The organism is Dinoroseobacter sp. S375 (assembly GCF_049800775.1).
Lineage (GTDB): Bacteria > Pseudomonadota > Alphaproteobacteria > Rhodobacterales > Rhodobacteraceae > Dinoroseobacter.
This window is the reverse complement of sequence record NZ_JBNAFR010000009.1, coordinates 139,661-180,496: the sequence shown is the minus strand read 5'-3', so window position 1 is coordinate 180,496 and position 40,836 is coordinate 139,661. Positions and strand designations below refer to the sequence as shown.

Below are 40,836 nucleotides of genomic sequence, written 5' to 3'. Positions count from 1 at the left end.
CATCATGGCTAAGGAAAAGTTTGAGCGTTCTAAACCGCATGTTAACATCGGCACGATCGGGCATGTTGACCACGGCAAGACGACGCTGACGGCTGCGATCACCAAGCAGTTTGGCGACTTCAAAGCCTATGACGAGATTGACGGCGCGCCGGAAGAGAAGGCCCGCGGGATCACGATCTCGACCGCGCATGTGGAATACGAGACGGACGCCCGTCACTACGCCCATGTGGACTGCCCGGGTCACGCCGACTACGTCAAGAACATGATCACCGGTGCGGCCCAGATGGACGGCGCGATCCTCGTGGTGAACGCGGCCGACGGCCCGATGCCCCAGACCCGCGAGCACATCCTGCTCGGCCGTCAGGTGGGCATCCCCTACATGGTCGTCTTCATGAACAAGGTGGACCAGGTCGACGACGAAGAGCTCCTGGAGCTGGTCGAGATGGAAATCCGCGAGCTTCTGGACAGCTACGAGTACCCGGGCGACGACATTCCGATCGTTGCGGGCTCCGCTCTGGCGGCCCTCGAGGGCCGTGACGACGCGATCGGCACCGAGAAGATCGCCGAGCTGATGGCGGCTGTGGATGACTACATCCCGACCCCGGCGCGCGCCGTGGACCAGCCCTTCCTGATGCCGATCGAGGACGTGTTCTCGATCTCCGGCCGCGGCACGGTTGTGACCGGTCGTGTGGAGCGTGGCGTGATCAATGTGGGCGACGAGATCGAAATCGTCGGCATCCGCGACACCACCAAGACCACCTGCACCGGTGTGGAAATGTTCCGCAAGCTGCTGGATCGCGGTGAAGCGGGCGACAATATCGGCGCCCTGTTGCGCGGTGTGGACCGTGAAGGTGTCGAGCGTGGTCAGGTTCTCTGCAAGCCGGGCTCCGTGACGCCGCACACCAAGTTCGAAGCCGAAGCCTACATCCTGACCAAGGATGAGGGTGGCCGTCACACGCCGTTCTTCGCGAACTACCGTCCGCAGTTCTACTTCCGGACGACGGATGTGACCGGGACCGTGACGCTGCCGGAAGGCACCGAGATGGTGATGCCGGGCGACAACCTGAAATTCGGTGTCGAGCTGATCGCCCCGATCGCCATGGAAGACGGCCTCCGCTTCGCCATCCGCGAAGGCGGCCGCACCGTCGGCGCTGGCGTCGTCTCCAAAATCATCGAGTAACAGACCAAACGGGCAGGGCCCAAACCCTGCCCAAAAGGTTCGACGAGGGGCGGCGGCAATCGCCGCTCCTCCTCTCAATCTCAAGCCGCGAAAGGCACTGACCAATGGCCATCCAAAGCCAGAACATTCGCATCCGCCTGAAGGCGTTTGACTACCGTGTGCTGGACGCCAGCACGCAGGAAATCGTCAACACCGCCAAGCGCACGGGTGCACAGGTGCGCGGGCCGATCCCGCTGCCGAACAAGATCGAGAAGTTCACGGTTCTTCGTGGTCCCCACGTGGACAAGAAGTCCCGCGACCAGTTCGAGATCCGTACCCATAAGCGTCTGCTCGATATCGTTGACCCGACCCCCCAGACCGTGGACGCGCTGATGAAGCTCGACCTCGCGGCTGGCGTGGACGTGCAGATCTCGGTTTAAGGAGGGCAGAACAGATGCGCTCTGGAGTAATTGCAAAGAAGGTGGGGATGACCCGCCTGTTCATGGAAGACGGCAAGCAGATCCCTGTGACCGTTCTTCAACTGGAAAACCTGCAGGTGGTGGCACAGCGCACCGCCGAGAAGGACGGCTACTCGGCCGTGCAGCTCGGTGCTGGCGCAGCCAAAGCCAAGCGGACCAGCCAGGCGATGCGCGGCCACTACGCCGCCGCGAAAGTGGAGCCCAAGCGCAAGCTTGCGGAGTTCCGCGTGAGCCCGGACAACCTGATCGAAGTCGGTGCGGAAATCTCCGCCGAGCACTTCCTTGAGGGTCAGAAGGTCGACGTTTCCGGCACCTCCATCGGTAAAGGCTTTGCCGGTGCGATGAAGCGGCACAACTTCGGGGGCCTGCGCGCCACCCACGGTGTGTCCATCTCACACCGTTCGCACGGCTCCACCGGTCAGTGTCAGGATCCGGGCCGGGTCTTCAAAGGCAAGAAAATGGCTGGCCACATGGGCGCTGCGCGGGTGACCACGCAGAACCTCGAAGTGGTTCGGACCGATGCCGACCGTGGTCTGATCATGATCAAGGGCGCCGTTCCCGGCTCCAAAGGTGGTTGGGTGACGATCAAGGATGCCGTCAAGAAGAAGGCACCCGAAGGTCTGCCGACCCCTGCTGCGATCAAAGCTGCCGCTGTGACCGAGGCTGCTGCCGAGGCACCTGCAGAAGCCCCCGCTGAGGGAGGGTCTGAAGAATGAAAACCGATGTGATCACTCTGGATGGCGGCACTGCCGGCTCCGTCGAGCTGTCCGAGGACCTGTTTGGCCTCGAACCGCGCGCGGACATCCTGCACCGCGTGGTCCGCTGGCAGCGCAACAAGGCGCAGGCTGGCACCCACAAGGTGAAGACGCGGTCCGAGACCAGCTATTCCACCAAGAAGATCTACCGCCAGAAGGGCACCGGTGGCGCACGCCACGGCGACCGGAACGCGCCGATCTTCCGCAAGGGTGGTATCTACAAGGGTCCGACCCCGCGCAGCCACGCCCATGATCTGCCCAAGAAGTTCCGCAAGCTTGGTCTCAAGCATGCTCTGTCTGCCAAAGCAAAGGCGGGCGAGCTGGTTGTGATCGACACGGCGGCCAATGACGGCAAGACCGCAACCCTGGCCAAGCAGATCAAGGATCTGGGCTGGAAGCGCGCGCTTGTCATCGACGGTGCTGCTGTGGATGCAGGCTTCGCCAAGGCGGCGGCGAATATCGACACGCTCGATATCCTGCCGTCCATGGGCGCAAACGTCTATGACATCCTCAAGCGCGACACGCTCGTGCTGACCAAAGCGGGTGTCGAAGCACTGGAGGCTCGCCTGAAATGAGCACGAAGGCACAGCACTACGACGTGATCCGCAAGCCGATCATCACCGAGAAGGCCACCATGGCGTCCGAGAACGGCGCAGTGGTTTTCGAGGTCGCGATCGACAGCAACAAGCCCCAGATCAAGGAGGCCGTTGAGGCGCTCTTTGGTGTGAAGGTCAAAGCGGTCAACACGACGATCACCAAAGGCAAGACCAAGCGTTTCCGCGGCCAACTCGGCAAGCGGAAGGACGTCAAGAAAGCCTATGTCACCCTCGAAGAGGGCAACACGATCGACGTTTCCACCGGTCTCTGATCGGTCTTCACAGACTTGAGAAAGGCCTCGGCATGCGCCGGGGCCTTTTTGCTTTGCGGTGGCGCGCTGCGGCGGAGTGAACGGGTCTCGCGCATCCATGACCCCGGGAATGGGCTGTTGGGCCCCGGCTCTTTGCGCCCGACGGGGGGGGCCATCCGCAGGCGAGCCATTGGCTATGCCGCTCCAAACATTGAATTTTCGATGAATTGGTTCCGTATGTTCCGCAGCCGTTTCGAATTTTAAGTCAATTAACTGATGCGAAACATGTTTGTTGTTTCGTGCGATGCCTGATCGTAACGTTCAGGTATTCCCGGCGAGACCATCACCAAACCCGGGGCACAGTTTTTTTGAAACCGTAGCGTTCCTTGCGTATCCCGGAGTATCCGACCCATGCTGAAGTCCATTCTGTCCGCCGCCATCCTGTCCCTGTCTTTCGGCGCCAGCGCGGCCACTGCTGCCTCGCTCGACTTCACGACGCTGGGCTCCGGCACTGTGCCGGGCGCAACCGCGATGCTGCCCGAGGCGACACTGACCTCTGGCGCGGATGCCCTCTATGTGGGCGCCAACAGCTCGAATTCGATCTGCGCGCTGAACTCTGTGGCCTATAACTGCTCGAATGACCTCACCGTGGATTTCAGCACGGCTGTCACCAATATCTCGTTCAATGTGGAGGGCTGGGGCGTTGGCGACAGCATTGCCGTGACGCTGTTCGACTCCATGTCCAACGTGCTAGAGACGACCACGATCCTGGCCAACGGCATCTACAGCTTCTCCAGCAACGGTGTGACCAGCATGTTCCTCGATGACAGCTCCACCGCCTATGGTGTGTCCTATGCGGACTGGACCTTTGATGCCGCCACCAGCCCGATCCCGCTGCCGGCTGGACTGCCCCTGCTGCTGACAACGCTGGCGGGCCTGGGCCTCGTGGCACGGCGTCGCCGCAAGGCTTGAGGCGTCTGCCCGCGCACGTTCCGTTTTCCCTGACGCAAGGGTCCGAACGACACTCAGGGCTGGGCCAGGCACCGCGATGCCAAGGCGGCAAACACCGGCCTCTGCCTGATGGCTGCGCCTAGGATCCCCGCGCCGCGGCGGGCACCGGATAGATGGAAAAGGGCGCGGATGATCCGCGCCCTTTCTGCTTGAGCCGTCTGGCCGTTCAGGTCAGAGATCCGACGCCGGGGTGCTCATGATCTCGGTCCAGTTGGTGTCGGCCGTATCGATGGTCTGGCTGGTCTGCTTCAGATAAAGCTTATGCGCGCCCGCAGAGGAGTTCAGGTAGAGCTGACCGTCCACGATGTCGAAGAACTCGGGCTGGGTGGCAATCTTCTTGCCCTTGGAGGCGCCAACGGTGCACCAGCCGCCATAGGCCGGGGCGTACTTCGCCGGATCTGCCTCGAAGGCAGCTTTGTTATCCGCGGAAGAGAACTTGTAGACAGCCCCGTCATACTCCGCCTTGAACTCCGCGACACCTTTGGTGGGGGCACCCTCGGTGTGATAGGCAACCGGATCGTAGCCGTTGATCGCGATGTTCATGTCGGCATCGGTGATGAACACCTCGTCTGCTGCAAACGCGGCGCCGAGCGACATGGCCGTTGCCAGAGACGCGATTGCAATGCCGTTACGGAGAGATTTCAAAGACATGGGATTCTTCCTCGCAGGGTTATCTTTTCAAACGTCAACCGCCTTCGGTCGGATCGACGTCGCACGCTCGCCGTGCAGGCCAAGACATGCCGCGCAGGGCGGAGGAAAGCGAATAAACTTGGATCACCAATCCATCACTGCTGCGGCATGAGCGCGTGATCGGGGGGGCGGGTTAGAAGCACACGCTGACTTTCGTACGAGAGTTCTCAGGGCTGCAGGTCATACTGAAGCGATTACTTGTTACCGTCGCGGACCTTCTTCAGGCCAAGCGCAATGCTTAATTGCGGACGGAGCGGCATTTCTCGCGACGCAAGTGAAGGTCAGCTTTTGCTTTTCCCCCACGGTTCGATACTTCATAGGTCACGGGTGACGTTTTCGGGGCGGCAATGCATGAAAATCGGGTTCTTTTTAGCCTTTTTGGCGTTCCTTTTCGCGGTGTCAGCCAATGCCGCCTGGTATCTCGACAGAGACAATTCCATGAGACCTGTTTCTGCTACGGAGGGGCCTGGGGCTGCGATGGCAACAGTGATGTCGCATCGTGGTTGGTCACAAGCGGTTCAGGTGTGCGACGGCGTCTACCTCGCGAATGTCCACAACCTCGTCGACCGTCCCGGCGGTCCGGAAGGCAACGGACCCTCGTGGCACATTTCAGCGTATCCGATGAGCCAAGAAATGGTCAGGGAGCTTCCCGATCCGTCTACGTTTTTTTCCCCTAGAATGGAAACGTTTGATGCCTGGGGGCAGGCTGAAACAGATTACCTCTTCTTCCGACTAAGCGACCCACCCAACGCTGGGGTTCTGCGTCCCATTGTAATGGCGGATGAGCAACTGGCCGCTCGCTCGGACGTGTACCTCTATCGGCCAATTACGCGTTATCAACAGAATTCCGACGGATCGCCGGACTTTAGCACCACGGCACTTATTGGCGGTAACGAAGGGATGAACCGGCTCCAAGTCCCTTACCGTGTAAACAATGCCTGCGAGATAATTGATCGGCGCGGATCCTCAGTGCGAGATACAACTTGTCCAGTAGAAAACGGCGTCTCGGGCTCACCGTATGTTCTCGAGACGGAGCGGGGGTATTTCTTGGTCGGAATACACACGTATGGCGGTGAGGGTTACGAGACGAGCTATTCTGAACGTGCAACGACCCCTAACGCCTTCATCCAATCCCGTCATTTCTGCGCAGGCTACGAGCGAATGTGCGGCGAGCCCTGCGCTGAGTTGAGCGATGTCGAGGGGCAATAGGTTAGCTCTTTGGCCCACGTGGCCATTCGCGCGAAGTGCGGCATTCCATAAAGTGGGTCCTGAACAGGCATTTCCGGCGCAGCGCAACTAGGATCGCTCTACGGTCGAGACCACCGCTTAAAGTTTAGTACGAGTGTGCCAGCCTGCCTCCCTGATTTCGAAGTTTGTATTGCCATTTCTACGAGTATCGCATCCCTCTCACTTGACCCTCACCCCCCAACCCCCTAAACGACCTCATCCGCAAGGCCCCGGATTCGTCCGGGGCTTCGCTTTTGCTCGTTGGATCTTTGATCCCGGGCGTGACGACGGGGACCTTCGGGGCCCTTCAAACCGAAAAGCCGGGGATACCCGGTACACAGTAACGGAAGACAGAAAGCATGGCACTCAAGTCGTATAAGCCGACGACGCCGGGCCAGCGTGGGCTGGTTCTGATCGACCGTTCTGAGTTGTGGAAAGGCCGTCCGGTCAAATCTCTCACCGAGGGTTTGACCAAGAACGGTGGCCGGAACAACACGGGACGGATCACAATGCGCCGCCGGGGTGGCGGGGCAAAGCGTCTCTACCGCATCGTGGATTTCAAGCGTCGCAAGTTCGACGTGGCCGCCACGGTCGAGCGGATCGAATATGACCCCAACCGCACCGCGTTCATCGCGCTGGTCAAGTATGACGATGGCGAGCAGGCCTATATCCTGGCCCCGCAGCGTCTCGCGGTTGGTGACAAGGTCGTCGCCTCGCAAAAGGCAGACATCAAGCCGGGCAACGCGATGCCGTTCTCGGGGATGCCGATCGGGACGATCATCCACAATATCGAGCTCAAGCCCGGCAAGGGTGGCCAGATCGCACGCGCCGCGGGCACATATGCCCAGTTCGTCGGTCGTGACGGTGGCTATGCCCAGATCCGTCTGAGCTCGGGCGAGCTGCGCCTCGTGCGTCAGGAATGCATGGCCACTGTCGGTGCCGTGTCGAACCCCGACAACTCCAACCAGAACTTTGGTAAAGCGGGCCGCAACCGTCACAAGGGCATCCGCCCGTCTGTGCGTGGTGTTGTGATGAACCCCGTCGATCACCCCCATGGTGGTGGTGAAGGCCGGACCTCTGGTGGTCGTCACCCGGTGACCCCCTGGGGCAAGCCGACCAAGGGCGCACGTACCCGCAACAAGAACAAGGCGTCGAGCAAGCTGATCATCCGCTCGCGGCACGCCAAGAAGAAGGGCCGCTGATAGATGTCGCGTTCTGTTTGGAAGGGCCCCTTTGTCGACGCTTACGTCCTCAAAAAGGCCGAAAAGACCCGCGAGTCGGGCCGCAACGAAGTGATCAAGATCTGGTCGCGTCGCTCCACTATTCTGCCGCAGTTCGTTGGCCTGACCTTCGGGGTCTACAACGGCAAAAAGCACATCCCGGTGAATGTCACCGAGGACATGATCGGCCAGAAATTTGGCGAGTACTCTCCGACCCGGACCTATTACGGTCACGCGGCGGACAAGAAAGCGAAGAGGAAATAAGTCATGGGTAAGGACAAGAATCCCCGCCGCGTGGCTGAGAACGAGGCCATGGCGAAGACGCGCATGCTGCGCACCTCGCCGCAAAAGCTGAACCTCGTCGCCCAGATGATCCGCGGCAAGAAGGTCGACAAGGCGCTCGCCGATCTGACCTTCTCGCACAAGCGCATCGCCGTGGACGTGAAGAAATGCCTTCAGTCCGCGATCGCCAATGCCGAGAACAACCACGGTCTGGACGTGGACGAGCTGATCGTCGCGGAAGCCTGGGTTGGCAAGAACCTGACCATGAAGCGCGGGCGTCCCCGGGCCCGTGGCCGGTTCGGCAAGATCATCAAGCCCTTTGCGGAAATCACCATCAAGGTCCGTCAAGTTGAGGAGCAGGCATAATGGGTAACAAGGTTAATCCCATCGGCATGCGGCTTCAGGTCAACCGGACCTGGGACAGCCGCTGGTATGCAGATACCAAAGACTATGGCGACCTTCTGCTCGAGGATCTGAAGATCCGCGAGTTCATCAAGGAAGAGTGCAAGCAGGCCGGCATCAGCCGTGTGATCATCGAGCGTCCGCACAAGAAGTGCCGCGTCACGATCCACACCGCGCGTCCCGGCGTCATCATCGGCAAGAAAGGTGCAGACATCGAAGGTCTGCGCAAGAAGCTGGCCTCGATGACCGATAGCGAGCTGCACCTGAACATCGTCGAGGTCCGCAAGCCGGAACTGGACGCGGCTCTGGTCGGCGAGTCCATCGCGCAGCAGCTCGAGCGTCGGGTGTCCTTCCGCCGCGCCATGAAGCGCTCGGTTCAGAACGCCATGCGCATGGGTGCGCAAGGTATCCGTGTGAACCTCGCAGGCCGCCTCGGCGGTGCCGAGATCGCCCGGACCGAGTGGTATCGCGAAGGCCGTGTGCCCCTGCACACCCTGCGCGCGGACATTGATTACGCACATTCCGAGGCGATGACCGCCTACGGGATCATCGGGATCAAGGTCTGGATCTTCAAAGGCGAGATCATGGAACACGACCCGCAGGCCCGTGACCGTCGTCACGCGGAACTGCAAGAAGGTGGTGGCCCGCGTCCGCAAGGTGGCGGCCGTCCGCGCCGCGACCGCTGAGGAGTAGAGAAAGATGCTACAGCCAAAGCGTACCAAATTCCGCAAGCAGCATAAGGGCCGCATCCGGGGCGAAGCCAAGGGCGGGTCTGACCTGACCTTCGGCACCTACGGTCTGAAGGCGACCCAGCCCGAGCGCATCACTGCGCGCCAGATCGAAGCCGCCCGTCGGGCCATGACGCGTCACATGAAGCGTCAGGGCCGCGTCTGGATCCGGATTTTCCCGGACTTGCCGGTGACCTCCAAGCCCGTCGAAGTGCGTATGGGTAAAGGTAAGGGCTCCGTCGACTTCTGGGCCTGCAAGGTCAAGCCGGGTCGGATCATGTTCGAGATTGACGGCGTCTCCGAGAGCGTCGCCCGCGAAGCCCTGCGCCTCGCCGCGATGAAGCTGCCGATCAAGACCCGTACGGTCGTTCGCGAAGACTGGTAACCGGGGAACCCCATCTCGGGTTTCCGGGCTGGTCGGGCGAGAGATATCGTCTTTCGCCGGACCGACACCGTTAAAGATCACAAAGCCCCCGCCGATCCGGCGGGGGCTTTTGCGTTGTGCAGAGGGGGCGGTGTCAGGTCCGGTCGGGCTGGCGGTTAGTCCTCGATCCAGTACCACTCGGCGATCCAACGTGTCGCCAGATAGATCAGGCCGAACAGAGCCGGGTCCGAGGCTACGTTGTAGATCGCCCAATGATCCGTCGACAGAACCCGTCTGGCGACTTCATTCGCCCCGGCCGAGAGCAGCGAGAGCGTGATCCAGGCCATGTGCAGCACGGCCCATCCCTGCCGCTCCAGCTGCAGGCGATAGCCCAAGGTCCGCTCCAGCAGGCTGGGCCGGGCCAGCGCGCCGACCGCCAGGATCGCGGCAAAGGCCAGCGCACCCACGGTGGGGCGGATCAGGACAAAGGTCTCGTCCTTCAGGGCCAGGCCGAACGCGGTGAGGATCACGGCTAGCGCCAGTGTTGCGACCGCGAGCCATGGGATTGCGCCGTCCTATCGCCAGCGCAGCGCAACAGCCACGCCCGTCGCCAGAACGGTCACCGCTGCCGCCCAGAGCAACCCGCCATAGGCATACCCCAGCAGGAAGGCCGCGCCGGGCAGAAATTCGAGAAGAAGCCGTCGATCCATGATGCCCGACCCTAGCGAGCGTCAGGGGCGGGGCAAGCGCGGTTTCGGGCTCGATCTTGGGCAACCCGCGCGGGCCGTCAGGCCACCAGCACGACCGCCCAGCCAGCCAGGCCGATCTGGATCAGTTGGATCACGACAGAGGCGCCGTGCAACCGGCCAAAGGCCTTCTTGTCGCCGCGATCCGTGGCGGCGTTGATCTGCGCCATCAGGATCTGACGGGCGTAAACCGTGCTGAGGGCGATGGCCGCGAAAAGGCCCGCCGCCAGAGGGGAAACGAACCAGGCCGCGAGCGCAGTGAGGGCCGAGAGCCCGATCACCGCGAGGTAATAATAGGGAAAGGTCCCGCGCAGCAGGGGGCGGACCCGCTCCATCGGGAGCTGCGCAAAGAGCACCGGCGCGAAGCCGAAGCTGTAGAACACCATGCCGCCCAGCAGGGTGGCCGAAAGCAGGAGCGCGATTTCCGTCATGTCATCCTCCGGTCAGGGGTGCCGGACAGATAGGCGGCGTGCCCCATGCGTCGATCCCCCTGCGCGATTTTGCGCGGTGGCTAGCGCCTTGCGGTGATGGGTGCCTGTTCAGGAGCGGAGCGCGGTTTTCAGGGCCGCGATGTCGCGCCGGGACCGCAGGGTCACCACAGGCAGGTCGGGCCCGTATTGCTCCAACGCGGCGCAGATCCTCGGGGCTTGCTTGGCCTCGAAGGTCCAAATCCAGTCGAGAAAGGCGCGGTCCGGCAGTTGCTCGGGGCAGCCTTGCGCCATGTCGAACCGCACCCGGCCATAGCTCTTGAGGACGCGTCCCATCATCTGCCACAGGGCTTGTGCCCGGGGCACGCGGATCCAGATCCCGAGATCCGCGCGCGGCACACGAATGTCAAAGCTCGAGACGGTCGTGCCATCCATGACCCAGCGCTCCTGCGCCACATAGGTCTCGGTTCGCCGGCGTTGTTCGACCCGGTCGCGCACCTGCCAGCCCGGCAGCCAGCGGATGTCGCGATCCATGGAAATATGGGGCAGCCCGTATGTCTGCTCGATCCAGCGGGAGAGGGCGGATTTGCCCCCGCCCGAGACGCCAAAGACCAGCACCCGGCGCGCGGAGGCGAGCAGTTCGGCCGCCTCGGCGGGAGAAACCTCCCGCCGCATGGTCAGGCCCAGGCGTAGTTGAAGCTGACGGAGATCCGCTCGTCTTCGGCCATGTTCATGGGCACCTCGTGGCGCAGCCAGCTCTCCCATAACAGGACATCGCCGACCTTGGGGGCGACATAGACGAACTGGCGGAGCTCCTCGGGCGCGTCCTTGCGCCGGGCCGGGGCGGCCATCATGCGGGCGGAGCGCGGGTCTTCGAGTTTCAGGGCCGATGTGCCCTCGGGCATGGCCACATAGGTGGTGCCGGAGATCACCGAATGGGGGTGGATGTGGCTCGCATGCATGCCACCCTCGGGCAGGATGTTGATCCAGAGATCGTCGAGTTTCAGCGCGCGACCATCCAGATCAAAGGCCAGATCCTCGGCAAAGGCGGCCACATGGGCGTCGAGCGCCTTGACCAGATCGGCAAAGATCGGGAACCGCCAGGGCAGGTCAGTCAGCGAGGCGTAGGAGGTATAGCCAGGATAGCCGTTTTCTTCGCACCAGTCCTGTCCAGCCTCGTCATCCTCGGCAATCACGAGGCAGGATTGCTCCAGTTCAGTGGCGTCAACAGTTGGTTTGAACTCCCCGAGCGGGGCGCGATAAAGGCGGGTCACAAAGAGCGATGAGAGAGTAGCCATGGCGTTGTCTTAGCGTGGAATGGCGCAGGGGACGAGGGGCCATGTCCGTGAAGCCAGGTGGTCTTTACGTTTGCCGGACGTGGACATCGGCAGAGGTGCGGTCGTGATGTTTGAGGTCAGTTCGGGTGTCGCCCGCCGTTCAATCTGCCCCCGCTTGCTGCGGCGCGATCCTTCTGTTCCCGTAGCATACCAGACGATCGGACCCGCGGCGCCAAAGATAGCGGGCGACCGTCTTTGACGCGACTGGACGTGCATGTTAACCAATTCGAGCAATTCAAGGAGTTTTTACCATGAAGGTTTTGAGAACATTTTTGGCCGTGCTGGCCACCACGGGTGCTGCTCAGGCAGCTCCGATATCCATTAACTTCGACGTGGACCAGGCTGACTACACTGTCCTGGCTCAAGGTGCCGCGCAGGTTGTCGATGACCAGTTCGCATCCCTCGGTCTGTTGATCCGTGATGCGAGCGGATTGGGTGCGGTGGTCGGTGACGTCTCAAATGGAGTCGGCAGCGACCCGGCGCATCTGTATGGCAATTTTGGAGGCGGCATCGTAGACACCACGCCCGATATAAATTTCTTTTTTGTGGACACTGCGGACAAATCCGTCACAGCTGCGACGGATTTTTTCTCGATCCTGGTGACGGATGGCGGGGATGGTCTTGGTACAACGTTGAGCGCCTTTGACGCCGATGACAATCTGGTAGGGTCGGTGTCAACGACCTCCAGCGCTTTTGATCAGACGCTGACACTGACGGGACTTGGGTTCTTCTCCCGGGTCAATATCGTGACCCCGGGTGATGCAACAGGGTACGACGACATCGTCTTTGAGAGTGTGTCGAGCATTGCACCGACCCCAATTCCCTTGCCCGCAAGTGGTCTGTTGCTGCTCGGTGTTCTTGGGGCAACCGCCTGTGTCGGTCGGCGCAAGCGCACAGCCTGAGATCCTGACCTGACCCAGATTGAAGCCCGCTGAATGGCGGGCTTTTTTCTTTGGAGGGCCTTGTTTTGTTTGGGATCGCACGATTCAGACCGATGGTGCGCATAACGGGCTTGCCACAGCACGGCATCAGGCCTATACGGCCCCTTCATCTGACCTCCACTGGAATCAGGGTGACCCAAAAGGGGCCTGCCAGTGACGTTGAAAAAAGGAAAATGGCGATGAACGCCCATGAACTGCGTGACAAGACGCCGGACGAGCTGCGTGACCAGCTTGCCTCTCTGAAAAAAGAAGCCTTCAACCTGCGTTTCCAGCAGGCGACAGGCCAGCTTGAGAACACCGCCCGCATGCGCTCCGTGCGCCGGGATGTGGCCCGCGTGGCCACCGTGCTCAACGAAAAAGCCGCTGCTGCGGCCTCTGCCGAATAAGGACCTCATCACATGCCCAAGCGTATCCTGAATGGCGTTGTGACGAGCGCCGCCAATGCTCAGACCGTGACCGTTTCCGTGGAGCGTCGCTTCACGCATCCGGTTCTGAAGAAGACCATCCGTAAGTCCAAGAAGTACCGGGCTCACGATGCCGAGAACGCTTTCAAAGTCGGTGACAAAGTCCGCATCCAGGAATGCGCACCGATGTCGAAAACGAAACGTTGGGAAGTGGTCGTCGGATAATCGACCCCTTCTCCCAGATTCGAAACCCTGGGGCACCATGCATCGGTGTCCCCAAAGGTCGGGAGACACCACATGATCCAGATGCAAACCAATCTGGATGTCGCTGACAACTCCGGCGCGCGCCGAGTTCAGTGCATCAAGGTTCTGGGTGGGTCCAAGCGTAAATACGCCTCCGTGGGCGACATCATTGTCGTCTCGGTGAAGGAAGCCATCCCACGCGGCCGCGTGAAGAAAGGCGACGTCCGCAAGGCTGTCGTCGTGCGCACCGCCAAAGAGGTCCGTCGTGAAGACGGCACCGCCATTCGTTTCGACCGCAATGCGGCCGTGATCCTCAACAACAACAACGAGCCGGTCGGCACCCGTATCTTCGGGCCGGTTGTGCGCGAGTTGCGCGGCAAGAGCTTCATGAAGATCATCTCGCTGGCGCCGGAGGTGCTCTGAGATGGCTGCGAAACTGAAAAAAGGCGACAAGGTCGTCGTGCTCGCCGGCAAGGACAAGGGCAAAGAGGGTGAGATTTCCTCCGTGTCCCCGAAGACCGGCAAGGCTGTTGTGGACGGGCTGAACATCGCCATCCGCCACGCCAAGCAGTCCCAGAACTCTCAGGGTGGCCGCATCCCGCAAGCGATGCCGATCGACCTGAGCAACCTGGCGCTTCTGGACAGCAACGGCAAACCGACCCGCGTTGGCTTCCGTGAGGAAGACGGCAAGAAGGTTCGCTTCGCCAAGACCACCGGGGAGGCTGTCTGATGCTGGACGCTGCAACCTACACACCGCGCCTGAAGACGGCCTATGCGGACACCATCCGCGCCGCCATGAAGGAAGAGTTCGGTTACAAGAACGACATGATGATCCCGCGCCTTGAGAAGATTGTTCTCAACATTGGCTGCGGTGCCGAAGCTGTCAAAGACAGCAAGAAGGCGAAATCGGCTCAGGAAGACCTGACCGCGATCGCTGGTCAAAAGGCCATGGTCACGAAAGCCAAGAAGTCCATCGCGGGCTTCCGGGTGCGTGAAGACATGCCGCTCGGCGCCAAGGTGACCCTGCGCGGGGACCGGATGTACGAATTCCTCGATCGTCTGATCACGATCGCCATGCCCCGGATCCGCGACTTCCGCGGCGTCAAAGGCACAGCGTTCGATGGCCGTGGCAACTACGCCATGGGCATGAAGGAGCACATCGTTTTCCCCGAGATCAACTTCGACAAGGTTGATGAGGTCTGGGGTCTGGACATCATTATCTGCACCACCGCGGCAAACGACGCGGAAGCGAAAGCGCTGTTGAAGCATTTCAACATGCCCTTCAACTCGTGACGCGCGGGAGAGACTGATATGGCTAAAAAAGCAATGATCGAACGCGAAAAGAAGCGCGAGAAGCTGGTGGCAAAATACGCCGCCAAGCGGGCCGCGCTCAAAGAGATCGCGAATGACGAGAGCAAGCCGATGGAAGAGCGCTTCAAGGCGCGCCTGAAGCTCGCTGAACTGCCGCGCAACAGCTCGGCGACCCGGCTGCACAACCGCTGCCAGCTCACCGGTCGTCCGCACGCTTACTACCGCAAGCTGAAAATCAGCCGGATCGCCCTGCGCGACCTCGGCTCCGCAGGTCAGATCCCTGGCCTCGTGAAGTCCAGCTGGTAAGGAGGGTTAGACCATGATGAACGATCCTCTCGGCGATATGCTGACCCGTATCCGGAATGCGCAGATGCGTGGCAAGTCCACCGTCCGCACGCCGGCCTCCAAGCTGCGCGCCTGGGTGCTCGATGTTCTGACCGACGAAGGCTACATCCGTGGCTATGACAAGGTCGAAGACAGCAAGCACCCGGAGCTGGAAATCAGCCTGAAATACTACGAAGGCGTTCCGGTGATCCGCGAGCTCAAGCGCGTCTCCAAGCCTGGCCGTCGTGTGTATATGGGCTCGAAAGAGATCCCCTCGGTCCGTCAGGGCCTGGGTGTTTCCATCGTTTCCACACCGCGCGGTGTCATGTCGGATGCAAATGCACGCTCTGCCAATGTTGGCGGCGAAGTGCTTTGCACGGTCTTCTAAGGAGGTCCTGCGATGTCCCGTATTGGTAAGAAACCGGTCGAGCTGCCCGCAGGTGTTACCGCCTCCGTGTCCGGCCAGACCATCGAAGTGAAGGGGCCCAAGGCCACCCGCAGCTTCACCGCCACTGACGACGTGACCCTCAAGGTCGAGGACAACGTTGTCACCATCGAGCCGCGCGGCAAGTCCAAGCGCGCCCGCCAGCAGTGGGGCATGTCCCGCACCATGGTCGGCAACCTTGTGACCGGCGTCACGAGCGGCTTCAAGAAAGAGCTGGAAATCCAGGGCGTGGGTTACCGGGCTCAGATGCAGGGCAACACCCTGAAGCTGAACCTCGGCCTCTCCCACGAGGTGAACTACGACGTCCCCGCGGGCGTCACCGTCACCTGCCCGAAGGTCACCGAGATCGTGATCGAGGGCACGGATGAGCAACTCGTCGGTCAGGTCGCGGCCAATATCCGCGACTGGCGCAAGCCCGAGCCCTACAAGGGCAAAGGGATCCGCTATAAGGGCGAGTTCATCTTCCGCAAGGAAGGCAAGAAGAAGTAAGGACGCAGACAATGGCAAACAGCAAACGAGACCTGTTCTTGAAGCGCCGCCTGCGCGTTCGGAACAAACTGAAGAAGATGGCAGATGGGCGTCCGCGCCTGTCCGTGCACCGCTCCGGCAAGAACATCAGCGTTCAGCTGATCGACGATCTGGAAGGGCGCACTCTGGCCTCCGCCTCGACCCTCGAGAAGGATCTGGGCGTCGTCGGCAAGAACAATGTCGAAGCCTCCGCCAAGGTGGGTGCGGCGATTGCCGAGCGGGCCAAGAAGGCCGGTGTCGAAGAGTGCTATTTCGACCGCGGCGGCTTCCTCTTTCACGGCAAGGTGAAGGCTCTGGCCGACGCCGCCCGCGAAGGTGGTCTGAAGTTCTAAGGCCTTCGCGTGGCACCTGCCGCGCGAGGACAAACAACACCGTAGGGCGCTCCGCCGGGGCGCCCTCGATGATCCGGGGCCGGGTCCGGTCACCAGGATTGACCCAAATTAAAACGCAAGGAGCCCGCAATGGCAGAGCGTGATAACCGTCGGGGACGTCGTGACGATCGCGATGAGACCCCTGAATTTGCAGACCGTCTGGTCGCAATCAACCGTGTGTCCAAGACCGTCAAGGGCGGTAAGCGTTTCGGCTTTGCCGCGCTTGTTGTCGTCGGCGATCAGCGGGGCCGTGTGGGCTTCGGCAAGGGCAAGGCCAAAGAGGTGCCCGAGGCGATCCGCAAGGCCACCGAGCAGGCCAAGCGTCAGATGATCCGCGTGCCCCTGCGGGAAGGCCGGACGCTGCACCATGACATGGAAGGCCGCCACGGCGCCGGCAAGGTCATGATGCGCACCGCTCCGCAAGGTACCGGGATCATCGCCGGTGGTCCGATGCGTGCTGTGTTCGAAATGCTGGGCGTTCAGGACGTGGTGGCCAAGTCCATCGGCTCCCAGAACCCCTACAACATGATCCGCGCCACGCTGAACGGCCTGACGAAGGAAACCAGCCCCCGGATGGTCGCGCAGCGTCGCGGCAAGAAGGTGTCTGACATCCTCAAGAAGCCCGAAACCGAGACGGCTGCTGAGCCGGCCGAAGCGTAAGGAGAGCGGACCATGGCAAAAACCATCGTCATCAAGCAGATCGGCTCCCCGATCCGCCGCCCGGAAAAGCAGCGTCAGACGCTGATCGGCCTGGGCCTGAACAAGATGCACCGTGTGCGTGAACTCGAAGACACCCCGGCAGTGCGCGGCATGATCAACAAGATCCCGCACATGGTCGAGATCATCGAGGAAAAAGGGTAAGGCACCCGCCTTCCGATTTCATTTCACGATATTCAAAAGGCCCCGCAAGTTCTGCGGGGCCTTTTTGCGTGTGGGGTTGGGCGAGGGGGATCTCGCCCGGCCCGGCTTGACGGTGCCACCAGCAGTATCGGGGGCGCTCGCGACACGTGGCAAAACACTCAGTGCGCCGGTCCGGACGGAAACCATGTGGGGATCAACCTGAAAGGCAGCGTCGCCTCGATTGCCACCGACCCGCCGGGTTGCAGGACCGAGACCCCGGACGCCCTTTCTGTCTGTGTCGCGTAGGACGCTCGCCCCTCGATATGTTTGCTGCTATCACGGATGTAAGGCTCGCCACGCCTCTCGTCTCCGCCGATCTCACCCTCTTCGACATCGTAGGCTCACAGTCCTACGTCGGCTTCACCGGCTCCACGGGTGGGGCGAGTATCATGCATCAGGTCCGCAGCTTTGACCTCCATGTGCCTCCCATTCCGATCCCTGCGTTCTTCCCCTTGGCGGTGCTCGGTAATGGAGCGCTGGGGCTTCTGAGGCGCCACCAGCGCCGCGCTTAGGTCAGCGCCGGAAGCGACACCCCAAAACGACAACGCCCCGGAGATCCGGGGCGTTTTCCTGTGGGCGGCACGACGCCACCATGATGGGGCAGTTCACCCCTGAATATTATAGACCGCCGACTGGCTGCCATCGCGGCGGTTGAAGACGACGCTCTCGCCATCGATACTCGGGACCGAGCAGAACTCGCGGCCGGTCAGGCGCTCCGGCGCGCTGTAGGTGCTGCAGATCTCTGCGCCGTCCACCGTGTAGGCTCCGACAATCTCTTCGCCGCCCAACATGCCACCGACCGAGCCATCGGACATGAACTTGAAGGTGGTGCCATCGGCGGCAACGAGGCTCTTGCCGATGAACGGGTCGACCGCTGTGGCCATGGACATGTCTTCCGTGGGCGCGCATGCGCTGAGGACACAGGCAGTTGCAATGGTGGCTATGAAATACTTCATTGGCTAATCTCCGTCTTCGATAGGGGGCCAGCGTGGCACGCTATACCCCCTCGCCACAAGGATTTTTCCCGCTGCACTGCCGCATTGCAGATGTGCCGGGAAGCACTCTTGGAGCGAATGCAAGGCGCGGTGGCCCTTGCATTGCGGGCCCGTGGACTGCGCAGGACAGACCCAAAACGTGCCGAGCTTGGTCCGCGCACCGACCCAAGTGGGGGCATCTGCGCGCGCCAGAGCGGGAAGGGCTTGAACCATGGCCCGCGCCCGCGTATACGCCCCCGGTGGTCTCAGGACCCGAGTCTAACAACAAGCAAGAAACGCCGAGGTCGGGGGCTTTCGCTTCGATCCCCGCATCCGGCAAGGAGAAGCGATATGAAACTCAACGAACTGCGCGACAATCCTGGCGCAACCAAACCCCGCAAGCGCGTTGGCCGTGGCCCGGGCTCCGGCATGGGTAAAACCGCCGGTCGCGGGATCAAGGGTCAGAAGTCCCGTTCGGGTGTGGCGATCAAGGGGTACGAGGGTGGCCAGATGCCGCTCTACCAGCGCCTGCCGAAGCGTGGCTTCAACAGCCGTAACAAGAAGAGCTACGCCGTGGTGAACCTGGGCCTGATCCAGAAATTCATCGAAGCGGGCAAGCTCGACGCCTCCGCACCGATCACCGAGGACACGCTGCTGGCCTCCGGCCTGATCCGTCGCAAGCTGGACGGTGTGCGCGTGCTGGCCAAGGGCGAGCTGACCTCCAAGGTCGAGCTGACCGTGACCGGTGCCTCCAAATCCGCCGTGGACGCGGTTGAGAAGGCCGGTGGCTCCCTTTCGGTCACATCTGCGCAGGCGGCTGCGTAACCGGTTGTGAGCGGCCCGAGCGGTCCTTACATCTGATATCAGTTTTCCAACGCCGCCTGACCGGGAAACGGTTTGGCGGCGTTGTTCATTAGACGCCCATCATACGGCCCCGAGGAACGAGATATGGCATCAGCAGCAGAGCAAATGGCCGCCAACATGAGCTGGAGCGCCTTGGGGAAGGCGACCGAGCTCAGACAGCGGATCTTCTTCACCCTGGGTCTTTTGATCGTATACCGGCTGGGAACCTATATCCCGGTGCCGGGGATCGACGGCGCGCAGCTGCGGGAGTTCATGGACCAGGCAGCCGCCGGTCTTGGTGGCGTTCTGAACATGTTCACCGGCGGTGCGATCTCCCGGATGGGGATCTTCGCGCTGGGGATCATGCCCTATATCTCGGCCTCGATCATCGTGCAGCTTCTGACGGCCATGGTGCCGCAGCTTGAGCAGCTCAAGAAAGAGGGCGAGCAGGGCCGCAAGAAGATCAACCAATACACGCGCTACGGCACGGTGTTCCTGGCGACCTTCCAGGCCTATGGGCTGGCGGTGAGCCTTGAATCCGGCGGTCTGGTGACCGATCCGGGCTGGTATTTCCGCGCGGCCTGCGTGATCACCCTTGTGGGCGGCACCATGTTCCTGATGTGGCTGGGCGAGCAGATCACCCAGCGCGGCATCGGCAACGGCATCTCGCTGATCATCTTCGTGGGCATCATCGCCGAACTGCCCGCCGCTCTGGCGCAGTTCTTTGCCTCGGGCCGCTCAGGTGCGCTCTCGACCCCGGTGATCCTGGGCGTGGTGGCCATGCTGCTGGGCACGCTGGTCTTCGTGGTCTTCATGGAGAGGGCGCTGCGCAAGATCCATATCCAGTACCCGCGCCGTCAGGTAGGGATGAAGATGTATGACGGCGGGTCCTCGCACCTGCCGGTGAAGATCAACCCCGCCGGCGTGATCCCCGCGATCTTTGCCAGCTCGCTCCTGCTGCTGCCGACGACGATCAGCACCTTCTCGGGCGGGCAATCGGGACCGATCATGTCGACGATCCTCGCCTATTTCGGGCCAGGGCAGCCGCTCTACCTGCTGTTTTTTGCGGGCATGATCATCTTCTTCACCTATTTCTACACCGCCAATGTCTCGTTCAAGACCGAGGATGTGGCTGACAATCTTAAGAACCAGAACGGCTTCATTCCGGGGATCCGCCCGGGCAAGAAGACCGAGGAATATCTCGATTATGTGGTGAGCCGCATCCTCGTGGTGGGCTCGGGATATCTGGCGCTTGTCTGTCTCATCCCCGAGATGGTGCGGACGGAACTGGCCATCACGGCCTATTTCGGCGGGACCTCGATCCTGATTATCGTGTCGGTGGGGATGGACACTGTCCAACAAATCCAGTCCCATCTGCTGGCGCACCAATACGAAGGGCTTATTGAAAAGTCCCAGCTGCGCGGCAAGAAACGCGGCAAAGGGAAGAGGAGCCCGGCACGTCGATGAACATTATTCTGCTTGGGCCTCCGGGGGCCGGTAAGGGAACACAGGCCGCACGGCTTGTGAGCGAGCGCGGCATGGTCCAGCTCTCCACGGGTGACATGCTCCGGGAGGCGCGCGCCTCCGGCACGGAGATGGGCCAGAAGGTCGCCGCAATCATGGACTCCGGTGGCCTTGTCACCGATGAGATCGTGATCGGCCTGATCGAGGAAAAGCTGCAATCGGCGGAGGGCAACGGTTTCATCTTCGACGGCTTCCCGAGAACGCTGGGTCAGGCGGACGCCCTCGGCGCGCTGCTTGAAAAGATGGGGCAGAGCCTCGACTGCGTGATCGAGCTTGCGGTCCATGACGAGGTCCTCGTCGACCGGATCGTCAACCGGGCCAAGGAAGCCGCCGCCGCCGGCGAGCCGGTGCGGGCCGATGACAACGCGGAAAGCCTCAAGAAACGGCTGATCGAATACTACAAAAAGACCTCGCCGCTGATCGGCTATTACCACGCGCACAAAGCGCTGCGCTCGGTGGATGGACTGGCCGAGATTGATGTGGTTGCGGGCGAGATCAAGAAAACTCTTGACAGCATTTGAATTGGGTTGACCTCCGGTCTGAACGGGCCTAGGTCAACGCATCCCGGGATGGGCGATTCCTCGTCCGGTTGTCCCGGTCCGGGCCCGTGGAGCCTCCACGGGCTTTTGGTTGTGAAAAAAGGTTCTGGAACCACGGAACCGCAACGAAAAGGAAAGACGATTTGGCACGTATCGCTGGCGTGAACCTGCCCACGGGCAAGCGCGCACCCATCGCCCTCACCTACATCACCGGGATCGGCCCCAGCTCCGCGAAAGCGATTTGCGAAGCGGTCGGTATCGAAGAGAGCCGTCGCCTCAACGAGCTGTCGGACGGTGAGATCCTCGCGATCCGCGAGCATATCGACGCGAACTACACGGTCGAAGGTGACCTGCGTCGCGAGACCCAGATGAACATCAAGCGTCTGATGGATCTGGGCTGCTATCGCGGTCTGCGTCATCGCCGCAACCTGCCTGTGCGCGGCCAGCGCACCCACACCAACGCTCGCACCCGCAAAGGCCCCGCAAAGGCCATTGCCGGCAAGAAGAAGTAAGGGGAGGGCGCAGATATGGCACGTGACAAGCAGCGCACGAAGAAAAAAGAACGCAAGAACATCGCCGCAGGCGTGGCGCATGTGAACAGCTCGTTCAACAACACCAAGATCCTCATCTCCGATGTGCAGGGCAACGCGATTTCGTGGTCCTCCGCAGGGACGATGGGCTTCAAGGGCTCGCGTAAATCCACCCCCTACGCCGCCCAGATGGCCGCCGAAGACGCGGGCAAGAAAGCACAGGAACACGGCGTGAAGACGCTCGAGGTTCAGGTGCAGGGTCCCGGGTCCGGTCGTGAGAGCGCGCTGCGTGCTCTGGCCGCGGTCGGGTTCAACATCACGGCGATCCGTGACGTGACCCCGATTGCCCATAACGGCTGCCGCCCGCCGAAGCGCCGCCGCGTCTAAGGCACAGACTATCTACCCGAGGGCCGCGGCATGTCCCGTGGCCCTTGGTGTCAATTTTACCTCGGGCGTCTCTGGCAACGGATCACCGCTGGAGACAGGCATGGAGGCGACACCTATGATCCATAAGAACTGGCAAGAACTGATCAAACCGACCCAGCTTGAGGTCAAGCCGGGCAATGAGCCCGCACGGCAGGCCACGGTTGTGGCAGAGCCGCTCGAGCGCGGTTTTGGCCTGACGCTGGGCAACGCCCTGCGCCGGGTTCTGATGTCCTCGCTGCAAGGCGCGGCCATCACCAGCGTGCAGATCGACAACGTTCTGCATGAGTTTTCCAGCGTTGCAGGCGTGCGCGAGGATGTCACGGATATCGTGCTGAACCTCAAGCAGGTCTCCATGCGCATGGAAGTCGAAGGTCCCAAGCGGGTTTCGATCTCGGCCAAAGGGCCGCGGGTTGTGACCGCAGGCGACATTTCCGAGAGCGCGGGCATCGAGGTTCTGAACCGCGAGCACGTGATCTGCCACCTGGATGACGGGGCGGATCTGTTCATGGAACTGATCGTCAACACCGGCAAGGGCTATGTCTCGGCGGACAAGAACCGTCCCGAGGACGCGCCGATCGGCCTGATCCCGATCGATGCGATCTACTCGCCGGTCAAGAAGGTCTCCTATGACGTGCAGCCGACCCGCGAGGGGCAGGTGCTCGACTATGACAAGCTGACCCTCAAGCTCGAAACCGATGGCTCCGTCAGCCCGGACGATGCCGTGGCCTATGCCGCGCGGATCCTTCAGGACCAGCTGTCGGTGTTCGTGAACTTCGACGAGCCCGAAGCGGCGCGCAGCCAGACCGAAGAAGACGATCTGGAATTCAACCCGCTGCTGCTCAAGAAGGTCGACGAGCTCGAGCTGTCGGTGCGGTCTGCGAACTGCCTGAAGAACGACAACATCGTGTATATCGGGGATCTCATCCAGAAAACCGAAGCCGAGATGCTGCGCACGCCGAACTTCGGCCGCAAGTCGCTCAACGAGATCAAGGAAGTGCTCTCGGGCATGGGCCTGCATCTGGGGATGGATATCCTCGACTGGCCGCCTGAGAACATTGAGGATCTGGCGAAGAAATTCGAAGATCAATTCTGATCGGATCGGCGGGGCAACCCGCCGGCCCACCCCCGGGCATCCCGCCCCAAGGAGAGCGGCTGACACGCATCGGCTGCCGGACAAAGCAAAACAAAGCTACGGAGTAAGAAAATGCGTCACGCGAGAGGCTATCGCCGCCTGAACCGCACCCATGAGCACCGCAAGGCCCTGTTCGCTAACATGGCCGGGTCGCTCATCGAACATGAACAGATCAAGACGACTTTGCCGAAAGCAAAGGAACTGCGTCCGATCATCGAGAAAATGATCACGCTGGCCAAGCGTGGGGACCTCCATGCGCGCCGCCAGGCGGCCGCTCAGCTCAAGCAGGACGCCTATGTGGCGAAGCTGTTTGACGTGCTGGGCCCGCGCTATGCCGAGCGTCAGGGCGGCTATGTCCGTATCATGAAGGCTGGCTTCCGCTATGGCGACATGGCTCCGATGGCGATCATCGAGTTTGTCGACCGGGATGTGGACGCAAAAGGCGCGGCTGACAAAGCCCGCGTCGAGGCGGAAGAAAACGCCCTTTAATTCAGCGAGTATAGCTCGAAGATGTAAAAAACCCCGCCAGAAGCGGGGTTTTTTTTGACGTGTGGTCAGATCCGTTAATTCGGCTCTGAGACCTTGGCTTTTCGCTGCTGACGTTCGGCTTCAATACGATCCGAAATGTCATCGATGAGGGCCTCGAGACACGTGTCATCAACAGGCGAACCGCCCATAAACTCTAGCAAATCTTCCCGGGCGGCGTCGGGCAATGCCATGACGCGCGCAAACAGGCCCGGACTTATTTTTGCGGGCATTCGATACCTCGTTACAACCTTCGGTAGAATAGTTTTGAAGCTTGACGTGGATTCTCGCAACTTGTCTAAAAAGACATGTCCACGAAACTCGGCATAGATCTGGAATTGCATCAACTGGGGCTTCTTTCCCCGGCTGGCTACTATATCGGCCTGCATATCCGGTTCGCCGCCCCGCTCATGGACTACCAAACCTATCCCCAGGAATGGAAAGACCGCTACACCGAGCAGGCCTATGCCCTGCGCGACCCCCTTTTGGCGTGGGGCTTCGGGATGACCGGGGCCACTAGGTGGAGCGAGATCGGAATACCCGATCCGTTTGGCATCCTCAAAGATGCTGCTCGGTTCGGGCTGAACTATGGTGTCGCCGTCTCTTGCGGCGAGATCAAATCGCGGACCATCGCCGGAGCTGCCCGGTCGGACCGTGAATTCACGGATGACGAAATCTCGGCCATCCAAGCGATTGTTCTGCGGCTTCACGACACCACGACGCCGCCGGACAGCCTCACCAAGGCACAGATCGAAGCGCTCGGCCATATTGCGGCCGGCGACCGTCACACCGCAGCTGCTGCCAAGCTGGGTATTTCTGAAAGTGCGTTGAAAGCTCGCCTGACTGCGGCGAGACAGAAGCTGATGGCACGTACCACAGCCGAAGCCATTCAGCGGGCAAAGGATTACCGGTTGCTCTGACGGGCGTCGTTTCGGTCGACTGACTATCGACCCACCACAAACTGGAGACTGACCCATGCAAACCACCACTCTTTCGTTCGAAAATCTGCACAACCATGGCGAGTTATTTGCGAATCTTTTTCGCGCTAGACGACAGTCGTTCATCGTCCAGAACAAATGGGACCTGCCGGAGGCCATGGGCATGGAGTATGATCAATACGACACGCCCGCGAGCCGCTGGGTGGCCGTTCACGAATTCGGCGAGGTCTATGCCGGCATCCGGCTGACCCCCACCACGGCGCGCTGCGGGATCTATACCTACATGATCCGGGACGCCCAGATGGGCCTGCTGGATTCCATCCCGCAGGACCTGCTCTATGGTCCCGCGCCGGTGGACGAGAGCATCTGGGAATCGAGCCGGGTGTTCGTTTCGCACACGACTCCGCAGAAGATCCGTCGTCGGGTGCACGCCTTCCTGATCGGCGAGATGACCAAGGCCGCCCGCGACAATGGCGCCTCCAAGGTGATCGGGCTTGTCCCTGCGGTCTGGACCCGCTTTGCCGACCGGCTGGGGCTCGATATCGAACCCGCAGGCCGCATCATGGAGATCGACGGTGTCGACAACCAATGCGTCTCCATCGATCTGACCCGCAAGCTGCACTGATCCCGGCGCTTGGGATGCTTGTGTAAGACCCCCGGAGGGCGCATATCATCGGAGCATGCTGCCACGTTTCTGCTCCTTGCGCCCTCTGGTTTCGCCCTCACCCCGCGCCGTGTCCGAGCGCGTGTCTGCCTCGGCGGGGCGGGGCTGAGATGGCGGACCTCTTTGACACGGATGAGGACGAGGCCGAAGCGGCCCCGCGGCCCCTGGCCGACCGGCTGCGCCCGGCGCAGCTCTCCGAGGTCATCGGACAGGATCACCTTCTGGATGAAGAGGGTCCGCTGGGCGCCATGCTGGCCGGCGGATCGCTCGGCTCGGTGATCTTCTGGGGCCCGCCCGGCGTGGGCAAGACCACCATCGCCCGGCTGCTGGCCCATGAGACCGATCTGGAATTCGTGCAGATCAGTGCGATTTTCACCGGCGTGCCGGAACTGCGCAAAGTCTTCGATGCCGCGCGCCTGCGCCGCCGCTCGGGGCAGGGCACGCTCTTGTTCGTGGATGAGATACATCGCTTCAACAAGGCCCAGCAGGACGGCTTTCTGCCCCATATGGAGGACGGCACGATCCTGCTGGTGGGCGCGACCACCGAGAACCCGTCCTTTGAGCTGAACGCCGCTGTGCTGAGCCGGTCTCAGGTTCTGGTGCTGCACCGGCTGGACCTTGCCGCGCTGGAAAAACTCGCCGCCCGGGCCGAGAGCTTGCTGGGCGCGGCCCTGCCGCTGGATCCGGGGGGGCGGGCGGCCCTGCTGGAGATGGCCGATGGGGACGGGCGCGCGCTTTTAAACCTGATCGAGCAGATTTCCCGCTGGACCCCGGAGGCCCCGCTCGATGCCAAGACGCTGGGGCAGCGTCTCAGCCAGCGCGCGGCGCAATACGACAAGTCCGGGGACGGGCATTACAACCTGATCTCGGCGCTGCACAAATCCGTACGCGGCTCGGACCCGGAGGCCGCGCTTTATTGGCTGGCGCGGATGCTGACGGCAGGCGAGGACCCGCGCTATCTGATGCGGCGGATCACCCGGATGAGTGTCGAGGATATCGGCCTCGCCGATCCCCAGGCCCAGCGGCTCTGTCTGGATGCGTGGCAGACTTATGAGCGGCTGGGCAGCCCCGAGGGGGAACTCGCTATCGCGCAGGCGGTGCTCTATCTCGCGCTGGCGCCGAAATCCAACGCGTCCTACACGGCCTACAAGGCGGCCATGAAGCTTGCGAAATCCAGCGGCTCGGCCCCGCCGCCCAAGCATATCCTGAATGCGCCCACGGCCCTGATGAAGGCCGAAGGCTATGGCGCGGATTACGCCTATGACCATGACGCCGAGGACGGGTTCTCGGGGCAGAACTACTTTCCGGATGACATGCCGCGGCCAAGACTTTTTGCCCCGGTTGAGCGCGGGTTCGAACGGGATCTGGCCAAACGCATGGCCTATTTCAACAAGCTCCGCGCCAAGAGGCAGAGTTGACATCCGCCGCCACAGCGCGGACAGAACGCCCATGATACCAACGCTTGCACAGGTCGCCCTTGGGGGCGCGGTCGGGGCCAGCTGCCGCTGGCTGCTCGGGGTGTGGATCCTGCGGATGACAGGGCCCACGGCCATTCCCGTCGCCGTGATGTCCGCCAATATCGTGGGCTCCTTCATCATGGGGGTGTTCGTGGTGCTGGCGGCCCATAAGGGGCTGACACATCTGTCCCCGCTGGTGATGACCGGGCTTCTGGGCGGGTTCACGACCTTCTCGGCCTTCTCGCTGGAAACGGTGACCCTGATCGAGCGCGGCCAGATGAGCCATGCCGCGATTTATGTTCTGGCTTCGGTCTGCCTCTCGGTGGGCGGGCTCTTTGCGGGGCTGACCGTGGCCCGGGCGGTGCTGACATGAGTGGTGTGCAAACCCTGGTGGTGGAGCCTGATGAGGGCGATCAGCGGCTCGATCGCTGGCTGCGACGGCGGTTTCCCCATGTGGGGCAGGGCCGGATCGAGAAGATGTGCCGCAAGGGCGAGCTGCGCGTGGATGGCGGGCGGGTGAAGCCCGCCACGCGGGTCCAGACCGGCCAGTCCGTGCGCATCCCGCCCTTGCCGGAGCCGGGCGACATCACCGCCCGTCCCGCGCGGCCCAAGGTCTCGGAGGCCGATGTTGAGATGCTGCAAAAGGCCGTCCTGTATCGCGACGACCATATCCTTGCGCTGAACAAGCCCGCCGGGCTGCCCGTTCAGGGTGGTTCAGGGCAGGACCGGCATCTGGACGGCATGTCCGATGCGCTGTGCTTCGGGTTCGAGGATCCGCCGCGCCTGGTGCATCGGCTCGACAAGGACACGTCCGGGGTTCTGCTCATGGCACGGACCCGGCGGAGTGCGGCGGCGCTGACGGCGGCGTTCCGGGCGCGCGAGACGCGCAAGATCTATTGGGCGGCAGTGGCCGGGGTGCCCCATCCGCAGATGGGCACGATCCGTTACGCGCTGGTCAAGGCCCCGGGGCATGGCCGGCATGGCGAGGGCGAGAAGATGCTCTGCATCGACCCTCGCCAGATGGCGGCCCATCCGGACGCCAAGCGCGCCACGACCGATTACGCGGTCCTCTCGGCGCTGGGGCGGCGGGTGTCCTGGTGCGCGCTGGTGCCTGTCACCGGGCGGACCCACCAGCTCAGGGCGCATATGGCCGAGCTGGGGCATCCGATCATCGGCGATGGCAAATATGGCGGTTCCGGGCAGGAAAACCTTGGCGATGGCTGGGGCGCGCAACTGGGCGGCGAGATGTCCAAGAAGCTGCACCTGCATGCCCGGCACCTGAGCCTCACCCATCCGGTGACCGGCGCGCGGCTGTCTCTGACTGCGCCGCTCTCGCCCCATATGACCCGCACGTGGGACGCGCTGGGCTGGGACGCGCGCGACGTGCCGGTGGATCCGTTCGAGGAGCTTGAATGAGCCTGCGGCTGGTGGTGTTCGATGTGGACGGGACGCTGGTGGACAGCCAGGGCCAGATCCATCAGGCCATGCAGGACGCCTTTGCAGCGCTCGGCCTGACCCCGCCCGACCGGGCGGCGGTGCTGGGCATCATTGGCCTGTCCCTGCCCCAGGCCATGGCGGTGCTTGTCCCGGCCGAGCCCGAGGACGTGCAGACCCGGCTCGTTGCCGCCTATAAGGAGGCCTATTTCACCCGCCGCACACAGGGCGGGGCGGAGGTGGCCTCCCCGCTGTATCCCGGGGCGCGCGCGGCGCTGGAGGCGCTGGCGCAGCAGGAGGACGTCCTGCTCGCCGTGGCCACGGGCAAGTCCCGGCGCGGGTTGGAACATCTGCTCGACGCGCATGCCTTGCGCCCCTTTTTCATCTCGACCCAGGTGGCGGATGATCACCCGTCCAAGCCCCATCCCTCGATGCTCTGGCAGGTGCTGTCCGAGACCGGCGTCGCGGCGGAGGCGGGCGTCATGCTGGGCGATACGAGTTTCGACATGGAGATGGGCCGCGCGGCGGGGTTGTCTTCGCTGGGGGTCAGCTGGGGCTACCACCCGGCGGCCACCCTGCGCGACCATGGCGCGGTCGATGTGCTGCCGGAATTCGGCGCGCTGCTGCCTGCGCTTAACACGATCTGGAGGATGACATGAGCAGTTGGGCTCCGAAACGGTTCTGGACCGATGCCGCGGTGCTGGCCTGCGGCGAGGGGTATGAGGTGCAACTGGACGGGCGCAGCGTGAAGACGCCGCTCAAGACCCGGCTCGTCGTGCCGACCGAGGCCTTCGCGCAGAAGATCGCCGCCGAGTGGCAGGCGCAAGACGAGCTGATCGATCCCAAGACCATGCCTTTCACCCGCGCGGCCAATGCGGCGCTCGACAAGGTGACGGTGCAGCGGGTCGAGGTGGCGGACATGCTGGCGGCCTATGGCGGCACCGATCTGCTGTGCTACCGCGCGACCGACCCGGAGGGCTTGCGCACGCGGCAGGCGGCGGGCTGGGACCCGCTTCTGGACTGGGCGTCCGAGACCTATGGCGCGCGCTTGCAGGTGACGGCCGGGATCGTGCCCGTGGACCAGTCGCCGGAGGCTCTCGCCAGGCTCTCTGCGGCGGTGCACAGCTACGCCCCCTTTGCGTTGACGGGGCTCCATGATCTGATCGCGATCTCCGGTTCGCTGGTGCTCGGTCTGGCCGTCGCGCGGGGGCGGCTGACGGCGGAAGAGGGGTTCGATCTGTCGCGAATCGATGAGAATTGGCAGATCGAACAATGGGGCGAGGACGAGGAAGAGGCCGAGCTTGTTTCCCTGAAGCGGACAGACTACCTGCGCGCCAAAGAAATTTTCGACCTGTCGCAACGTCAACCGGACGCCTGACGCCCGTCTCCCCCAGGGCGGGTGCGCAGCACCGATTTCCAAACGGCTTTTGTCGCGCCTAATCCCCACCAAAAAGCTCTGCTTTTACGGATATTTGTCCCCAGTATGCGGCCCTTTTGAGTGCAGCCGCGTAATTTCTGGGCATTTCCCCGGTGCGCAATCGCCCTAGCATAGGCCCCAGGGGAATGTTTCAGCCCACTCTTGACGTTATTTTGGGAAGATGCCCAATTTGTGACGCTGGTGGGAGGGGTGTTCCCTTCCGTAACGTTAAAACTGACCGCAAAGGTCAAAGGCGCTGCCTTGCTCAGCGTCCCATCAGGATGAGGAAAAAATGAAAAAAACCGTACTCTTTAGCGCTTTGGCTGTCGCGGGGCTCGCGGCCAGTGGTGCTGCTGCGGACACGCTGGAAGAGGTCAAGGCGCGTGGCGCCGTCAACTGCGGTATCAGCACCGGTCTGGTTGGCTTTGCGTCTCAGGATGCGAATGGCGACTGGCAGGGTTTTGACGTGGCCGTGTGCCGCGCCGTGGCTGCCGCTGTCTTTGGCGACCCGGCTGCCGTGAATTTCAACCCGGTCACCAACCAGGTGCGGTTCGAGGTTCTGAACTCCGGTGAGATCGACATGTTGGCCCGGAACACCACATGGACCTTCTCCCGTGACGTTGACCTAAAGCTCGAATTCAGCGGCATCAACTACTATGACGGTCAGGGCTTCATGGTGCCCAAGGAGCTGGGCGTGTCCTCGGCGACCGAACTGGACGGCGCGACCGTGTGCATCCAGAAAGGCACCACAACCGAGCTGAACCTCGCGGACTTCTTCCGTGCGAACAACATCTCCTTCGAGCCGGTGCCGATTTCGACCGCCTCCGAAGCACAGCAGCAGTACCTCGCAGGGGCCTGTGACGTCTACACCACGGACGCTTCCGGTCTTGCGGCCACCCGTGCTGCCTTCGAGAACCCGGGCGAGCATGTGGTTCTGCCCGAGATCATCTCGAAAGAGCCGCTCGGTCCGCTCGTGCGTCACGGCGACAATGAGTGGGGCGACATCGTGCGCTGGTCGCTCAACGCGCTGATTGCAGCCGAAGAGCTTGGCGTGACCTCGGCAAATGTCGCCGAACTGTCCGCAGGCACCGACAACCCCGAGATCAACCGTCTGCTGGGCACCGAGGGCAACCTGGGCGAGCAGCTCGGCCTCTCTGCCGACTGGGCCAAGAACGTCATCATGGCCGGTGGCAACTACGGTGAGATCTTCGAGACCCATATCGGTGAGAACACGCCGATCGGTCTGGCCCGCGGGCTGAACGCTCAGTGGACCGAAGGTGGCCTGCTCTACGCACCGCCCTTCCGGTAAACACTCGTAAAGATCGGGCGCAGGGTTTCCTGCGCCCTTTTTATTTTAGGCAATCATAACAGCAAGGCGGCACGCGAAACGACGTGCAAAACAGAACCTTGCGATGCTCCAGGGGCCTCAGATGACGACTTACAGCGATCCGCCACCCAATAGCGGACCCCCCGGCCAATCCTTCCAGCTTGGCATGCTGATCAACGACACCCGATATCGGGGGTACACCTTTCAGTTTCTGGCAACCTGCGCGCTGGTGCTCGGCATCGGCTGGCTGGTGAGCAACGCAATCCAGAACCTTGCCGCCCTGGGTCAGGACATCAATTTCGATTTCCTCGGGCAAGCGGCCAGCTACGAGATCGACCAGAAGCTGATCCCCTATACCTCGACCGACACCCATATGCGGGCGGCCTTTGTTGGCCTGTTCAACACGCTGCTGGTGGCTTTCCTCGGCTGTGTCACCGCGACCATCCTGGGCGTCGTGGTCGGTGTTCTGCGCCTGTCGCAGAACTGGCTCGTGGCGAAGGTGATGTCGTTCTACGTCGAAATCTTCCGCAACATTCCGGTCCTGATCTGGATCGTCATCGTTTCGGCCGTGATGAGCCAGGCCCTGCCGCAACCGCGGGATTTCCGGGGCGAGGACGCCGAGGCCGCGATGATCCTGTGGGACAGCGTCGCCTTCACCAACCGCGGTGTCTATGTGCCCGCGCCGGTCTGGAACCCGGGCTCGGGCATTGTCGTCGCGACCTTCCTCTTGTCGGTCATCGGCGTGTTCCTTTTCCGGCGTTATGCGCGCAACCTGCTCTTCAACACCGGCCAGCTGCTGCCCACCGGGCGCATCTCGCTGGCGATCCTGATCCTGCCGACGCTGCTGATGTTCTTCATCATGGGCCGTCCCATCGGTCTGGACTACCCCGAGCTTGGCGGCTTCAACTTCCGGGGCGGGATCAACATCAAGGGCACGCTGATCGCGCTCTGGTTCGGTCTGGCGCTCTATACGGGGGCCTTCATCGCCGAGAACGTGCGGGCAGGGATCCTCGCGGTCTCGAAGGGGCAGACAGAGGCCGCAGCCGCGCTGGGCATGCGCCCGGGCCGGATCATGAACCTGATCGTGCTGCCGCAGGCGCTGCGGGTGATCATCCCGCCGCTGATCTCGCAGTATCTCAACCTGACCAAGAACTCGTCGCTCGCGGCGGCCATTGGCTACATGGATCTGACCGGGACCCTCGGGGGTGTGACCCTGAACCAGACCGGGCGATCTTTTGAATGCGTGCTGTTGCTCATGCTGTTCTATCTGCTGATCTCTCTGAGCATCTCAGCGCTGATGAACGTCTACAACAACGCCGTGAAGCTGAAGGAGCGTTGAGATGAGCAAAGCAAACTCAAATGTCGCCTTCGTCCGCACGACGCAGATCCAGCCGAGTGCGCCGCCCGCCACGGAAGTGGGGGTGGTCGGTTGGTTGCGCAGCAACCTGTTCTACTCGATCCCGTCCACGATCCTGACGGTGCTGACGATCCTGTTTATCTACTGGCTGTCCTCGATCATCCTGCCATGGCTCTTCAACGGGGTCTGGGATGCCGAGTCCATCCGGGATTGCCGCGAGCAGTTGCAGGGCAAGATCGGGGGCTGCTTTGCGGTCATCACCGAACGCTGGCCGCAGCTGATCTTTGGCAACTACCCGGCGGATGAATACTGGCGCGCGGTTCTGGCCTTTATCGGCCTCTTCATCGCGCTGGCTCCGGTGCTGTTCATCATGCTGCCCCGGAAGCTTCTGTGGTTCACCGGCCTCTTCCCCTTCATCGCCTATTGGCTGATCTGGGGCGGGTCGCTCTGGGTGTCGGTTTTTGCGCTGGTCGGGGTGGTCGTCGGGTACTTCGTGTTCCGGGCTCTGGAAGGGCGCTCCTTTTTCGGTGGGATCGTCGCGTCGCTTGTTGCGACGGTGGTCTTCTGGATCTTCATCGCGCCCCTGCTGAGCGGGGTCTTTGCCTCTATTGTGTCGCTGTCGCTGACACCGGTGGAAAGCCGGTTCATCGGCGGGTTCATGATCAACTTCATCCTCGGAACCTCGGGCATCGTGCTGTCGCTGCCACTGGGGATCGCGCTTGCGCTTGGACGGCAGTCGAACCTGCCGATCATCAAGGGCATCTGCGTGGTCTTCATCGAGTTCATCCGGGGCGTGCCGTTGATCACGCTCTTGTTCGTGGCGTCGGTGATGCTGGCCTACTTCCTGCCTCCGGGCACGAATTTCGATCTGGTGCTGCGGGTGATCATCATGATCACGCTCTTTGCCGCGGCCTATATCGCCGAGGCGATCCGGGGCGGTCTCGCAGCCCTACCGCGGGGACAGTACGAGGCGGGCGACAGCCTTGGCCTCGACTACTGGCAATCCATGCGCCTGATCATCCTGCCGCAAGCGCTGAAGATCTCGATCCCCTCTATCGTGAACATCGCGATTGGCCTGTTCAAGGATACGACCCTCGTTTCGATCATCTCGATGTTCGACATGCTGGGGATGATTCAGGGTCCGATCCTGTCCACAACGGAATGGTTCGGCGTCTACTGGGAGCTTCTGGGCTTTGCCGCCCTGCTGTTCTTCGTCTTCTGCTACGGCATCTCGCAATACTCGCAATGGTTGGAGCGGCAGCTTCAAACCGGACATCGTTAAGGAAAGGGCACGAAAATGGCTATGACTGACCAAGCCCCGACAATGACCATCTCTTCGGAGGTGGCGATTGAAATCGACAAGATGAACAAGTGGTACGGGCAATTCCACGTGCTGCGCGACATCGACCTGACCGTGTACCGGGGCGAGCGGATCGTGATCTGCGGGCCTTCGGGCTCGGGGAAATCGACGCTGATCCGCTGCATCAACGCGCTGGAAGAGCATCAGGCCGGCTCGATCACCGTGGACGGCACCTTGCTGTCCTCGGATCTCAAGAATATCGACACGATCCGGTCGGAGGTGGGCATGTGCTTTCAGCACTTCAACCTCTTTCCGCATCTGACAATCCTCGAGAACTGCACGCTCGCCCCGATCTGGGTGCGCAAGACCCCCAAGAAAGAGGCCGAGGAGACGGCCATGCATTTCCTGGAAAAGGTCAAGATCCCGGATCAGGCGAACAAATATCCCGGCCAGCTGTCCGGTGGTCAGCAGCAGCGTGTGGCGATCGCCCGCTCGCTCTGCATGAAGCCGCGGATCATGCTCTTTGACGAGCCCACCTCGGCCCTCGATCCGGAGATGATCAAGGAGGTGCTCGACACGATGATCGAGCTCGCCGAAGAGGGGATGACCATGCTCTGCGTGACCCACGAGATGGGCTTTGCCCGTCAGGTGGCGAACCGGGTGATCTTCATGGATGCGGGTCAGATCGTGGAACAGAATGAGCCCGAAGAGTTCTTCAACAACCCGCAAAGCGACCGGACCAAGCTGTTCCTCAGCCAGATCCTCGGTCACTGAGCTTCGTTCCATTGCGGCAAGGCCCCGGGGTTCCCCGGGGCTTTGTCATGTCCGGGTCACACCCAGATCCGCCGGGATGACGAAGGCGCGGACTTCTCCGGTGCCGGGGGCCAGCGCGGCCCAGTCATCGATCTCGAACTGCAGGACCGTCAGCGCGCAAGTGGGATATTGGGCAAAGCGGTGGTGATCCGGTGCCACCCGGGCCATCTGGCCGGCGAACTCGGCAATCCCCGGGTTATGGGCGATGACCAGCACCTGCGCGCCTGTGGCCTCCTGCACCGTCTGCATCAGCATGGCAGGGCCCGCGTGGTAGAGCGTCGGGCGCAGCGTTGCCTCGCCGTCCAGCCCCAACCTGCGCCAGGTTTCCTGCGTGCGCGTGGCGTCGGAACAGAGCACTTCATCGGGCGTCAGGCCCTCTTCGGTGATCCAGCGCCCCAGCGCCTCTGCTCCGCGCCGGCCACGCCCGTTCAGGGGGCGGCTATGGTCGTCGCGCCCGGGCTCGGCCCAGCTCGACTTGGCATGACGTAGAAGAAGAAGTGTTTTCATGGGCGTCTGTGAAAGCTGTTCATGTGAAAGGCCGATTGCGCCTCGGCGCGGCCATAGGTCTTGCTGATCGGACAGGCGCGGCGCACCGCGCAGCCCCGTCCATGACAATCCAGACCGGCGGGTGTGTCCAGAAAGGATTTGCACAGCGGCACATCATAGGCCGTGGGCGCGAGCGCGCTGACGGGGCAGGCGCGGCGGCAGGGCTGGTGCGTGCAGCTCTCACAAGGGTTGCGCGGTGGCGGGGGCAGCTCGATCCGCGCGCGCAGGGCCAGCGCACCCCGGTAGCTGATCATCAACCCCGCCGCGTCATGCACCAAGAGCCCCACGGGCGAGACATGGGCGCGCCCGCTCTCCTGTGCCCAGCGGATGAAGGGGCGCCAGGGTGGTCCGCCGAACGGAAAGAGCGCCTTGGTCCGGTTGCCCAGATCGCAGGCCCATTGCCCGATCACCCGCCGCGACCAGCGATCCAGCGGATCGGACGCGCCATCGGCAAACTCGGGCGTGGTCTGCAGATGAGCCCAGAAGCCGGGCTCTCGCGGACCAAGAAGGAGCATGGTTCGGGTGCCATCGGGCACATCCGGATCCCCGTCCGGATGCCATGCACCAAAAATCGCAAGCTGCCGCGCTGCCGCGTCAGCCTCCAGCGCGGCATAGGAGAGCGTGTCAGCCACTTCGGATCATCGAGCCCGCGCCATGCTCGGTAAAGAGCTCCAGCAGGCAAGCATTGGGCGCGCGCCCGTCGAGGATCACCGCTGCGCGGACCCCGCCCTTGACCGCAGCGACGCAGGTCTCGGTCTTGGGGATCATGCCGCCGGCGATCACGCCGCTCTCGGTCATCTCGGCGATATGCTCGACGGTCAGCTCGGTGACGACCTTGCCGTCGGCATCCTTCACACCCGCCACATCGGTCAGCAGCAAGAGTCGGTCCGCCTTAAGCGCGGCGGCAATCGCGCCCGCCGCTGTGTCGCCATTGATGTTATAGGTCTCGCCCTCGCGGCCCGTGCCGATGGGCGCGATGACCGGGATGATCTCGGAGCGGACAAGCTGCAACAGTGTGTCCGGCGTCACCTCGACCGGGTCGCCGACAAAGCCGAGCGCGGGGTCCGCCGGGTCGCAGACGATCAGGTTGGCATCCTTGCCGCTAAGCCCGATGGCGCGGCCACCCTCGCCGTTGATGGCCTGCACCAGCCGCTTGTTCACGAGGCCCGAGAGCACCATCTCGACCACTTCGACCGTGGCCGCATCGGTGACGCGCTTGCCTTTGACGAATTCGGATTTGATGTTGAGCTTGGCCAGCATGTCGTTGATCATCGGACCGCCGCCATGGACGATCACCGGGTTCACCCCGACCTGCCGCATCAGAACGATGTCGCGGGCAAAGCTTGCCAGCGCCTCGGCATCCCCCATGGCATGGCCGCCGAACTTCACCACGACGATCGCGTCGTCATAGCGCCGCAGGAACGGCACGGCTTCGGAGAGGGTGCGCGCGGTGGCGATCCAGTCGCTTTTCATCGATCTCGTTTTCATCTTGGCTCTGTCTTGGTGGTGCTGCCTGTTACCTGTTTCACGCCCGCCTGCCAAGGCGTAGGGTTGGCGGGAAAGGGTCCTCCGCATGAGTCGTCAGCGTACACTTGTTCTGACCGGTGCAAGCCGGGGTATCGGGCACGCCACGGTCAAGGCGTTCTCCGCCGCGGGCTGGCGCGTGCTGACCTGCTCGCGCCAACCCTTCGATGCGCGCTGCCCCTGGCCGGGTGGGGAGGACAACCATATCCAGCTCGATCTGGCGGACCCGAAGAACACCATCGAAGCCATCGAGACGATCCGGGGCAAGCTTGACGGCAAGCTGGATGCGCTGGTGAACAATGCCGGGATCTCGCCCAAGGGGGAGGGCGGCGCGCGGTTGAACACGCTGGAGACGGATCTGCGCACCTGGGGGCAGGTGTTCCACGTGAATTTCTTTGCGTCCGTTGTCCTGGCGCGTGGCTTGCAAACCGAGCTTGCCGCTGCGGGCGGGGCGGTGGTGAATGTCACCTCGATCGCCGGAACGCGGGTGCATCCCTTTGCCGGGGCGGCTTATGCGACTTCGAAGGCCGCATTGGCGGCGCTGACCCGGGAAATGGCTCATGATTTCGGGCCGCTTGGTGTGCGGGTGAACGCCATCGCACCGGGAGAGGTGGAGACCTCAATCCTGTCGCCGGGGACGGAGAAAATCGTCGAAAAACTGCCCTTGCGGCGGTTGGGGCAGCCTTCGGAGGTGGCGGCGGCGATCTATTTCCTCTGCTCGGAACCCGGGAGCTACATCTCGGGGACCGAAATCGAGGTCAATGGCGGGCAGCACGTCTAGCGTCTTTGGGGGCCAGCCCCCAAACCCCCGGGATATTTAGAGACTTAAGTCAGACCAATCCGGCGATCAGCGCGCGCAGTGTCGCGATGCCATCGCCCTTGGCGGAACTGGTGAGCAAGAGCTCCGGAAAGGCGGCCGGGTGTTCGGCGAGGCCCTTGCGAACCTGATCGAGGACGCGGTCCTGTTCGTTCACCTTGATCTTGTCGGCCTTGGTGAGCACGACCTGGAATGTCACGGCGGCGGTATCCAGAAGGGCCATGATCTCGTGGTCGACGGCCTTGATTCCATGGCGCGCATCGACCAGCACGAAGGCACGGCGCAGGGTTTGGCGCCCGGTGAGATAGGCTTTCAGCAGGGCTTGCCATTTCGCGACCACGGCCACCGGGGCCTCGGCGAAGCCATAGCCGGGAACGTCCACGAGGTAGCGGTCCGTGCCGAGGCAGAAATAGTTGATCTCCTGGGTGCGGCCCGGGGTGTTTGAGGTGCGGGCCAGTGCCTTGCGCCCGGTCAGGGCGTTGATCAGGGAGGATTTGCCCACATTGGAGCGCCCGGCAAAGCAGACCTCCAACCGGTCCGCGGGGGGCAGTCCGTTCATCGCCACCACGCCTTTGAGGAAGGTGACGTCGCCGGCAAAGAGCTTGCGGCCCGCCTCGAGGCGCGCTGCATCGGGCTCGGGCGTCAGCGGGAAGGGAAGACTGGTCACGTGATAACCTCGCAGGGCGCGCCGATTGCGATCTCGCCCGGGGTTTTGACGACGCCGTAGACGGCGAAATCCTGATGTCCCCAACCTTCGCGCAGGGCGGCCAGCGTGTCTGCGTCACGCAGCCCGGTCTCGGGATTGGCCATGGTGGCGGTGCACCGTTCGATCCGGTCGATCACTTCAAGCTCGGCGGTGCCGATGCGCAGGGTGCGACCGATCCATTCGAATTCTTCCCAAGGGCCGAGGCCGTCCAGCCAGATGTTCCCCCGCCAACGCAGGGGCGAGATGTCATGGCCCAGTTTCTGGGCAACCGCGCGGTGCGAGGCATAGTTGCAGAGACTGACAGTCGGTTCCGGGGAATCCGTGTATCCACGATCGTCATTGCGGACGAGCCCCACGGGCTGCGCGCGGTTCGCGGGGCACAGCGGTGCGATCCAGTCGAGGAACATCGCCGCGTCCTGATCCGGTTTGAAGGTCAGATCCGGACGCTCCGGGTGGGTGAGCGTGACGGTTTGCCCATCCGTATGGAGCCGCGCCCGCAGGGCTGCGAGTGCGGGAGCCTTGGCCACGCGCAAGAAGTTTGCGCAAGAGGCCCATCCCGGGCCATCGAGCTTCGCAGCTTCGTGCTGGACCGCCCAAAGACGGTCGCCGGGCAGGGTCTTGCCAACCTCCAGCCCGGCTTGTTTCAGCGCCTCAACCCCGTGCGATTTGATCGGGTGGCGCCAGATGTCGGCGATGGTGCCGGTCACTTATCCTCCGTCTGCTTCTTTTTCTTGAAGCTCGCGGTGATGTTGCCAAAGACGTCAGGTTTGTAGCCGTGGCGCCGCATGATGAAATACTGCTGGCTGAAGGTGATCACGTTGTTGGCGATCCAGTAGACGATCAGGCCGCTGGCGAAGGTGCCGAGCATGAACATGAACACCCAAGGCAGCCAGGCAAAGATCATCGCCTGTGTCGGGTCGGTGGGTGCCGGGTTCAGCTTCTGCTGCAGCCACATGGAGATTCCGAGCAGCAGCGGCAGAATGCCGATGAAGATCAGTGCGAGGATCGAGCCGGGCTCGGGCGCTGCGTTCGGCAAGAGGCCGAAGAGGTTCATCAGCGAGGTCGGGTCCGGTGCGGACAAATCCTGGAAGGGGCCGAAGAACGGCGCGTGGCGCAGCTCGATCGTGACGAAGATCACCTTGTAGAGCGAGAAGAAGATCGGGATCTGCAGCAGGATAGGCAGGCAGCCCGCGGCGGGGTTCACCTTTTCCTTCTTGTAGAGTTCCATCATCGCAACCTGGAGCTTCTGACGGTCATCCCCGGCTTTCTCCTTGAGCTTCTCCATTTGCGGCTGAAGCTCTTTCATGCGGGCCATGGAGACATAGGATTTCCAGGCCAGCGGGAGCAGGAGCGCCTTGATCAGCAGAGTCAGCACGATGATCGCGACACCCATATTGCCGATCAGCAGGTTGAGTTCGTGCAGCACGAAGAAGATCGGCTTGGTCAGGAAGTAGAACCAGCCCCAGTCGATGCTGTCGATGAAGCCCTCGATGCCAAGGGTCTTCTCGTAACCCCGGATGGCCTCCCATTCCTTCGCACCTGCGAAGAGATGGGACTCGACCGTGATCGTCTGGCCCGCCGCCACGCTTTGCGTCGCCAGCCGGGTTTCGGTCTGGTAAATGTCCGCGCTGCCCACGTATTTCGCGACCGAGGTGAAGGCTTGCCCCGGTGTCGGGATGAGCGTCGTCATCCAGTTCTTGTCGGTAAAGCCGATCCAGCCGTTTTGCTCGATCTGGGTGACTTCGGCGCGCGCGCCTTCGCGCTCGACGAAATCGTAATCCAGCATGTCGTCATAGTCGGATTCGATCAGGCCGCCATCGGCCATGGCCACGACGCCCTCGTGCAGAACGAAGAAATTCACGGTCTCGGGTTCGCCATGGCGTGCGATGATGCCGTAGGGCTGCATCCGCTGGCTGGTTTCCGTGGGGTTCTCGACGCTTTGCGTGATGGAGAACATGAAGTCCTCATCAATCGCGATGACACGACGGAAAATCAGGCCCGAGGGGCTGTCCCAGCGCAGGGTCACGGGACTGTTGACCGAGAGGGTCTCACCGCTCTCCACCGACCAGACAGTGTTCGCGCCGGGCACGTCGTCAAAGGACAGCGCTCCTGCAGGGGCCCAACCATAGAGCGCATAATAGGCGCCGGGCTGGTCGACGGGCGACAACAGGCGCACGATGGGCGAATCCGGCTCGAGCGTTTCGTTATACCCTTTGAGGCTGAGATCATCGATGCGGCCGCCAAGCAGCGAGATCGACCCTTCGACCGCGGGCGTCTCGATCGGCAGGCGCGGCGCGTCGCTTGTGCTGGCAGTTGCAGCCTGCGGTGCGGCACCCGGGGCCGCCTCGGTGACCGCTGCGGGCGGGGTCAGGGCGACATCCCCGCCAGTGGCCTGTTCGGAAACCTGGGCCGGGGAATTCGGATCGGACACGGGCTCTTCCGGAGGAAAGACGAGGAACCAGACCAGGATCACCAGAAAGCTGAGAGCCGTGGCAAGAATGAGGTTCTTATTCTGATCGTCCATCTGGGACCCACACCTGTTAATCTCGGAATAGGTGGGTTCAACCGAGAAGGCAGTGGAAGGTCAAGTCATTTTCCCGAAACTGGCCTTATCCGTGGCATTGCCACGCAAGGGCGTCGCGCGGGGTATTCAGGGCTCAATGGCCCTGCTGACGCTCGATCCGGGGGGGCGGGGCAAGCTTGGCGTTATGGGACTCGAGCCACGCAAAGGTGTCTTCGAAGGGCATGGGGCGGGCAATGCCGTAGCCCTGCACATGATGACAGCCCAACTGGCCGAGCAAGGAATGTTCGCCAATCGTCTCGACCCCTTCGGCAAGGGCGTCGAGCCCCAGTTGCTGCGCCATGGTGAGGATCGCCGCCACCATGCGCTGTTGCTCGCCA

General features: G+C 62.4%; 58 protein-coding genes (1 of these 58 running past the window's edge). 43 read left to right on the top strand and 15 right to left on the bottom strand.

All coding sequences use genetic code 11. From position 1 onward, the window contains the following. Positions 1–4 precede the first annotated feature (4 nt). The 6 genes from tuf to ACP150_RS18175 all read left to right on the top strand — a co-directional run bounded on the left by tuf (position 5) and on the right by ACP150_RS18175 (position 4,212). Positions 5–1,180: an elongation factor Tu gene (tuf, locus tag ACP150_RS18200; RefSeq protein WP_424968117.1), complete on the top strand. Its 1,176-nt coding sequence runs from the start codon at positions 5–7 to the stop codon at positions 1,178–1,180. A 110-nt stretch (positions 1,181–1,290) separates the two neighbouring features. Further along, complete coding sequence (gene rpsJ, locus ACP150_RS18195; RefSeq protein WP_044028221.1) at positions 1,291–1,599, top strand: 30S ribosomal protein S10; 309 nt, start codon at positions 1,291–1,293, stop codon at positions 1,597–1,599. Positions 1,600–1,613: 14 nt separating this feature from the next. Continuing rightward, the gene (rplC, locus tag ACP150_RS18190) at positions 1,614–2,354 is read left to right on the top strand and encodes a 50S ribosomal protein L3 (protein ID WP_424968106.1); all 741 of its coding nucleotides are present in this window, start codon (positions 1,614–1,616) and stop codon (positions 2,352–2,354) included. Then, a complete protein-coding gene (gene rplD, locus ACP150_RS18185) occupies positions 2,351–2,968 on the top strand; it encodes a 50S ribosomal protein L4 (RefSeq protein WP_424968105.1) in 618 nt (205 codons plus the stop codon). The genes rplC and rplD overlap by 4 nt, the downstream gene beginning before the upstream one ends. Continuing rightward, positions 2,965–3,261, top strand: coding sequence for a 50S ribosomal protein L23 (locus ACP150_RS18180; protein ID WP_424968104.1), 297 nt, complete (start codon positions 2,965–2,967; stop codon positions 3,259–3,261). Before rplD ends, ACP150_RS18180 begins: the two co-directional genes overlap by 4 nt. Before the next feature lie 390 nt (positions 3,262–3,651). Next, on the top strand, positions 3,652–4,212 hold the full coding sequence (locus ACP150_RS18175; RefSeq protein WP_424968103.1) for a VPLPA-CTERM sorting domain-containing protein: 561 nt from the start codon (positions 3,652–3,654) through the stop codon (positions 4,210–4,212). A 210-nt stretch (positions 4,213–4,422) separates the two neighbouring features. Here ACP150_RS18175 and ACP150_RS18170 read toward each other — a convergent pair whose 3' ends face one another. Next, positions 4,423–4,902 (bottom strand): YHS domain-containing (seleno)protein, encoded by a 480-nt coding sequence (locus ACP150_RS18170; RefSeq protein ID WP_424968102.1) that lies wholly within the window; start codon positions 4,900–4,902, stop codon positions 4,423–4,425. 390 nt (positions 4,903–5,292) lie between these two features. Here ACP150_RS18170 and ACP150_RS18165 point away from each other — a divergent pair, with 390 nt between their 5' ends. From ACP150_RS18165 to rplP, 6 genes are all read left to right on the top strand, one after another. Further along, the gene (locus ACP150_RS18165; RefSeq protein WP_424968101.1) at positions 5,293–6,150 is read left to right on the top strand and encodes a hypothetical protein; all 858 of its coding nucleotides are present in this window, start codon (positions 5,293–5,295) and stop codon (positions 6,148–6,150) included. A 377-nt stretch (positions 6,151–6,527) separates the two neighbouring features. Beyond that, positions 6,528–7,370, top strand: a complete 843-nt coding sequence (gene rplB, locus ACP150_RS18160) for a 50S ribosomal protein L2 (protein WP_424968099.1) — start codon at positions 6,528–6,530, stop codon at positions 7,368–7,370. Positions 7,371–7,373: 3 nt separating this feature from the next. Continuing rightward, positions 7,374–7,652 carry a 30S ribosomal protein S19 gene (gene rpsS / locus ACP150_RS18155; protein ID WP_424968098.1) on the top strand — a complete coding sequence of 93 codons (279 nt, stop codon included), beginning with the start codon at positions 7,374–7,376 and terminating at the stop codon, positions 7,650–7,652. Positions 7,653–7,655: 3 nt separating this feature from the next. Then, positions 7,656–8,036, top strand: coding sequence for a 50S ribosomal protein L22 (gene rplV, locus ACP150_RS18150; RefSeq protein ID WP_012176967.1), 381 nt, complete (start codon positions 7,656–7,658; stop codon positions 8,034–8,036). After that, positions 8,036–8,758, top strand: coding sequence for a 30S ribosomal protein S3 (gene rpsC, locus ACP150_RS18145; RefSeq protein WP_424968097.1), 723 nt, complete (start codon positions 8,036–8,038; stop codon positions 8,756–8,758). The genes rplV and rpsC overlap by 1 nt, the downstream gene beginning before the upstream one ends. A 13-nt stretch (positions 8,759–8,771) precedes the next feature. Next, positions 8,772–9,185: a 50S ribosomal protein L16 gene (rplP, locus tag ACP150_RS18140; protein WP_424968096.1), complete on the top strand. Its 414-nt coding sequence runs from the start codon at positions 8,772–8,774 to the stop codon at positions 9,183–9,185. A gap of 155 nt (positions 9,186–9,340) precedes the next feature. Here rplP and ACP150_RS18135 read toward each other — a convergent pair whose 3' ends face one another. The 5 genes from ACP150_RS18135 to ACP150_RS18115 all read right to left on the bottom strand — a co-directional run bounded on the left by ACP150_RS18135 (position 9,341) and on the right by ACP150_RS18115 (position 11,636). Next, a complete protein-coding gene (locus ACP150_RS18135; RefSeq protein ID WP_424968116.1) occupies positions 9,341–9,730 on the bottom strand; it encodes an inner membrane-spanning protein YciB in 390 nt (129 codons plus the stop codon). A 9-nt stretch (positions 9,731–9,739) separates the two neighbouring features. Continuing rightward, positions 9,740–9,874, bottom strand: coding sequence for a hypothetical protein (locus ACP150_RS18130; RefSeq protein WP_424968095.1), 135 nt, complete (start codon positions 9,872–9,874; stop codon positions 9,740–9,742). Positions 9,875–9,951: 77 nt separating this feature from the next. Continuing rightward, positions 9,952–10,341 carry a DUF4149 domain-containing protein gene (locus ACP150_RS18125; protein ID WP_424968093.1) on the bottom strand — a complete coding sequence of 130 codons (390 nt, stop codon included), beginning with the start codon at positions 10,339–10,341 and terminating at the stop codon, positions 9,952–9,954. Positions 10,342–10,449: 108 nt separating this feature from the next. Continuing rightward, positions 10,450–11,013: a hypothetical protein gene (locus tag ACP150_RS18120; RefSeq protein ID WP_424968092.1), complete on the bottom strand. Its 564-nt coding sequence runs from the start codon at positions 11,011–11,013 to the stop codon at positions 10,450–10,452. A 2-nt stretch (positions 11,014–11,015) separates the two neighbouring features. Next, the gene (locus ACP150_RS18115) at positions 11,016–11,636 is read right to left on the bottom strand and encodes a 2OG-Fe(II) oxygenase family protein (RefSeq protein WP_424968091.1); all 621 of its coding nucleotides are present in this window, start codon (positions 11,634–11,636) and stop codon (positions 11,016–11,018) included. A 290-nt stretch (positions 11,637–11,926) separates the two neighbouring features. Between ACP150_RS18115 and ACP150_RS18110 the strand changes: the two genes are divergently transcribed. The 12 genes from ACP150_RS18110 (at position 11,927) to rpmD (ending at position 17,103) form a co-directional block, all read left to right on the top strand. Then, entirely contained in the window at positions 11,927–12,577 is a 651-nt protein-coding gene (locus ACP150_RS18110; RefSeq protein WP_424968090.1) for a hypothetical protein, read from the top strand. 218 nt (positions 12,578–12,795) lie between these two features. Then, positions 12,796–13,002, top strand: coding sequence for a 50S ribosomal protein L29 (gene rpmC / locus ACP150_RS18105; protein WP_424968115.1), 207 nt, complete (start codon positions 12,796–12,798; stop codon positions 13,000–13,002). A 12-nt stretch (positions 13,003–13,014) separates the two neighbouring features. Next, positions 13,015–13,245 (top strand): 30S ribosomal protein S17, encoded by a 231-nt coding sequence (gene rpsQ / locus ACP150_RS18100; RefSeq protein WP_424968089.1) that lies wholly within the window; start codon positions 13,015–13,017, stop codon positions 13,243–13,245. A 72-nt stretch (positions 13,246–13,317) separates the two neighbouring features. Beyond that, positions 13,318–13,686: a 50S ribosomal protein L14 gene (gene rplN / locus ACP150_RS18095; protein ID WP_424968088.1), complete on the top strand. Its 369-nt coding sequence runs from the start codon at positions 13,318–13,320 to the stop codon at positions 13,684–13,686. A gap of 1 nt (position 13,687) precedes the next feature. After that, positions 13,688–13,993 (top strand): 50S ribosomal protein L24, encoded by a 306-nt coding sequence (rplX, locus tag ACP150_RS18090; RefSeq protein ID WP_424968087.1) that lies wholly within the window; start codon positions 13,688–13,690, stop codon positions 13,991–13,993. Further along, a complete protein-coding gene (gene rplE, locus ACP150_RS18085) occupies positions 13,993–14,556 on the top strand; it encodes a 50S ribosomal protein L5 (RefSeq protein WP_424968086.1) in 564 nt (187 codons plus the stop codon). The genes rplX and rplE overlap by 1 nt, the downstream gene beginning before the upstream one ends. Before the next feature lie 18 nt (positions 14,557–14,574). Continuing rightward, entirely contained in the window at positions 14,575–14,880 is a 306-nt protein-coding gene (rpsN, locus tag ACP150_RS18080) for a 30S ribosomal protein S14 (RefSeq protein WP_424968085.1), read from the top strand. A gap of 16 nt (positions 14,881–14,896) precedes the next feature. Beyond that, positions 14,897–15,286, top strand: a complete 390-nt coding sequence (gene rpsH, locus ACP150_RS18075; protein ID WP_424968114.1) for a 30S ribosomal protein S8 — start codon at positions 14,897–14,899, stop codon at positions 15,284–15,286. A gap of 12 nt (positions 15,287–15,298) precedes the next feature. After that, positions 15,299–15,832, top strand: coding sequence for a 50S ribosomal protein L6 (gene rplF, locus ACP150_RS18070; RefSeq protein ID WP_424968084.1), 534 nt, complete (start codon positions 15,299–15,301; stop codon positions 15,830–15,832). 11 nt (positions 15,833–15,843) lie between these two features. Further along, the gene (gene rplR / locus ACP150_RS18065) at positions 15,844–16,203 is read left to right on the top strand and encodes a 50S ribosomal protein L18 (RefSeq protein WP_424968083.1); all 360 of its coding nucleotides are present in this window, start codon (positions 15,844–15,846) and stop codon (positions 16,201–16,203) included. Positions 16,204–16,332: 129 nt separating this feature from the next. Then, on the top strand, positions 16,333–16,902 hold the full coding sequence (gene rpsE / locus ACP150_RS18060) for a 30S ribosomal protein S5 (protein ID WP_424968082.1): 570 nt from the start codon (positions 16,333–16,335) through the stop codon (positions 16,900–16,902). A 12-nt stretch (positions 16,903–16,914) separates the two neighbouring features. Further along, complete coding sequence (gene rpmD, locus ACP150_RS18055) at positions 16,915–17,103, top strand: 50S ribosomal protein L30 (RefSeq protein ID WP_085892909.1); 189 nt, start codon at positions 16,915–16,917, stop codon at positions 17,101–17,103. 644 nt (positions 17,104–17,747) lie between these two features. Here rpmD and ACP150_RS18050 read toward each other — a convergent pair. Continuing rightward, complete coding sequence (locus ACP150_RS18050; protein ID WP_424968081.1) at positions 17,748–18,098, bottom strand: hypothetical protein; 351 nt, start codon at positions 18,096–18,098, stop codon at positions 17,748–17,750. Positions 18,099–18,467: 369 nt separating this feature from the next. Between ACP150_RS18050 and rplO the strand changes: the two genes are divergently transcribed. From rplO to rplQ, 7 genes are all read left to right on the top strand, one after another. Next, positions 18,468–18,941, top strand: a complete 474-nt coding sequence (gene rplO, locus ACP150_RS18045) for a 50S ribosomal protein L15 (protein WP_424968080.1) — start codon at positions 18,468–18,470, stop codon at positions 18,939–18,941. A 123-nt stretch (positions 18,942–19,064) separates the two neighbouring features. Continuing rightward, positions 19,065–20,426, top strand: coding sequence for a preprotein translocase subunit SecY (secY, locus tag ACP150_RS18040; protein WP_424968079.1), 1,362 nt, complete (start codon positions 19,065–19,067; stop codon positions 20,424–20,426). Beyond that, a complete protein-coding gene (locus tag ACP150_RS18035; protein WP_424968078.1) occupies positions 20,423–21,004 on the top strand; it encodes an adenylate kinase in 582 nt (193 codons plus the stop codon). Before secY ends, ACP150_RS18035 begins: the two co-directional genes overlap by 4 nt. A gap of 161 nt (positions 21,005–21,165) precedes the next feature. After that, entirely contained in the window at positions 21,166–21,534 is a 369-nt protein-coding gene (rpsM, locus tag ACP150_RS18030; protein ID WP_424968077.1) for a 30S ribosomal protein S13, read from the top strand. Positions 21,535–21,549: 15 nt separating this feature from the next. Then, on the top strand, positions 21,550–21,939 hold the full coding sequence (gene rpsK / locus ACP150_RS18025; RefSeq protein WP_424968076.1) for a 30S ribosomal protein S11: 390 nt from the start codon (positions 21,550–21,552) through the stop codon (positions 21,937–21,939). Positions 21,940–22,054: 115 nt separating this feature from the next. Beyond that, a complete protein-coding gene (locus ACP150_RS18020) occupies positions 22,055–23,071 on the top strand; it encodes a DNA-directed RNA polymerase subunit alpha (RefSeq protein WP_424968112.1) in 1,017 nt (338 codons plus the stop codon). Between the two features lie 111 nt (positions 23,072–23,182). Beyond that, on the top strand, positions 23,183–23,599 hold the full coding sequence (rplQ, locus tag ACP150_RS18015) for a 50S ribosomal protein L17 (RefSeq protein WP_424968075.1): 417 nt from the start codon (positions 23,183–23,185) through the stop codon (positions 23,597–23,599). Positions 23,600–23,673: 74 nt separating this feature from the next. On the opposite strand, the gene ACP150_RS18010 is transcribed toward rplQ, so the two are convergent. Beyond that, positions 23,674–23,829, bottom strand: coding sequence for a hypothetical protein (locus ACP150_RS18010; RefSeq protein WP_424968074.1), 156 nt, complete (start codon positions 23,827–23,829; stop codon positions 23,674–23,676). Between the two features lie 114 nt (positions 23,830–23,943). Between ACP150_RS18010 and ACP150_RS18005 the strand changes: the two genes are divergently transcribed. From ACP150_RS18005 to ACP150_RS17955, 11 genes are all read left to right on the top strand, one after another. Next, positions 23,944–24,555: an autoinducer binding domain-containing protein gene (locus ACP150_RS18005; RefSeq protein WP_424968073.1), complete on the top strand. Its 612-nt coding sequence runs from the start codon at positions 23,944–23,946 to the stop codon at positions 24,553–24,555. 55 nt (positions 24,556–24,610) lie between these two features. Further along, positions 24,611–25,198 (top strand): acyl-homoserine-lactone synthase, encoded by a 588-nt coding sequence (locus tag ACP150_RS18000; protein WP_424968072.1) that lies wholly within the window; start codon positions 24,611–24,613, stop codon positions 25,196–25,198. Between the two features lie 149 nt (positions 25,199–25,347). Then, entirely contained in the window at positions 25,348–26,655 is a 1,308-nt protein-coding gene (locus ACP150_RS17995; RefSeq protein ID WP_424968071.1) for a replication-associated recombination protein A, read from the top strand. 31 nt (positions 26,656–26,686) lie between these two features. Further along, positions 26,687–27,067 (top strand): fluoride efflux transporter CrcB, encoded by a 381-nt coding sequence (gene crcB / locus ACP150_RS17990; RefSeq protein WP_424968070.1) that lies wholly within the window; start codon positions 26,687–26,689, stop codon positions 27,065–27,067. Beyond that, on the top strand, positions 27,064–28,110 hold the full coding sequence (locus ACP150_RS17985; protein ID WP_424968069.1) for an RluA family pseudouridine synthase: 1,047 nt from the start codon (positions 27,064–27,066) through the stop codon (positions 28,108–28,110). Before crcB ends, ACP150_RS17985 begins: the two co-directional genes overlap by 4 nt. Next, positions 28,107–28,787 carry an HAD-IA family hydrolase gene (locus ACP150_RS17980; protein WP_424968068.1) on the top strand — a complete coding sequence of 227 codons (681 nt, stop codon included), beginning with the start codon at positions 28,107–28,109 and terminating at the stop codon, positions 28,785–28,787. Before ACP150_RS17985 ends, ACP150_RS17980 begins: the two co-directional genes overlap by 4 nt. Further along, entirely contained in the window at positions 28,784–29,506 is a 723-nt protein-coding gene (locus ACP150_RS17975) for an ATP12 family chaperone protein (RefSeq protein WP_424968067.1), read from the top strand. Before ACP150_RS17980 ends, ACP150_RS17975 begins: the two co-directional genes overlap by 4 nt. 331 nt (positions 29,507–29,837) lie before the next feature. Next, positions 29,838–30,854 (top strand): amino acid ABC transporter substrate-binding protein, encoded by a 1,017-nt coding sequence (locus ACP150_RS17970; RefSeq protein ID WP_424968066.1) that lies wholly within the window; start codon positions 29,838–29,840, stop codon positions 30,852–30,854. A gap of 121 nt (positions 30,855–30,975) precedes the next feature. After that, positions 30,976–32,211 carry an amino acid ABC transporter permease gene (locus tag ACP150_RS17965; RefSeq protein WP_424968065.1) on the top strand — a complete coding sequence of 412 codons (1,236 nt, stop codon included), beginning with the start codon at positions 30,976–30,978 and terminating at the stop codon, positions 32,209–32,211. Position 32,212: 1 nt separating this feature from the next. Then, a complete protein-coding gene (locus tag ACP150_RS17960) occupies positions 32,213–33,511 on the top strand; it encodes an amino acid ABC transporter permease (RefSeq protein ID WP_424968064.1) in 1,299 nt (432 codons plus the stop codon). Between the two features lie 21 nt (positions 33,512–33,532). After that, positions 33,533–34,303, top strand: a complete 771-nt coding sequence (locus tag ACP150_RS17955) for an amino acid ABC transporter ATP-binding protein (RefSeq protein WP_424968063.1) — start codon at positions 33,533–33,535, stop codon at positions 34,301–34,303. 45 nt (positions 34,304–34,348) lie between these two features. On the opposite strand, the gene ACP150_RS17950 is transcribed toward ACP150_RS17955, so the two are convergent. From ACP150_RS17950 to argB, 3 genes are read right to left on the bottom strand one after another with little or no spacing between them, the layout of a single operon-like run. Next, positions 34,349–34,849 carry a SixA phosphatase family protein gene (locus tag ACP150_RS17950; protein WP_424968062.1) on the bottom strand — a complete coding sequence of 167 codons (501 nt, stop codon included), beginning with the start codon at positions 34,847–34,849 and terminating at the stop codon, positions 34,349–34,351. Further along, entirely contained in the window at positions 34,846–35,520 is a 675-nt protein-coding gene (locus ACP150_RS17945; RefSeq protein ID WP_424968061.1) for a ferredoxin, read from the bottom strand. The genes ACP150_RS17950 and ACP150_RS17945 overlap by 4 nt, the downstream gene beginning before the upstream one ends. Continuing rightward, positions 35,513–36,376: an acetylglutamate kinase gene (argB, locus tag ACP150_RS17940; protein ID WP_424968060.1), complete on the bottom strand. Its 864-nt coding sequence runs from the start codon at positions 36,374–36,376 to the stop codon at positions 35,513–35,515. Before argB ends, ACP150_RS17945 begins: the two co-directional genes overlap by 8 nt. A gap of 85 nt (positions 36,377–36,461) precedes the next feature. On the opposite strand from argB, the gene ACP150_RS17935 reads away from it, so the two are divergent. Further along, complete coding sequence (locus ACP150_RS17935) at positions 36,462–37,193, top strand: SDR family NAD(P)-dependent oxidoreductase (RefSeq protein ID WP_424968059.1); 732 nt, start codon at positions 36,462–36,464, stop codon at positions 37,191–37,193. Positions 37,194–37,242: 49 nt separating this feature from the next. Here ACP150_RS17935 and yihA read toward each other — a convergent pair whose 3' ends face one another. The 4 genes from yihA to ACP150_RS17915 form a co-directional block, all read right to left on the bottom strand. Continuing rightward, positions 37,243–37,896, bottom strand: coding sequence for a ribosome biogenesis GTP-binding protein YihA/YsxC (gene yihA / locus ACP150_RS17930; protein ID WP_424968058.1), 654 nt, complete (start codon positions 37,894–37,896; stop codon positions 37,243–37,245). Next, positions 37,893–38,642 carry an MOSC domain-containing protein gene (locus ACP150_RS17925; RefSeq protein ID WP_424968057.1) on the bottom strand — a complete coding sequence of 250 codons (750 nt, stop codon included), beginning with the start codon at positions 38,640–38,642 and terminating at the stop codon, positions 37,893–37,895. The genes yihA and ACP150_RS17925 overlap by 4 nt, the downstream gene beginning before the upstream one ends. Then, positions 38,639–40,459: a membrane protein insertase YidC gene (gene yidC, locus ACP150_RS17920; RefSeq protein ID WP_424968056.1), complete on the bottom strand. Its 1,821-nt coding sequence runs from the start codon at positions 40,457–40,459 to the stop codon at positions 38,639–38,641. The genes ACP150_RS17925 and yidC overlap by 4 nt, the downstream gene beginning before the upstream one ends. Before the next feature lie 133 nt (positions 40,460–40,592). Beyond that, on the bottom strand, positions 40,593–40,836 hold the 3' end of the coding sequence (locus tag ACP150_RS17915; RefSeq protein ID WP_424968055.1) for a putative bifunctional diguanylate cyclase/phosphodiesterase. Its footprint extends 1,208 nt past the window's final position; 244 of the gene's 1,452 nt are visible here — the last part of the coding sequence; the start codon falls outside the window, past its right edge; the stop codon is at positions 40,593–40,595.

Bases quoted from the DNA above. Each gene is read 5' to 3' on its own strand.
- crcB (WP_424968070.1), top strand. From the start codon at position 26,687: ATGATACCAACGCTTGCACAGGTCGCCCTTGGGGGCGCGGTCGGGGCC.
- rpsN (WP_424968085.1), top strand. From the start codon at position 14,575: ATGGCTAAAAAAGCAATGATCGAACGCGAAAAGAAGCGCGAGAAGCTG.
- rpsK (WP_424968076.1), top strand. From the start codon at position 21,550: ATGGCACGTGACAAGCAGCGCACGAAGAAAAAAGAACGCAAGAACATC.
- ACP150_RS18125 (WP_424968093.1), bottom strand. From the start codon at position 10,341: ATGACGGAAATCGCGCTCCTGCTTTCGGCCACCCTGCTGGGCGGCATG.
- ACP150_RS18110 (WP_424968090.1), top strand. From the start codon at position 11,927: ATGAAGGTTTTGAGAACATTTTTGGCCGTGCTGGCCACCACGGGTGCT.
- ACP150_RS17950 (WP_424968062.1), bottom strand. From the start codon at position 34,849: ATGAAAACACTTCTTCTTCTACGTCATGCCAAGTCGAGCTGGGCCGAG.
- ACP150_RS18020 (WP_424968112.1), top strand. From the start codon at position 22,055: ATGATCCATAAGAACTGGCAAGAACTGATCAAACCGACCCAGCTTGAG.
- ACP150_RS17955 (WP_424968063.1), top strand. From the start codon at position 33,533: ATGACTGACCAAGCCCCGACAATGACCATCTCTTCGGAGGTGGCGATT.
- argB (WP_424968060.1), bottom strand. From the start codon at position 36,376: ATGAAAACGAGATCGATGAAAAGCGACTGGATCGCCACCGCGCGCACC.
- rpsH (WP_424968114.1), top strand. From the start codon at position 14,897: ATGAACGATCCTCTCGGCGATATGCTGACCCGTATCCGGAATGCGCAG.
- rplB (WP_424968099.1), top strand. From the start codon at position 6,528: ATGGCACTCAAGTCGTATAAGCCGACGACGCCGGGCCAGCGTGGGCTG.
- ACP150_RS17970 (WP_424968066.1), top strand. From the start codon at position 29,838: ATGAAAAAAACCGTACTCTTTAGCGCTTTGGCTGTCGCGGGGCTCGCG.
- rplD (WP_424968105.1), top strand. From the start codon at position 2,351: ATGAAAACCGATGTGATCACTCTGGATGGCGGCACTGCCGGCTCCGTC.
- rplR (WP_424968083.1), top strand. From the start codon at position 15,844: ATGGCAAACAGCAAACGAGACCTGTTCTTGAAGCGCCGCCTGCGCGTT.
- ACP150_RS17965 (WP_424968065.1), top strand. From the start codon at position 30,976: ATGACGACTTACAGCGATCCGCCACCCAATAGCGGACCCCCCGGCCAA.
- ACP150_RS18120 (WP_424968092.1), bottom strand. From the start codon at position 11,013: ATGCGGCGGGAGGTTTCTCCCGCCGAGGCGGCCGAACTGCTCGCCTCC.
- secY (WP_424968079.1), top strand. From the start codon at position 19,065: ATGGCATCAGCAGCAGAGCAAATGGCCGCCAACATGAGCTGGAGCGCC.
- rplX (WP_424968087.1), top strand. From the start codon at position 13,688: ATGGCTGCGAAACTGAAAAAAGGCGACAAGGTCGTCGTGCTCGCCGGC.
- ACP150_RS17985 (WP_424968069.1), top strand. From the start codon at position 27,064: ATGAGTGGTGTGCAAACCCTGGTGGTGGAGCCTGATGAGGGCGATCAG.
- ACP150_RS18175 (WP_424968103.1), top strand. From the start codon at position 3,652: ATGCTGAAGTCCATTCTGTCCGCCGCCATCCTGTCCCTGTCTTTCGGC.
- ACP150_RS18130 (WP_424968095.1), bottom strand. From the start codon at position 9,874: ATGGATCGACGGCTTCTTCTCGAATTTCTGCCCGGCGCGGCCTTCCTG.
- rplQ (WP_424968075.1), top strand. From the start codon at position 23,183: ATGCGTCACGCGAGAGGCTATCGCCGCCTGAACCGCACCCATGAGCAC.
- ACP150_RS18170 (WP_424968102.1), bottom strand. From the start codon at position 4,902: ATGTCTTTGAAATCTCTCCGTAACGGCATTGCAATCGCGTCTCTGGCA.
- rpsC (WP_424968097.1), top strand. From the start codon at position 8,036: ATGGGTAACAAGGTTAATCCCATCGGCATGCGGCTTCAGGTCAACCGG.
- ACP150_RS18050 (WP_424968081.1), bottom strand. From the start codon at position 18,098: ATGAAGTATTTCATAGCCACCATTGCAACTGCCTGTGTCCTCAGCGCA.
- rpmD (WP_085892909.1), top strand. From the start codon at position 16,915: ATGGCAAAAACCATCGTCATCAAGCAGATCGGCTCCCCGATCCGCCGC.
- rplF (WP_424968084.1), top strand. From the start codon at position 15,299: ATGTCCCGTATTGGTAAGAAACCGGTCGAGCTGCCCGCAGGTGTTACC.
- rpmC (WP_424968115.1), top strand. From the start codon at position 12,796: ATGAACGCCCATGAACTGCGTGACAAGACGCCGGACGAGCTGCGTGAC.
- rpsQ (WP_424968089.1), top strand. From the start codon at position 13,015: ATGCCCAAGCGTATCCTGAATGGCGTTGTGACGAGCGCCGCCAATGCT.
- ACP150_RS17960 (WP_424968064.1), top strand. From the start codon at position 32,213: ATGAGCAAAGCAAACTCAAATGTCGCCTTCGTCCGCACGACGCAGATC.
- rplP (WP_424968096.1), top strand. From the start codon at position 8,772: ATGCTACAGCCAAAGCGTACCAAATTCCGCAAGCAGCATAAGGGCCGC.
- rplN (WP_424968088.1), top strand. From the start codon at position 13,318: ATGATCCAGATGCAAACCAATCTGGATGTCGCTGACAACTCCGGCGCG.
- ACP150_RS17935 (WP_424968059.1), top strand. From the start codon at position 36,462: ATGAGTCGTCAGCGTACACTTGTTCTGACCGGTGCAAGCCGGGGTATC.
- ACP150_RS18165 (WP_424968101.1), top strand. From the start codon at position 5,293: ATGAAAATCGGGTTCTTTTTAGCCTTTTTGGCGTTCCTTTTCGCGGTG.
- ACP150_RS18115 (WP_424968091.1), bottom strand. From the start codon at position 11,636: ATGGCTACTCTCTCATCGCTCTTTGTGACCCGCCTTTATCGCGCCCCG.
- rpsS (WP_424968098.1), top strand. From the start codon at position 7,374: ATGTCGCGTTCTGTTTGGAAGGGCCCCTTTGTCGACGCTTACGTCCTC.
- rplE (WP_424968086.1), top strand. From the start codon at position 13,993: ATGCTGGACGCTGCAACCTACACACCGCGCCTGAAGACGGCCTATGCG.
- ACP150_RS17995 (WP_424968071.1), top strand. From the start codon at position 25,348: ATGGCGGACCTCTTTGACACGGATGAGGACGAGGCCGAAGCGGCCCCG.
- yidC (WP_424968056.1), bottom strand. From the start codon at position 40,459: ATGGACGATCAGAATAAGAACCTCATTCTTGCCACGGCTCTCAGCTTT.
- rpsE (WP_424968082.1), top strand. From the start codon at position 16,333: ATGGCAGAGCGTGATAACCGTCGGGGACGTCGTGACGATCGCGATGAG.
- ACP150_RS18005 (WP_424968073.1), top strand. From the start codon at position 23,944: ATGTCCACGAAACTCGGCATAGATCTGGAATTGCATCAACTGGGGCTT.
- ACP150_RS18010 (WP_424968074.1), bottom strand. From the start codon at position 23,829: ATGGCATTGCCCGACGCCGCCCGGGAAGATTTGCTAGAGTTTATGGGC.
- ACP150_RS18180 (WP_424968104.1), top strand. From the start codon at position 2,965: ATGAGCACGAAGGCACAGCACTACGACGTGATCCGCAAGCCGATCATC.
- rplC (WP_424968106.1), top strand. From the start codon at position 1,614: ATGCGCTCTGGAGTAATTGCAAAGAAGGTGGGGATGACCCGCCTGTTC.
- ACP150_RS17975 (WP_424968067.1), top strand. From the start codon at position 28,784: ATGAGCAGTTGGGCTCCGAAACGGTTCTGGACCGATGCCGCGGTGCTG.
- rplV (WP_012176967.1), top strand. From the start codon at position 7,656: ATGGGTAAGGACAAGAATCCCCGCCGCGTGGCTGAGAACGAGGCCATG.
- ACP150_RS17980 (WP_424968068.1), top strand. From the start codon at position 28,107: ATGAGCCTGCGGCTGGTGGTGTTCGATGTGGACGGGACGCTGGTGGAC.
- ACP150_RS18000 (WP_424968072.1), top strand. From the start codon at position 24,611: ATGCAAACCACCACTCTTTCGTTCGAAAATCTGCACAACCATGGCGAG.
- ACP150_RS18035 (WP_424968078.1), top strand. From the start codon at position 20,423: ATGAACATTATTCTGCTTGGGCCTCCGGGGGCCGGTAAGGGAACACAG.
- rplO (WP_424968080.1), top strand. From the start codon at position 18,468: ATGAAACTCAACGAACTGCGCGACAATCCTGGCGCAACCAAACCCCGC.
- tuf (WP_424968117.1), top strand. From the start codon at position 5: ATGGCTAAGGAAAAGTTTGAGCGTTCTAAACCGCATGTTAACATCGGC.